Origin of the sequence: Vibrio sp. 11986-1-5, assembly GCF_963878025.1 — a bacterium.
Taxonomy (GTDB): Bacteria; Pseudomonadota; Gammaproteobacteria; order Enterobacterales; family Vibrionaceae; genus Vibrio; species Vibrio injensis.
The window spans coordinates 229548-287218 of the sequence record NZ_CAWNVW010000044.1; the positions used below are offsets into that span (position 1 = coordinate 229548).

The following is a 57671-nucleotide window of genomic DNA, read 5'->3' on the forward strand; positions in this document are numbered from 1 at the left end:
AAACACATTATACACAGACAGCACTCCAAAGCATTTTTAGTCAAAAACTCTACCATTAGCGCTAAATTAAGCAATTTATCAATCAAAAGTTTCATTATGAAACCACCAAAGCCCTTAAAGTGTTTCATAGTGAACCAGTTGAGTTAAATTTGTGAACTGTGTCTTTTCTTGTTTAACGAGAGGCAGCGAAAAGCAATGAAATGTGAAACAGGGATTTGATTGGCGATCCGATTGGCAAAACTGATTGCCAAGCCAAGCCTAACCACTTACTACTAGAGCCAACCGAGCTTGGCATCTCTTCTCACCGTCAGGCTCACTATAAAAATGATTCATACATAGAATAAGGATCAATAACGTGGAAAAAATCTTAATCTCGCCCAGTAAATACATTCAAGGTAAAGGCGCTATCCATCAAGTGGCTCGCCATGTCACGGGCTTTGGTCAACGGGCTTTCGCCATCACTGACCCTATGGTACTCCCGCTGGTTGAAGACAGCCTAGCCACTCAGTTTGCTGGCCTCGACATGCATCTCACCTTATCGCCTTTTCACGGTCAATGTAGCCGTAATGAAATTGAGCGCTTAGTTCAGGTCGCCAAAGAGGATCAAGCGCAAGTGATTATGGGCATCGGTGGCGGCAAGGCGCTTGATACCGCGAAAAGTGTCGCTTACTACTTGGGTTTGCCTGTGGTGATCATTCCTACCATCGCCTCAACTGATGCGCCAACCAGCTCACTGGCGGTGATCTACACCGAACAAGGTGAGTTCAGCGAATATCTATTCTTCCCTGCCAATCCGAATATGGTGTTGGTCGATAGCGAAATCGTTGCCAAAGCTCCGGTACGTTTATTGGTGGCAGGAATGGGTGATGCACTCGCCACTTACTTTGAAGCGCGGGCAACCATTACCTCTGGTAAGGCGACCATGGCAGGAGGCCTCGCCACCAAAGCCGCTTTTGCGATTGCTCAAACCTGTTATCAAACGCTATTAGAAGATGGCTACAGCGCGATGATGGCTGGTAAACAAGGTCTGGTGACTCAAGCGATGGAAAACATTATCGAAGCTAATACGTATTTAAGCGGAATCGGCTTTGAAAGCTGCGGACTGGCGGCAGCCCATGCGATTCATAACGGTTTAACGGTATTAGAAGAGTGTCACCACCTTTATCATGGTGAAAAAGTCGCGTTCAGTACCCTAGTACAACTGGTATTAGAGAATGCCCCTAAAGAAGAGTTCGCCCAAGTGTTGGCTTTCTGCCGTCAAGTAGGCTTACCGACTAATTTACACGAAATGGGCGTCACCACTATCGATTTGCCACAAATCATGGCGGTGTCAGAAATGGCCTGCGCCGAAGGCGAGACCATTCATAACATGCCATTTCCCGTGAGTGCCGACCAAGTGTATGCCGCGATCCTTACCACCCATGCCTTAACCACCGCCTAACGGTACTATTTATCCCCCATCTTGCTTGGGGGATTCGTTTTTTGACGAGCTTCTTGTTACCATATCCTCAGCCTCCCTAGCCGCAGATGTATTTATGGTTGCCGATACCTATAAACAATGGAAAATTTTTGTCGATACAGGCTGGTTACCGGTTAAAGGCCAGCATGCTGAGCTCTATCAACAGTGGCAGCAAGCAAGCCAATGTTGCCAAGCTAAATCTTGGCAACCGCCAAGAACGCTACGAGGCTCAACGCTTAACGAGACTTTGCAATCACAGCAAAATTTACTCTGTTTTACCCAAAGAGTCTTAGATGCCATCACCGAAAAACTTCGCGACCCCAATTGGTTATTTTGCATAACCAATGCACAAGGGATTACCTTACACCTACAAGGGGCGGCAAGGCTTAGCCAAGCGCTGTCAAATCTCGGCTTAAGCGTCGGATCCGATTGGACAGATAAACGGATCGGCAATCATGCTATCGAGCGCTGTTTAATCACGCATCAAGCGCAACTGTCAAACGGAGCCGAACATCTCAGTAAAGCGCTGCATCCTTGGTTTTTCTCGGCAGTACCCATTTTTGATCCCATGGGCGAGTTGCTAGCCAGCTTGACTCTGATCAGCGAAACCCAACAACATAGTATGATGATTGATGCATTAATCGAGAGTGCCGCCCGGGAGATTGAAACCCTACTCAGTTCAGAGCTGCGCCTGACCCAAGCCAATACCTTATTAACCCAGCGTGATGTACTATTGGAAGGAATAGAGCAAGGCGTGGTCACTTGGCAAGCGTCTGGCTATGTGCAGTACATTAATCACTGTGCTCGGCAATGGCTAGGTTTAGATGAAAGTCATATTGGCCTCCATATTGAGGCGTTATTTCATTTTCCGCCCGTGGTAGAGCAAGCGTTAGCCGACAGAACTAAACTAGAAAAAGTCGAAGTCATGGTGGATTGTCAGCAACAATTGCTGAAAGTGATCCTCTCACTTAAGCCACTCAGCAGTGGTGAAGTGATGGCGCTGTTTCATCCCAGTGAACCACTCCCTCAACAGCATGAACGTCATCTTATTGGCGGCGACTATTGGCAGCCGAGCGAAAACTTGTGGTTATTGGAAGGCCACCCATGTCAGCAACGCATTGAAAAAGCGGCCAAAGTCTCAGTGCCGGTACTACTGCAAGGTGAAGATGGCGTCGGTAAACTCTCGCTCGCGTTGGCTATTCATCATAAAAGCCAGCAGCGCCTCGCACCACTGATGATTATTGATTGTGCAGCTTTACAAGCGGAACAATTAGCACAAGCACTACTCGGGGATGACCAGCAAAGCCAACCATCGAAATTTGAACTGGCTTACAATGGCACGCTGATTTTAGAACACATCGAATACCTGCCACCTCATTTACAAGCTAGCTTGTTGGCGATTTTAAAAACCGGATTTCTCACTCGCTTACACAGCCAGCAGGTGATTCCGGTTAATGTGCGGGTGATTAGCACCAGTAGTGCTGATTTAGATAAGTTAGTCGAATCAGGGGTATTTAGCCGTCAATTGTATTACGCGATGCAGGGCATTGAGATATGTATTCCACCGCAGCGCGAAGCTATTGATTATACCCGCACCTTAATTGCACATATTGTTCAGCGAGCGAATTGCACGCTTACCGCAGAGGCTTTGCAAACACTACTGGATTATAGCTGGCCCGGCAATCGCAGTGAATTACTGAGTGTGATGGATAAAGTGCTACTGAGCTCGACGCATCGTATTATCCGCCTTGGCGATCTGCCCGATAGAATACGCCGACGCACGGACCAAGCGCAGCCCATTCAACGCCTTGAGTTAATAGAAAAAAACGCCATTATTCATGCGTTAAAACATCATCAAGGTCACTTACAACAAACCGCCAAAGCTCTGGGGGTTGGCCGCACTACCTTGTGGCGTAAGATCCGCAAATACGAGATTGATGAAACCGCGATTGTTGAATCTTCTTAGCTAACGATCAGATAGGTCTGATATCAATCGTCTTCAATCGATATAAACTGGCACCAAATATGCTTAATAAAAATAACTCAGCGCTCACTCGTCATCATGCTGAATACTACCTTTAGAGGAAAGCATTATGGGCCATATCTATAAAATTGAATCTTACAGCGAAGAAGCGGTGCGAACACTGGCTCAATTCATTCAAGCCAAGGGCGGTAAATGCTGCATTGCTGGATTTGCTGTGATCACTAATCACCCTTTCAAAGAAAGAGACGCCGGACGTTTACTGCCATTGATTGGCAAAGTCACCGATAATCTCACTGAATGGGATAAAACTCAGTTTGAAGTGCTGGATAATCAGATCGCTTGCTAACGGATTCATTGCCACCGAAAGCTACCGTATCGAGCCGATGTGCTTTAACCAAACCGGAGTGGTTAACGCACATTAGTTATATAACTTAACGCAAGCCACGACTTCTTAATCAACCAGGCGATATGCAACAGTTTCATCTTGCAACGCAGATTGCACTATCACCTCTCAAACCTACCTCTCGCACCTATGACTTCACTGTTTCATTTTTCATCTGAGCGATGGTTTGGATAACCTATAACGCACTATGCGTTGTTCAGAATTCACTATAATAACAAGACTATTATTAATGAGCATGGATTATGTCGAATAGAATATGGGTTCTACTGGTTTTATCCTTAACAAGCGCATCCACGTTTGCCAAACCCTCGATGACGATTGTTTATTATGACTCTTTTCCGCCTTACTCTTTTCGAGATGAAAACGGTAACATGGCGGGGATTTTTATCGATATTGCCGATCAGGTTTTACAAGATAAAATGGGTATTTCCGTACTTCACAGAGGCTATCCATGGGCCAGAGCGCAGAAAATGGTCCAAATGGGAGAAGCTGACGCTTTTATCACCGTCGCCACACAAGCGCGGCAGGAATACACTAATGTATCGAGTACACCTGTTATTGTTGGCCCCATGAACTTGTTTGTTAACCCAACTAACCGCAATCTTGATCAGATTGAGCATATCCAAACAACGGAAGATCTAAGCCCTTTTTTAATTCTGGATTATCAAGGTAATAATTGGGGTAATCAGCATTTTCCTGAAGATAAATTTCGCCGGTTATTAACCTCAAACTTATCCAATGCCTTAACCATGTTGGCTCATGGTAGAGGAGATGTTATCGCCACGGACAAAATCGTAGCGGACTATTTAATGGCTCAGTTAAATCTGCAAGGATTGATTATCGAGCTGCCAATCATACTGACTGAAGTAGAATTTTCCTTATGTATTGGCAAGAGTTCACCTTTTAACAGCCTACTCCCTGAATTTAACCAGCAAATGGCACAATTCCGAGAGCAGGGTCATGTCGACACTGTACTTGCTAACTACAGGTAGAAGAATATATTTCAATCAACGCATTAAAAAAGGAGCTCCATCAGCTCCTTTTTAGTTAATACGGACAACGTTAGGCAAGAAAATTTACGCTTGCCAATCAAGGATGACTTTGCCAGAAGCCCCGCTACGCATGGCATCGAAACCCTGTTGGAAATCATCGACCTTGAAGTGGTGGGTGATAATTGGCGTTAAATCTAAGCCAGATTGAATCAGGCTCGCCATCTTGTACCACGTTTCGAACATTTCGCGACCGTAAATGCCTTTGATGACTAAGCCTTTAAAAATCACTTGATTCCAATCAATCGCCATCGATGAAGGTGGAATGCCTAGCAGAGCGACGCGTCCGCCATGATTCATGGTTTGCAGCATCGAACTAAACGCACTTGGCACTCCAGACATTTCAAGGCCGACATCAAAGCCTTCTGTCATGCCGAGTTCATTCATCACATCTTCAAGCTTTTGCTCCGCCACATTAACCGCTCGCGTTACGCCCATTTTGCGCGCTAAATCTAGGCGGTATTCATTCACATCAGTGATTACCACGTGGCGCGCGCCAACATGTTTCGCCACCGCCGCCGCCATAATACCGATTGGACCTGCTCCAGTTATCAGCACATCTTCGCCCACTAAATCAAACGATAAAGCCGTGTGCACCGCATTACCAAACGGGTCAAAGATAGACGCAAGATCATCAGAAATACCATCGGGGATCTTAAACGCGTTAAACGCTGGGATCACTAAATACTCTGAGAATGAACCGGTGCGGTTCACCCCTACGCCAATGGTATTGCGGCAAAGGTGAGTACGACCGCCGCGGCAATTACGGCAGTGACCACAAGTAATATGCCCTTCACCTGAAACGCGATCCCCTATCTCAAAACCGCGAACTTCTTGACCAATACCAACCACTTCACCAACGTATTCATGGCCCACCACCATCGGCACAGGGATGGTTTTTTGTGACCATTCATCCCAGTTGTAAATATGCACATCGGTACCACAAATGGCGGTCTTTTTGATTTTAATCAGTAAGTCATTATGACCCAGCTCTGGCATATCGACTTCGGTCATCCAGATGCCTTGCTCTGGTTTTAACTTGGCTAATGCTTTGATTTTCATTTGATAAGCCCCATCTCATGGCCGACTTGAATAAAGACATCAATCGCTCTATCGAGCTGCTCACGACTGTGAGCCGCTGACATTTGCGTGCGGATACGCGCCTGACCTTTTGGCACCACCGGGAAAGAAAAACCAATCACGTAAATGCCTTTGACTAATGCACGCTCAGCAAACTCAGCAGCCACTTTCGCATCACCAAGCATAATCGGGATGATCGCATGATCAGCGCCGCCCATGGTAAACCCCGCCGCTTCCATACGAGAGCGGAAATACGCCGCGTTACTCCACAGTTTATCGCGTAATTCACCACTTTCAGCTAACAGATCCAAGACACGCAGAGAAGCGGCGACAATCGCTGGTGCCACGGAGTTTGAGAAGAGATAAGGACGTGAACGCTGACGTAACCAATCAATCACTTCTTTCTTACCGGAAGTATAACCACCAGAAGCGCCGCCCATGGCTTTGCCTAGCGTTCCGGTAATAATATCAATTCTGTCGATAACGTTATGATATTCATGCGTACCACGGCCATTTGCGCCCATAAAGCCCACCGCATGGGAATCATCCACCATCACCAAAGCATGGTATTTATCCGCTAAATCACAAATCGCTGGCAAGTTCGCCACTACGCCGTCCATAGAGAAAACACCATCGGTGACAATCAGCTTATGCCGTGCGCCCGCTTGGTCAGCAGCAATCAGCTGCTGCTCCAACTCTTGCATGTTGTTATTGCTATAACGAAAACGCATCGCTTTACATAAACGAACGCCATCAATGATCGAAGCGTGATTAAGCGCATCAGAGATGATGGCATCTTCTTTATCAAGTAGCGTTTCAAATAGCCCGGTATTCGCATCAAAGCACGAGGTATAAAGAATGGTGTCTTCTTTGCCAAGGAAAGCAGACAGCTTCTCTTCAAGCTGCTTATGGATATCTTGCGTACCACAGATAAAACGTACTGAAGCCATCCCGAAACCATGCGTCGCCATACCTTGTTGACCCGCTTCAATCAAAGCCGGATGGTTCGCCAAACCAAGATAATTATTGGCACAAAAGTTAAGTACTTCTTGACCGGTTGAGATAGAAACCGCCGCTTGTTGCTGTGAGGTGATCACGCGTTCAGATTTATAGAGACCTTCGGTTTTAACATCATCCAACTGTTGGCGTATTTGTTGATAAAAATCACAAGACATTGCATTTTCCTTATTGATTGCCGTTATCTCCAGCAGATTAGACAGTCAGTGTAATAGAAGCCTATGGATGGGATTATCTCGCTTTGCGGAAAACCATTCATGAACTCAATTCACAAATAAGCATTATTAACTAATGAAGACAGTTAAAAAGTAGTCAACCACAACATATACCCAAACAACTTGGAGTTGCAGGTAGGCGGCAAGAGAGTGAGTCCCCATGAGCATAGATAGACTATGTGATTGGGGCGAACGAACGTAGCCAACACCCCTGCAGCTTCAAGTCGGAAGGGTATAAGCGATCCAATAAAAAAGCCTGAAGATACAAACGATCTTCAGGCTACATCGAGCTTAGCGGTAATGATAGATACTGAAAATATTAAAAATTAAAATATTGTAATCCATTACCCGGCGCTAACAGCGTTTGCGAAATATAGCGATGAGTCGCTGTGGTTGGATGGGTGACATCCCAAAATACAAATTTGTCTGCACCATCACGAGCACAGGTATTGGTGATCGGATGACGATATAAATAATCCGCCGCAGAAGAACGGGTGAGATTCAAGCAAGGTTCACTGGCATTGGTAAAGCCATGCTTTTCCGGTTCAGCGACCATTGAATCAAATAGTGCGTGAGTATCAAACAGATGAATAGCGTAACCTTGTAAAATATATTGTGCTGCTAACTGTTTTAACTTGGTGTTCAGCGCATTGATTTTACCTTGAATCAAATCGATTTCAGCTGGTGTCGAATAGGTAAACTGCGGAGCTTTAGTCACATCCGGTAACGTCATCATTAAGATATTTTGCGCGCCAGATTGTGTTAAACGTTGTAATGCCGTAGTAAAATCAGCCGCAACCTCCGCAACGTCTCGGTTATAATTCATAAAATCATTGAGACCGAAGACCAACGTATATAAGGTATTTTCCGGACGGTAATTTTGTGCTTTACCCATGTACTGTAAATAAGAATCTACTTGTCCAGTCACTCCAGTTAAAGCCACATATTGATTCGCTCCGGCAGCACCACCAACCGCCCAGTTATAGACTGGCATATTTTTAGACTGAGCAAGGTATTCTGTCCAAACCAACCCATTAGAAAAATGTCCTAAAAACCAGCTATTTGGATTCGGGAAACGCCACTGCGCGGCATTAAAAATATTACCGGTATCGGACAAGCTGTCACCAAACGCGACAATCTTGTTTATTTGATTAGCCTGCATGACAGGATCATTCGACCAAATCGTATAGTTTAATGAGAAACGATTATCCGCCGCATAAAAGGTAATATCCGCATTATCATGGTTAATGCTTAAAGTGTGTTCGCAGCGCTGACGAATGGTATTTTGTGAGGTCTGAGTATAAAACATATTTTTTAACCCGACCGAGCTCCACCAGTAACCTTCCAAGGTAAAATAACTACCATCATTATTTGTCGCCCACTGCCAATCCGTTGCCGGATCGTCAGTACTATGGCTAGTACGATACCAGCAACGCACATAGGTATAAGTTTGTCTACCTGTAGGAGCCACTGAGTAGTTTGCCTGCACAGTTTCAGGAATAGTAAAAGTGGGAGTAGGAGTAACCGATGTACCAATAGGTAAAGTTACACTTAAAAGAAACGTTAATATATTCATATTTATACCCCATGTGTATACGGTAGATAATTGGTACATCATTATCTGATTAGTGAATTAAAACATATTAACCTGAGTTATATGACAATAAGTAGTGACTGATAAAAATTGTGGCACTAAGGTCAAATTCACGATTCTCCTATCGTCATTTATTTTCATACCGATACCATTCTGACAAAAAAACCAAATAACCACATAAATATCAGTGGGTTAATAAGATTCCATTAACTTATTTCGTTTATTTTGTGATCTTATTTCAATAAAAATGCTAATTATAATTATTTTCTTTTCTGTTTAATTATTTTGCGCTATACGTGATCAAGTCATTAGTCTTGATTATGAAATCTCGCGCAGTGACACGATTGAAATATGAAATGTTAGCGGTTGATTATACGATCTGGCCAACCGACTTGACGTTGCTGACAACTGGCAAATCCATGATTCTCCATGAGTATCAGTAACAACACGATTGGAGTGAGCGAACCAAATAGTGTAGTAGCTGCAAGTCAACTGGGCAATATAGGATGATCAACCTGCAAAAATATCGCTCAAAAAGGACAGGGCAAATGATAAAAAAAAACCAATTAAAACGTTACGTTAAACTAGGTACAATAGCGATTGTCGCCGGTAGTGCGACTTCCGCGATAGCTCACCCAACGCTGGCATTTGATGAAGCGAGTATTCCTACTCGTTATATTGTCAAATTTAAACAAGATGAACAGCCATTCTCGATGGCTAATAACCCATTCTGGGGCCCACGGATTGGTCAGCAAGCTCTATTATCACAGGTGCAAGCCAGTGATATTGAACCTATTGGTCATGATGCTTTATACAGCGCGAAACTTGCAGAAGAGCGCGTTGAAGCCCTCCGTTCACGCCCAGATGTCGAGTATGTAGAAATCGACCCACCGCGTTTTTTAATGAGCGAAACCACACCTTGGGGTTACTTTGCCGTTAAAGCCGATCAGTTAGAAGATAGCCAAGCTGGCAATCAAACCATTTGTATTATTGATTCTGGTTACGACCTCGCCCATAACGATTTGAGCGGTAACCGAGTCACTGGAACGAACGATCGAGGAACAGGACAATGGTACATTCCAGGTAGCAACAATGCCCATGGTACCCATGTCGCAGGCACGATTGCCGCCATCGCCAACAATGAAGGCGTAAAAGGCTTACTACCAAATCAAAATGTTAACCTACATATTGTCAAAGTATTCAATGAGTCAGGTTGGGGATATTCATCGACGCTAGTGCGAGCGATTCAAACTTGTGCGGATAATGGGGCAAAAATTGTCAATATGAGCTTAGGGGGCAGTCAATCAAGCCGCACCGAACAAAATGCAATGGACGCATTGTATGAGCGAGGAGTATTAATGATTGCTGCTGCGGGTAACTCCGGTAATACCGCGCACAGTTATCCTGCCTCTTATGATTCAGTGATGTCTGTCGCTGCCGTTGACAGCAATTACGATCATGCTTCGTTCTCTCAAGCGACTAACCAAGTAGAAATCGCGGCGCCAGGAGTTGCCGTCCTCTCAACAGTCAGCGTAGGTGAAGGCGTTTTATCGACAATAATCACTGAGGACCGTGATTATTTTCGCCGTGGTGTCGTGCCACATAATCGCTTAAATAATAATGGTTTTGGTTTTGAATCAGCACCGATTGCAGGTCAATATACTGCGCCATTAGCCGTTTGTGATACTAGCGCAGGGCGCTATCAATGTGGCGATATGCGTGGCAAAATTTGTCTCACTGAACGAATCGCTAATGAAACACCATCCGTTCGTCCGGAAATTAATGCCGTTGCAGCCTGTAACAATGCTGGCGCTTTAGCGGCGATTGTTTACAGTAATCAGCAACGTCCAGGCCTCCAAAATCCCTTTGTTCTCGATCAATTTAACACTCACCCACTATTGTCTGTCAGTGTCAATCGTAACGTAGGGCAAGAATTGGCGGCTTTAGTCGGTCAAGACATTACCGTATCGACTCGTACCGGTGAAGATTATCAGTACTATAATGGGACCTCGATGGCAACACCGCATGTGTCAGGCGTTGCAGGCTTAGTGTGGAGTTATCATCCACAGTGCTCGGCAAAACAGATCCGCCAAGCATTAACCCAAACGGCGCTGGATTTGGATGTCCCTGGCCGAGATAATCGTACTGGTTATGGGTTAGTGAATGCTCTGGCCGCAAAAAATTATTTAGATGCAGGGTGTAATGGCCCACGAGGTTAACGTCTTTAACCAGACCTAAAACGTCAGGTCAATAGAATGGCACGATCCCCTAGATTTGCTATCAACGTTTTCTTGGGGATCGTTATTTTCACAGCGTGTAAGCAATGCTGAAGCAGCGCCAGAACCAGAGCACTACACACGATAGGCTGGCGAATTGGGACGAAAAAATGATAAGCCAGAACCCCTGCTGCTTTGAATCGGCAGAAGATACTAATTAAGGAAGAGAGGTCATTATGCTAACATCCTTACTACTGATGATAACCAGTTTATCTTCACTGCCTACTGCTACTGATCCCTCTTATATTGCTGAGGATAAGACCATCGAACAAAACCAGTCAACGGCACGTTTTTATGTCAAATACCATGCTGACAAAAAAATCGTGGTGCTCGAACTACTGAAAAGCTTGGAACTCACCTTAATTGATAGCTTCGATGACCAACAGGTACTCGTCGTCGAAGGGGAATCATCGATTGTTGAGTTACTCAACGATAGTCCATCGATTGAATACACGGAGCCAGTTCCTATCCGCTCTCTTTTCTAAGCATTAAGAGTCGATTGACTAAGAACCACTACATCGCCTTTTATATAAATAATGACCATTCAATCAATGAGCATTATCTGAAACTGCATTTCCTCCACAAAATCTCTGGCACAAATCACAAAAGTAGATATTAATAATGATACATAGAGACGATTTGGTCATTAATCTGCCAAAATGATGCGCTTTTTCAAAATAACCGCACAGCTCCCTGTAAAGTAAGCTAAACCAATCTTCCTGATCCGACGGGGAGTTGGGGTTAATATTATTAACACTTAATTAGATAAGCACAGGCATCATGCTTAACACTAAACTTATCAGTCTACTTCCTGATCTTGCGACGTTTATCCTTGTCGTCAATGAAGGCAGTTTTACTGCCGCCGCCCACAAGCTTGGGGTAACTCCGTCAGCGCTCAGTAAACTGATCACTCGCTTAGAGCTGGCTCTCAATGTCAAACTGTTTGAACGTACCACGAGAAAGTTAGTGATCACTCAAGCAGGACAACGGGTTTACGACCAATGCTTAGTGATGATCAACGCTGCACAACAAGCGGTTGACTTATCTGACGCCGATCACAGTGAACCATCAGGTTCACTGACCGTCGCCGCCCCTGAAGCTTTTTTACATTCAGTGTTACAACCTTTTGTCTTACCTTTTCTTAAGCAATACCCTCATATCCAATTGAAATTACGCGCTGCAGACGGGGAAATTGATCTATTTCGTCATAATATTGATGTCGCGTTTAAGCTGACCGATAAACCCGATGAAAATTTAGTGATGCGTGAACTGTGCAAAACAAATTTGGTGTTATGCGCTAGCCCAGATTATCTACAGCAGCGCGGAGTACCAACTCATCCTACTGAACTCATCCATCACGACTGTCTCTATTTAGCCGAAACCGAACGCGATCATATTTGGGACTTTCTTAAAGAGGATGAGTTTCATACCGTTGCCGTCACTGGTCGCTACGCGGTGAATCAATCCCAGATCCGCTTAAATGCGGTAAAAAGTGGTTTGGGTATAGGTATCTTCCACGATTTTGTGGTTCAAGATGCCATCGCTGAGGGAAAGGTTATCCAACTGCTGAAAAACTGGACAATAAAAAGTAACTACCACGGGGCGATTGCCATGCAATATGCTCAAACCAAATACATGCCTGCACGATTAAGAGTCTTCATCGATTTTGTCCTAACCCATTTAAAACCCAAATTAACCTCGCCGACGCTCGAATAAATTAAGCCCAAGCAACAAGCTTGGGCTTAATGATAACAAAAGGTAAATGGTTAGCGTCTTCGATGGTATTCCATACGCAGTTGATCAACCTCTCTCAAGGTGAGCTTAGCCTGCTCTAATTGACCACTATCAAGCTCATCACTCAACTGATCCAAAACCGTTAGTAGCTTAGCAAAGCCCTCTTGATAAACATCATGCCGACGAGGAGGATATTGACCTTGCTGAGCTTTACTAACTAACTCAGTTAACTTAGTCACTGGTACTTGCATCTCTTGTACCGTTTGCGCGCTCGCCGCCTGAGAAAATTCAGCTCTCATTTGACGCATCACCTGTCGTAAATCAACATCGGTAGCCCATACTGAGCTACTCAACAGTAATCCTACGATTAACAACACATGAGATTTGATGATACTTTTTTTCATTGACTTGCTTCCTTGTTATTGTCGTATTTATTATTGGCTATCCAATACTTTGACTAACCTGTTATCGTTAATGAATAAAAAGTAAGGGGTACAGCATCACTCACTGATATTTAAAACCATTAACAATAATAATCCTGATACTCACCAATTCTGTTACGCCCTCTTAATGCTAAAAAATCCAAAAATTGCACTGGTGTGTGAGTAATCACTTTAGCGCTATCTATAGCTAAACTGTCTAGTAACTCACTGGCTAACGCTAGATTACCGACATCATGGCAAAAATGGGCGTCACTGCCTGTGGTCAACCAAGCGCCGTGTTTTTTGGCTTGTTCAGCGATTTGATAACAACGTTCCACACTGCCCACTCGACTGTGACCTTTTAGGGTACTGTTATTGATCTCTATCGCCACATGATATTCAGCGGCGCAAGCCGCCACCTCAGCGAAATCAAAATCAAAATTTGGATTACCCAAATGCCCCAAGGCATCGACGCGCCCACTTTTTATGGTATTGATTAACGTTTTAGTATGGGTTGCCTTATCATTAGGTCTAAATACGGGCTCATGAAAGCTGGCGATCACCCAATCGAGATGTTGATCGACGGAAGGATGCAGATCAACCTCTCCTTGAAGATTAAGAATATTGGCTTCAACACCACGCAATATCGCCACATCATGTAAAAAACGCGGCAAAATACGTTGGTTAGCAAAAAACCAGTAGTGAGGAGCGCCCGGCATTGACTGAGCATGATCTGTGGTACAGAACATCTGTAGTCCCTTTTCCTGCGCCGCTTGAGCATTTTCAATCAAAGTACTATAAGCATGACCACTGGCGTAGGTATGTGTATGAGTATCAACCGCAAGTTTCATAACCGACTCCCTTTATTTAGCGAGCTTACAGTTTACCAGCCCTCCCCTCGGCTTACCAATCACGCGCTCTACAAGTTCGCTACGAATCTATTGATCGATCAAATTCCTATTCAATAAAGTCAGGTTAGACTCACACAATCGATTTACTACCTTGGCAACTTAATAGACGTGGACAATACTTAATCCATTGCATAACTTAGGATACCGTCATGGTGAAGCGCTACTTCTCTCTTCGAATACAAATCAGCACACTGTTTATGGTATTGGTTAGTCTGATTGGTATCACTTTGATTTCTATAAGTTATTATCATTCACGTCAACTCATGGATACGATCTCGGATAATCTCATCCATGAAAATAGTCAAAAAGTTGAAGTCGCCTTTCAGCAAAGTGTGACGCCGATTTTAACCACTCTGGACTTTATGGCATTAAGTCATTTTATTGAAATGGATCAGCCACCAACAGACAGCTCTCACTTTTTAGCTTCGCTACGTTTAGTCTTTGAGCGTAATGAAAACCTCGTTGCGCTCTATTTTGGTAATCACAAAGGCGACTTCACTATGATTCGCCCACTCTTCAACTCACAAGCTCGATTACGTTTCCAAGCACCTGATCAGGCTACGCTATTCGTAAACCATACAAAAACGGATGGTCGAGATATTGTTATTTTCTTCGATGAGAATTTTCTCACCGTTGGTCGTCAAGAACATGATAACAATACCTTTGACCCTCGTGAGCGCCCTTGGTATCAAAATGCTCGCGAAGATGGGCAAATTCGTTTAACTGAACCGTATTTTTTCCACTTTCTACAAACTTTTGGGGTAACACTTTCGCGTCGCTCAATGGATAACAATAGCGTGGTCGGCGCAGACTTCACCCTAGATACCTTATCCCAACAATTAGCAACCATTGCTTACTCGGCTAACACTCAATTAGCCCTATTCGACCAACAGTTTCGTCTTCTAGCCGAACATAATAGTCCGCTATCATTAACTGATGATGCGTCAGTCACTCATCAAAAGTTATCAACCAGTGTCTTTGCTAGTGTGGCGCAGCGTGGTGCGCAACAAACAATATTTAATGACGTTGCTTTTCATCGACAAACCTGGTCAGTGACCTTAACTCCTATTGCTTTAAGTCCACACGTCCAATTATTATTGGCCCAAGCAACCCCACAAGAGGAACTACTGGCAGCGTTACTAAACATGCGCAATAAACAAATTTGGGCTGCTTTTATGATGCTCGGGGTAGGTTTTATTATCGTCTGGTTTGTTGCCCAGCGTCTTGCCCATCCCCTCAGCAACCTAGTTGTTCAAACCGATAATATCTCTCGCTTTGATTTCCAAAAAACTCGCTATCCAAAAAGCATCATTAAAGAAGTGGCGGATTTGACCAAATCTATCCAATTAATGGAGCACACGTTACACGATTTACTGCGCCTACTGCGAGATACCGCCTCTAACCAAGACTTTGAGGTATTTGCGAAAACCATTACTCATCAAAGTTATTTGATCACCAAAGCTGAAACGATTTTGCTCTATACCTACAGTCACGAGGAGCAACATTTCACCACAGCGGCCAACCATGCGATCATTCCGTTTAAAATTGACATTAATTCACTGGTGCAAAACACACCTTGGTTATTGGCCGAACTTCGCCAAGGACAAACAGTGCATTTGAATCGTAACGATAATGTACTGTTCCCACTCAGAGAACAGCTCTATAACAGCGATATTTATCTTTTCCCATTGCTCAATAAATCACGCCAATTGATTGGTGTGTTGAATTTAGGTTACGAACGAGCCATCACTAAGGCTCAAGCGGATAAACATGCGTTCCTGCGTGAAGTACTTAGTTTTGCTGAAATTGCCAAAGATAATATTGATAAAATGCAGCAACAAAAACAGATGCTGAATGCCTTTATTACCTTGATCGCCTCAGCCATTGATACTAAATCTCCCTATACAGGTGGCCATTGTCAACGAGTGCCTGAATTAACCAAAATGCTGGCTAAAGCTGCCACTAAAGATAAACGCTATTTCCCTGATTTCACCTTATCGGCCGAGCAGTGGGAAGAATTAATGCTCGCCGCTTGGATGCACGATTGCGGCAAAGTCACCACACCAGAATTCGTGGTCGATAAAGCCACCAAACTGGAAACCATTTATGATCGAATTCATGAAGTTCGCATGCGCTTTGAACTGCTTAAAGTTCAGGCTGAAGCCGATTACTGGCAAGAGCTCGCTACCGGAGGCGACCCTGATTTACTTAAAAAAACGCTCTCTGAGCAACAGCAAGCCCTTGATGATGATTTTGCCTTTGTCGCGCAATGTAATATCGGCAGTGAATCAATGACGGATCAAGATATCGCCCGTCTTGAACAGATTGCTCAACGGCAATGGAAGCGTACCTTAGACGATCAGATTGGTATTTCTTGGTTAGAAGCACAGCGCCACACCAACAAGCCCGCTTTACCCGTGATGGAAAACGTTCTCGCCGATAAAATCGTTCACCAGATCCAATGGGATAGCGATCCAATGGCCCATATCGAACAAGAAAGTTTTGTGCTTAAGCCTAAAGCACTGCGTTATAACCGTGGTGAACTGTATAACCTCAGTGTGCGCCGTGGCACCTTAACCGAGGAAGAGCGCTTTATGATTAATGATCACATTGTACAAACCATTGTGATGCTAAAAAGTCTGCCTTACCCAGAACACCTCAAGCAAGTGCCTGACATTGCAGGTGGTCACCATGAACGTATGGACGGTAAAGGCTATCCACGAGGATTAAACGAACAGCAACTGTCGATTCCTGCGCGGATCATGGCGATTGCTGATGTGTTTGAAGCGCTGACCTCTAGTGATCGCCCTTATAAAAAAGGCAAAAGTTTGGAAGAAGCCATGCAAATCATGACAACCATGGCCACCAGTGGGCATATTGATCCGAAACTTTATCTACTCTTTTTAGAACAACACGTGTATCTCGATTATGCACGACAGTTTCTAACCAACATAGAATTAGCTAGCTTTGACCCCTCATCCTACATCACGACCGTAAAAACCTATTTACGTGATAGCGTTAATATTTAATCGATTGCGCTATCAATAGTTGATGTGTGTCAAATTGTCGTAGACAATACCCTCCTTGCTTAATCACGCTAACCAGCGTGATTAAGCCATACCAGACAACTTGGACGTATCGCCTCAAGAGGTTAGGTATATCGGTTTTGACGATATCAACAATAGTCAAAACCTACTTTTTATTTTGGTATTGCGCTGCTAGGGTTGGCGCATGCTAAGTACCTCGTTTTTAAGGGAAAGATGATGGTAATACCTGAAAACAGTTGCATCGTAATTTTTGGTGCATCGGGCGACCTAACCTATCGAAAGTTAGTGCCTGCTCTGTATCATTTATATGCAAGTAAGCAACTACCTGAATCCTTTACTATTTTAGGTGTCAGTCGCACAGAGTACAGTGACGATTCTTATCGTGAAAAATTAAAACGCTCACTGCGTGAATTAGAGCAAACCGAGCCAGCTATTCTTGATGCCTTTTGTGAACATCTTCACTATCAAGCACTTGATACGTCCGACGTGGATGATTATGCCAAACTCTCAACGCGTTTGACTCAGCTCGCTGAGCAGTATCAACAAGATCAACGTAATACCTTATTCTATCTCGCCACCCCACCGAGTTTATATGGCGTCATTCCTGCCTGCCTCGCGGCTCACGGCTTAAATGATGAACAAGACGGCTGGAAGCGCTTGATCATCGAAAAACCCTTTGGTTACGATTTGCAATCAGCCCAAGCGCTCGATATTGAAATTCATCGTCACTTTGCCGAACACCAGATTTATCGTATTGATCATTATTTGGGTAAAGAGACCGTACAAAACCTCCTAGTATTCCGTTTTGCCAATGGCATGTTTGAACCCTTGTGGAACCGTAATTTTATTGATTATGTCGAAATCACTGGCGCGGAATTTTTAGGGGTTGAAGAGCGTGGCGGCTATTATGATGGCTCTGGCGCTGTGCGGGATATGTTCCAAAACCATTTACTGCAAGTGTTGGCGATGGTCAGTATGGAGCCACCTGCAGAAATCAATGCCAACTCTATCCGTAATGAAGTAAACAAGGTTTTACAAAGCTTACAACCTCTTTCAGAGGCTGACTTACGCAATAACCTTGTGTTAGGTCAATATACAGAATCAGAGATTCGTGGCCAATTCTTACCGAGTTACCGAGATGAGCCGGGCGTGGCTGATGATTCACGCACTGAAACTTATGTCGCGCTGAAAATGTTCATCAACAACTGGCGTTGGAATGGGGTTCCGTTTTATGTGCGCTCTGGCAAACGTCTGCCAACCCGCGTCACCGAAGTGGTCATTCACTTCAAACGTACACCTCATCCTGTATTTGGCCAAAATGCCCCTGATAATAAGCTGATCATCCGTATTCAACCGGACGAAGGCATTCAAATGAGCTTCGGGTTAAAAGAACCGGGCGCTGGATTTAAAGCCAAAGAAGTGTCGATGAACTTTCATTACACCTCACTGGCCGAAACCAAAATGCTCACCGCTTATGAGCGCCTTTTACTGGATGCGCTCAATGGTGATGCCACCTTATTCGCTCGTACCGATGCAGTGGAAGCGTGCTGGAAGTTTGTGCAACCGATCCTTGATTTCAAACAAGATCCACAAGCATTGTTTGGTTATGCCTGCGGCACATGGGGGCCGATAGAAGCCGATCAACTACTAGAGCGAGATGGTCGCGCATGGCGTTTCCCTTGTAAGAATCTCACTGACACGGATTATTGTGAACTATGATCAATCATAAAATTTTTCAAACACCACAACAGGTAGTGGATACGCTGGCGGATGAGATGCTGCGCTACAGCCAGCAAAACCACCCCGTACATATCTCCCTTTCTGGCGGTAGCACGCCAAAAATGCTCTTTCAGCGACTCGCAAGTGCGCCCTACGCGGATGCGATTGTTTGGCAAAACCTGCATTTTTGGTGGGGTGACGAGCGCTGCGTTGCGGCGGATGACCCAGAAAGCAACTACGGCGAAGCCAATGCACTACTCTTTAGCCAAGTGGCGATCCCTGCACAAAATATTCATCGTATCCGTGGTGAAGCGGATCCACAAACCGAAGCTGAGCGCTTTGCCGCTGAAATGCTGCAATACATGACTGCCGAGAACGGTACTCCCGTCTTCGATTGGATATTACTTGGCGTCGGTGCAGACGGCCATACGGCGTCACTGTTCCCTGATGTAACCGATTATCATGATCCACATTTATCGGTAGTGGCAACTCACCCTCAATCAGGTCAGTTACGAGTATCAAAAACCGCCAAAGTTTTACAAGCGGCAAAACGGATCAGCTATCTTGTGCTTGGCGCAGGCAAAGCAGACATCGTCCATGAAATTCACACCACTCCTGCCGAGGATTTACCTTATCCAGCAGCAAAAATTCAGTCGACAACGGGTGAAACCGAGTGGTTTTTAGATTTAGACGCAGCGAAAAAGATTGCGTAAAGGAGAGAAATAAATGAAAGGTGATATTGGTGTAATCGGCCTAGCAGTGATGGGCCAAAACCTAATTCTCAACATGAACGATCACGGCTTTAACGTGGTGGCTTATAACCGTACTACCGCGAAAGTGGATGAGTTTTTACAAGGCCCAGCCAAAGGCACCAACATTATCGGTGCTTACTCACTACAAGACTTAGTCGATAAACTCGCCACACCGCGCAAAGTCATGCTGATGGTCCGCGCCGGAGATGTGGTGGATGCATTTATCGATCAATTAGTGCCTTTACTTGATAAAGGTGACATCATTATCGATGGTGGTAATACCAACTTCCCAGACACCAACCGCCGTGTGGCCGCGCTACGGGAAAAAGGCATTCACTTCATTGGTACTGGCGTATCAGGTGGTGAAGAAGGCGCGCGCTTTGGTCCATCCATTATGCCCGGTGGCGCACCAGAAGCTTGGGAAGCGGTGAAACCTATTTTCCAAGGTATTTCAGCCAAAACCGAAGCTGGTGAACCTTGTTGTGATTGGGTAGGTAACGATGGTGCTGGCCACTTTGTGAAAATGGTTCATAACGGTATCGAATACGGTGATATGCAGCTCATCACCGAAGCTTATCAGTTTATGAAAGATGGCTTGGGAATGAACCACGACGAGATGCAACAAGTCTTCGCCGAGTGGAACAAAACTGAACTTGATAGCTACTTGGTGGAAATTACCGCCGATATCCTTGGCTACAAAGATCAAGATGGTCAACCATTAGTAGAAAAAATCCTTGATACTGCGGGTCAAAAAGGCACGGGTAAATGGACAGGGATTAATGCCTTAGACATGGGGATTCCACTCACGCTCATCACTGAGTCCGTATTCTCTCGCTGCTTATCCGCACTTAAAGATCAACGGGTTGCAGCAGAAAAACTGTTTGCAAAGACCATCACACCGGTTGAAGGTGATAAGCAAGAATGGGTTAATGCGCTTCGTCAAGCCTTGTTGGCATCGAAGATCATCTCTTATGCGCAAGGCTTTATGTTGATGCGTGAAGCTTCTAACGAAAATGGATGGGATCTTAACTACGGCAACGTCGCGTTAATGTGGCGCGGTGGCTGTATTATTCGTTCGGCTTTCCTAGGTAATATTCGTGATGCGTTTGAAGCTAACCCAGACATTGCTTTCTTAGGCTCTGATGCTTACTTCAAAGGTATTTTGGATAACTGCCTGGGCGCATGGCGTAAAGTGGCAGCTAAATCAATGGAAGTGGGCATCCCGATGCCGTGCATGACCTCAGCACTCACTTTCCTCGATGGCTACACGACCGCTCGTTTACCGGCGAACTTGCTGCAAGCCCAGCGTGATTACTTTGGCGCACATACCTATGAGCGTATCGATCGCCCGCGTGGTGAGTTTTTCCACACTAACTGGACTGGGACTGGTGGTGACACCGCTTCTACGACTTACGATGTCTAAATCATAGGATAGCGAAAAGGTTGACTATTGATATATTCATCCTTAGTATCTACGCCTAAAAAACAAGCATCAAGGAGGATGTTAACTCAGTTAACATCCTCTATTTTTTAGACTCCAACACCAACATTGAGATCCAAAAATGACCATTAACAAGTTCTATGTATTTGTCCCACAGGCAGTAGAAGAAGACACATATACGGAAAGTGAAGTGCAATCAGCAATGGAAGCTCAACGTCAAGCATTGGTACAACAAGCGCAACAACAAGGCGCACTGGCTTAATTAATAAGCAGAGCTGGCTCATTGCTCGCTCTGCTTACCTCTTTTCTTACCCTACTCTTCAGTTATAAAACAATATCCTGCCAGTCATGGCTAGCGAAGTAATCCGCTAAATGATCGATCAACGCCCTGACCGCCGGTGATAAATGTCGCCTTGACGGATACAAAGCATAAATCGACATGGTTTTTGGCTGCCAGTCGGCTAAAACCGATACCACCTCACCTTTTGCTAACGCACCACTGGTTAAATACGTTGGCTGCAACGCGATACCCATGCCATGTACTGCAGCATGAAGCAAAGTGGTCGCCTCATTGGCGGTCAAACGGCAGCTCACTTCCACCGATTGCAATGTCTCACCTTGCGTGAGATGCCAAATATGTCGCTCGAAATTTTTATATCCTAAACAAGCGTGTTGAGCGAGATCGCTCGGCTGCGTGATCGCAGGATGCGCGGCTAAATAACTGGGCGCAGCCACTAATATCGACTCACATTTTGCTATCGGGCGACCAATTAGCGAGGGATCCGGATCGGCGGCAATCCGAATCGCCAAGTCAATCCGCTCAGCAATCAGATCCGCCGTCTTATCTTGCACATCAATATCGATTTCAACTTGTGGATGCTTGGCGAGAAACGGCTTTACCGCTGGGATAAGCTGAGAAAGACCAAACGACATGCTGGTCGCAATACGGATTTTTCCCGCTAACGACTGGCTATCCATCAATTGATGTTCTAACTGCTGAGCTTGCTCGACCCAGAGTTTAATCGCCTCTAAACACTGCTCTCCAGCAGTGGTTAACGACACCTTACGTGTGGTTCGATTTAGTAATCGCGTTTGTAACCAGCTTTCCATGGTTTCAATATGCCGTGTCACCATCGGGCGCGAAATATCCAGTCGATCGGCTGTGGCCGTGAAGCTTTGTGTAATCGCAACGTCGAGAAATACCTGAGCAGCGGTCAGTTTATCCATCTTATTAGTTCGAATTAAGAAACAATGATGTCAATTATTAGCTATATATCCGAACAAGTCTAATTCGTATGATAGCTCCCGAACCGATAACCGACTTTCGATACTCTATTTTAGGATAAATCATCATGAAAAAACTGACTCTACTGACCGTAACCACACTGATCACCAGCACTGCATTTGCGGCGCAGCAACCTTTAACACTGGACGTATACAACGCCGATGGCAATAGCTTTCATGTCAACTCAACCTTAGTTTACGGCGCAACAGAAGCCATGGTGATTGATACTGGCTTTACCAAAGCCGATGCCTTACGCATTGCCGCTAAAGTCATCGATTCAGGTAAAAACCTAACCACAATTTTTATTAGCCAAGCGGATCCTGATTACTATTTTGGCGCGGAAGTATTGCATGAGCTATTCCCTGATGCGAAAGTCCTCACTACTCCGGGAGTTCGTGCGACAATTGAAGAAAAGCTCGATGGCAAATTAGCGTTCTGGGCTCCGAAAATGGGGACTAACGCGCCAGTGAAACCAGTATTGCCGACCGCTTATCATGGTAAAACACTGACCATTGATGGACAAACGATTGAGATCCACGATGCTGAAGGTGAGCTAGCCCATCGCCCTTACTTATGGATCCCAGCCAACAAAGCCATTTTGGGCAATGTGGCGGTCTACGGTAACGTTCATCTATGGATGGCCGATGCGCAAAGCGATGCGAGCCGTCAAGCGTGGGCACAGCAGCTTGAGCGCATGCAAGCCTTAAAACCAGAAGTGGTGATCCCTGGTCACATGATTGCCGGTACTCAATTAGATGCCTCAGCGATTAGCTTTGCTCAGCGCTATTTAGCGGATTTTGCCCAAGCAAAACAAACCAGTAAAGATAGTCAACAATTAATCAAACGTATGCTTAAGCTTTACCCTGAAGCCGGTTTACCAATGGCATTAGAGATTGGCGCAAAAGTACATATGGGTGAAATGCAATGGTAAAGGTACACTACTTTTTTGACCCAATGTGTGGCTGGTGTTTCGGTGCTAGCCCACTACTAGAAACACTGGCTGAAATGCCGATTATCACACTCAAGTTACATCCGGGTGGGATGCTGCCACGCTCCGAATTGGCCGCCGAGTTTCGAGCGCATATATTAGAGGCAGACCAACAGATTAGCCTGGTGACAGGACAAGTTTTTGGTGAAGCGTACCGCTCACGAATTGCCAGTCAGCAACCGCTTATCGTTGACTCTTACCTTACCGCTCAGGCCATCATTGCCGCGGAAGCATTGCAAGGCCTAGGATTGGCGATGTTGAAAAAAACTCAGCAAGCCCATTATCAGCTAGGATTAACCGTTGCCGAGCCAGAAGTATTGGCTCAGTTAGCAAGCCAATTAGGTATTGAGCACGATAAATGGCACAACGCTATGCAGCAAGCCAAATCTGATTTACCGGCCACGATTGCCAATAGCAAACAACTGATGGCTCAGTATCAATTACGGGGATTCCCATCGATGATGATTGAATTGGCAAATAGACAGTGGCGCTCCGTACAGCCGAGTGCCTACTATGGTAAACCTGAAGCGTGGCAAGCTTTTTGGCAGTCAATGGTAGCCGCTTCATCCTAGCCAGATTCTCTTAACATCTAGCCATAAGGCGACTAAAAAATAGCCCCCAGATTTGGGGGGCTATTGACGTTTACAGATTAAATCAATCAATGCTCATAACAGATCAAAACGATCGGCATTCATTACTTTGCTCCAGGCAGCAACGAAGTCATGCACAAATTTTTGCTGGTTATCTTGTTGCGCATAAATCTCAGCGTAAGCACGTAAAATCGAGTTTGAACCGAAGACTAAATCGACTCGTGTTGCCGTCCATTTCGCCTGACCCGTTTTGCGGTCACAAATCTCATACGAGTTACGCCCCGTCGGTTTCCATGTATAACGCATGTCGGTTAAATTAACGAAAAAGTCGTTACTTAATACGCCGACGTTATCGGTCAATACACCATGCTTTGTGTCGCCATAGTTAGTCCCTAGTACACGCATACCGCCGATCAGCACCGTCATTTCTGGAGCGGTTAAACGCATCAACTGTGCGCGATCCAATAGCAGCTCTTCAGGCTTGACCACATAATCTTTTTTCAACCAGTTGCGGAAACCATCAGCAAGCGGCTCGAGGACATCAAACGAAGCAACGTCCGTTTGCTCAAGCGTCGCATCACCACGACCAGGAGCAAACGGTACGGTGATAGCCACGCCGGCCGCTTTAGCCGCCATTTCTACCCCAAGGTTACCAGCCAGCACTATGGTATCAGCGACACTGATCCCTGCTTCAGCAGCAATCTTTTCTAATACCGCTAACACTTTCGCCAAACGCTGTGGTTCGTTCCCTTGCCAATCTTTCTGTGGCGCGAGACGGATCCGCGCACCATTCGCACCACCCCGCTTATCGGATCCTCGGAAAGTACGAGCACTATCCCAAGCGGTGGAGACCATTTCGCTGATACTTAAGCCGCTGGCGGCAATTTTCGCTTTCACCGCATCAACGTCATAATCGCTACGTCCCGCTGGAATTGGATCTTGCCAAATTAACTCTTCTTTAGGAACATCAGGACCAATATAGCGAGCTTTAGGTCCCATATCACGGTGCGTCAGTTTGAACCAAGCGCGAGCAAACACTTCAGAGAAATAAGCCGGGTCTTGATAGAAACGCTCAGAAATCTTGCGATAAGCAGGGTCCATTTTCAGCGCCATATCGGCATCAGTCATGATTGGGTTATAGCGAATACTTGGATCTTCAACATCAACCGGCTTATCTTCTTCTTTGATATTAATGGGTTCCCATTGCCAAGCGCCAGCTGGGCTCTTTTTCAGTTCCCAATCATAAGTAAACAGCAAATAGAAATAGCCGTTATCCCATTGAGTTGGATGGGTTGTCCAAGCCCCTTCAATACCACTGGTCACCGTATTACGACCGATGCCACGCTTGGTATGATTCATCCAGCCTAAGCCTTGCTCATCCAGTTCAGCGCCTTCAGGGGCAGGTCCTAAATTCGCCGCATCGCCATTACCATGACATTTACCAACAGTATGACCACCAGCGGTCAACGCAACCGTCTCTTCATCATTCATTGCCATGCGTTCAAAAGTAACGCGCATATCATGCGCAGTTTTCAGTGGGTCAGGATTACCATCAACCCCTTCTGGGTTGACATAAATCAGGCCCATCATTACTGCCGCTAATGGGTTTTCCAGATCACGCTCTCCCGAATAACGGCTGTTTTTAGCGCCACTCGGTGCCAACCACTCTTTCTCTGAACCCCAATAAATGTCTTTTTCTGGATGCCAAATATCTTCACGACCAAAAGCAAAACCAAAGGTCTTAAGACCCATCGATTCATAGGCCATGTTACCGGCAAGGATCATCAAATCAGCCCAGCTGATTTTATTGCCGTATTTTTGCTTGATGGGCCACAGTAAACGGCGAGCTTTATCTAAGTTGGCGTTATCTGGCCAAGAGTTGAGAGGAGCGAAACGCTGGTTACCCGTACCCGCACCGCCGCGGCCGTCAGCAATACGATAAGTTCCGGCCGAGTGCCACGCCATGCGGATCATTAAACCGCCATAATGCCCCCAGTCAGCTGGCCACCAATCTTGGCTATTGGTCATTAACGCTTTCAGGTCGTTTTTTAAGGCATTAACGTCGAGTTTTTTTAATTCTTCACGGTAATTAAAATCAGCCCCCATTGGGTTTGTTTTCGCATCGTGTTGATGCAAAATGTCAAGATTGAGCGCTTTAGGCCACCAATCCATATTGGTCATGTCATTGGACGTCACGCCACCATGCATAACTGGACATTTGCCACCTGACGAGGTGTTATTGTTTTCCATGATCTTCTCCTTGCGACACATTGCTTCGATGAATCATCATCTTAACGGGTAGATTTCTATCAAAAAATCTTATGCTTTCATTACGTTACTTTTTGCTCTAGTACACTTTAGAACAAACTGAATCTTCTGCCATCAATAAACTTGCGTACCTTCACGAGTTAGAGAAAATCTTCTCAACGTTCAGTGCGTTATGCATAGAATAGACAATATCGCTTATGGCGGCTAATCGCCTCGAACGATTAATCTGATAGGTAACTGTCCAAATAACTTGAAGATTCAGCAAGGTAGGTAGATAGTAGTTGGATGGCATTCGATAACATTAACCATAATCAAACTGGATTACATCTATCACGAGTTCTCTCTCATTATGTGAAGTATGCATCGATGCTTACACCTAAACCCGTTGACGTCGCAGGCAGTGGTAAGAGCATTTACTCCATGAACATCGATAACTATGGACATGAAATAAGCGAAGTAAACCAACGCTGCGGCCTCAACTAAGAAAGCTCTATACTTAAACAACTTGGCGTTACGGGTCAATGGTAACGAATTCCCCATATTAATAGACAACAATATGGGGCGAGCTAACCTAGCTACCAGCACGTAAGTTCAAGTTGCAAAGGTATAGTCAATAAAGGAGATAAAGATGAATATTGGTATCAATGAATCTGATCGCATTAACATTGCCCAAGGACTAAAACGGTTACTCGCCGATTCGTACACCCTGTACCTACAAACCCACAATTTCCATTGGAACATTACTGGACCACAGTTTCGTGAACTGCATTTAATGTTTGAAGAGCACTACACAGAGCTTGCGGTGGCAGTGGATGATATCGCCGAGCGTATTCGCTCTCTAGACGTGGCTGCGCCAGGAACCTATAAAGAATTTGCCGAGCTTAGCTCAATTAAAGAAGTGGTAGGATTAACTGATGGCGTGGAGATGGTTAATATCCTTACTGAGTCTCATGAGCAAGTGATCCGTACCTGCCGTGACGTACTAAAACTCGCTCAAGCGGCAGACGATGAATCTACCGCTTCACTGGTCTCTGACCGAATGCGTGTCCATGAAAAAACGGCGTGGATGTTGCGCGCGACTTACCGATAAGCGCCCGTATAGCATCAACCGTTTAACCGGTTATCAATGCTAAACTGCTGATATCAACAAAGGGATGCGACGGTTCATCCCTTTTTATTTTCCTCCTCGCAAAAAATTCCTCTTCCCTTTGTTTTTCCATAGATTTTTAACCACTTTCCGTGCATTATTTCTCATCATTGACAGTTATAAAAATAACCAAAGCTCAGCCTGTTACTGTCAATAACGAGGAGGCGGTATCGCTATCATCATTTGATGACCAACGAATACCGTCCAGTATCAAAGGATAACATCACAAGGACCACATCGTGACTTATATTCATAACACCATTGTCAAATTACAAAAAACAAGTCCTGCACAAGCTGAATTTTATCAAGCTGTAGAAGAGATCTTAGATTCTTTACAGCCCATTCTAGAAACCAACGATAAATACAAACAGCATGCGATTATTGAACGAATTGTTGAGCCTGAACGCCAAATCATGTTTCGAGTGCCTTGGGTAGACGATCAAGGACAGGTTCAGGTCAATAAAGGCTATCGTATTGAGTTTAACTCTGCTTTAGGGCCATACAAAGGAGGGCTACGGTTCCATCCTAGCGTCAATGCCAGCATCATTAAATTCTTAGGCTTTGAGCAAATTTTTAAAAATGCATTAACGGGCTTACCGATTGGCGGTGGTAAAGGTGGAGCCAATTTCGATCCTAAAGGCAAATCCGACGGCGAAATCATGCGCTTTTGCCAATCGTTTATTAATGAGTTGTATCGTCATATCGGACCGACATGCGATGTTCCGGCTGGCGATATTGGTGTTGGCGCCCGTGAAATTGGTTATATGTTTGGTCAATACAAACGGTTAACTGGCCGTTATGATGGGGTCTTTACTGGCAAAAGCTTACTGTGGGGCGGCTCTTTGGTACGTAAGGAAGCCACCGGTTATGGCTGCGTTTATTTCGCACAAAATATGTTGGAAGATAACGGCCTCTCGCTAAGCGGGAAAACTTGCTTAGTTTCCGGCGCTGGCAACGTCGCGATTTACACCATAGAAAAACTCTACGAACTGGGCGCAAAACCGATTACCTGCTCAGACTCTAACGGGACGATTTATCATGAAACCGGGATTGATTTAGCCACGTTAAAAACATTAAAAGAAGTGCGTAAAGTGCGCTTAGAAGAGTATCTCACTGAGCATCCTGACGCTTGCTATATCCCAGCCAGTGATTATCCACAAGATGGGCACGCCGTCTGGCGCTTTCCAGCTCAGTTAGCCTTCCCATGCGCGACACAAAATGAACTAACGGAACAAGATGCACAGGCTCTTATCGCCAATGGTATTATCGGTGTCTCTGAAGGGGCCAACATGCCATCCACTCAAGACGCTGTAGAAGTCTTTCTTGCCGCTAAAATTTATTACGGTCCGGGGAAAGCCGCAAACGCTGGCGGCGTAGCCACCAGTCAATTAGAGATGGCGCAAAACGCGAGCATGCAAACGTGGAGTTTTTATGAAGTCGATGAAAAACTCAAAGTCATCATGAAAAACATTTACCGCAACGCTCGTGATACGGCAGCAGAATTTGGTGAACCACATAACTTAGTGCTAGGCGCTAATATCGCGGGGTTTCGTAAAGTTGCCGATGCAATGATAGAGCAAGGCGTGGTTTAAAACGTGATTTAAAATAATGCCCTTAATGCTGGGGCTCTGGCATTAAGGGATCAACCAATAAGCTCGGAACACTGACGATTTAAACCAGAAATCGCTAACTGCAGTGCTTCTTTAGGCTTTACCGGCATACTATACAAGAAACCTTGCACGAAAGTGACACCCAACTTTTTTAAAATAGTTGCCTGATATGGCGTCTCTACTCCCTCGACAACAAGATCTATATCCAAACTGTTAGTAAAACGGACCATAAACTCAATAAACATTTGGTTCTTATCATCATCTAAATTGATAAGAAATTGACGATCAAGCTTAATCTCACTGAAAGCATGAGAAATTAGTTTATCAAAATTGGATTCTTGGCTACCGAAGTCATCCATACTAACACCAAATCCATTAACTCTAAGCAATTGTAAATTATTTTTCAAAAAGTCTGGAGAATAGTCGCTACAAGGCTCTTCTGTTAGCTCAATAACTAAATAATTAGATGGTAAATTAGCATGTGAAAAAGTGTTAATTAGAAGATCAATAACCTCGGGATCGGCTAAAAGAAACTTGGAAGCATTGATAGATACTGGTTTTATTTTTTCAACTAAGTATGACTGCCTGACCAAAAAATCTATTGCATTTGATAATACAAAATTAAAAAAATCTTTTTCTAAATCATTCTTTTTTATGAATAATAGGACTTCATCAAGTGATAGTTCTAGAGATAAAGGCGAAACAACTCTTGTTAAAGCTTCAAACCCAACGATTTTATTTGTTAAAATATCTACTTTAGGTTGAAAATATGTCTCAATAATATTAGAAAAGATGACCAGTTTATCATCATAATTAAAAAACTGATTAATAATATTTTCTTTTTTAAATTTTACTTGTATAACAGGCATGAAAATTAAACTTATTATCATATAACATTAATGATATTTTACTTACTTAAAAATTTAAATGAATAAGAAAAAACCACAAACATCGTAGGAAATGACAACCAGAAACAAGGGGAATTCTTACAAAACTTAGCTTAATATTAGAAAGAGGAAGACCATTAATAAGTTTGCATTTCATTTTTTATTTGACCATTAATTATTGATGTTAGTGATATTAAATCTTTTACATGAGACTCAGCCTTTTCTAAAGATAATGAATCTTCAATATTGCTGCATTTCTCTAAAATTTGTTTACAGCCGATTATATTTGCACCGCTTTTCATCTTGTGTGCAATCGATTTGCATCTAATAAAGTTTTGTTCATTAAATGCACTTTCTAAATCTTTAATATCTTCTATATTGACAATTAAAATTTGCTCTAATATTTTTTTATTAAGCTCTAGGTTACCTGATGTTAATGCATTAACCATATCTATATCAAAAAATCTTTCTTCATTTTTTTTAAGATCATATTCAACTATTTCTTTATTAGTAAGAGCTTCATGGATAGCATTATTTAAATCATCAATCGTAATCGGCTTAAATAAACAACCATTCATACCAGCCGCCAAACAATCATCAATAATTTCTCTTTGAGCATTCGCGGTATAACCTATAATATATATTGATTCGATATCATGTTCCTTTTCATAACATCTAATTTTCCTTGCTAATTCATAACCATCCATTTCAGGCATATTACAGTCTGTAATAACAAGGTCAAACTTATCTAGCATATAAATATCTAAAGCTTCTTTCCCATTAATTGACTGTACTACACTATGGTTTAAATACTTTAACTGTTCTGATATCAACAACCTATTAGGTGCATAATCATCAACTATTAAAATTTTATATCTCTTATTTTCAACTTCAATACTATTTTTTTCTAAACTAACAGCATTATCTTGCTTATAGATATTAAAATTTAATACAATACTTATTTTTGTTCCTATATTCTCTCTACTTTCAATATCAAAACTAGCAGACATCAAATCACATATAGCTTTAGATATCATAAGACCAAGACCAGTTCCTCCTTTTCCATCATGATTATTCGCTTGATTAAATGCTTGAAAAATACCAGCCATATCATGATCAGGTATACCTATACCCTGATCTGTAAGCATGATTTTTATCTTGTAAGTATCATTACTCTTTTCTATTAAATATACACTTAAATTAACACTTCCTTTTTCAGTAAACTTTATAGCATTAGCTACAATATTTACTAATACCTGCTTCATTCTTGCATCATCATATATTAAATCCTCTCTTATATTTTCGTCAAAATCGAGGTTAAACTTTATACCTTTCTGAATCGCCAGATAGGAGTATATTTTATAAACAGAGTATATTGTATTTTTAAAATTGTTTTTTTCAGGCATTAATGTTAATTTTCCTGATTCTATCTTTGATATATCAAGAATATCACCAATCAAATCTAATAAATCATTTGCTGCCTGATAAGCTATATCTATTGATTGAATATCAAACTCATTTGTTTTATATTTTTTAATTACCAACTCTAATAGTCCAAGAATAGCATTTATTGGTGTTCGAATTTCATGGCTCATTGTCGCAATAAATCTACTTTTAGCAACATTTGCTGAATCGGCTTGTTCTTTAGCGCAGGATAATTGTTCAAGAAGACTAATACGTTCACTTACATCAATCCATCCACAAATAATACCACTTACGGAATTATCATCTTTTAAACTAAAAGGCTGAATCCAATGATATACATGATATTTTTGCCATACTTAATAATCTCTCTATCTTTAAATATAGTAATGTTATCATTTAAAGCTTTCTGATGATCTAAATGAATTTCTTGACGGAAACTATCAGAAACAAAGCTATTAGATGTATATTTCCCTAATAGAGATTTGTTACTACCATTAATAAAATCTAAATAACTTTTATTATGTAAAATATAATCTAAATCTTTATTTCTAGCATAAATAGGATGTGGGATACTATCAATAACTATTTGAATAAAATTAAGTTGCTCGATTAACTTCTGTTTAACAGATAATCTTTTCCTATAATTAGAAATGATAATAAGACTACTAAGAGCTATAACTATAATTATAATTATAATTATAGCTGAGAAAAATAGAGTATACACTGTATATTGATAATCTTTCCAATTTTGCTTAGCCGGTAATGCATTTTTTTGCCACCGATTGGCAATAATTTTAACATCATTAGCTGGTATATAGTCTATAAACTCTGAAAAAAGATTTATCATTTCATAATTATTATTAAGCATTGCAATACTTAAAGTCGCAGCAGGTATATCAGTAATTATTCTTTGTATATATAAACTATCCTGGAAAAAATGATTTATATAATAATTTGCTAACATTAATGGGGCAACTGTCACGGCATCACCATCTGAATTAACAACATCATTCAAAGCATCTATATAAGATTTTGCTGGTACCACATTTACATGATGATTAATTAACTTTATTTCATCTGTAAGTAAGTGTCCTCTTGGCATATAAACTGTAGATACATAATTTGATTTAGTATTTGACTTTGCAACAATCACATATGACGAACTTAAAAAACTTTTTGTAAAATAAAAATCTCTCGCTTCAGATGGTGTTAAAGCACTAATATCAGCCTAACCACTTTTTAATGCACGAATTTGTTCTTCAATCGAATCCTTGAAAATATATCTAAAATTAACGCCAGTATATATTTTCATGAGTTCTAATAATTCAATTAAAATTCCTTGTGGTTGGCCATTGTTTCCGATATAACTAACAGGCGCTGAATACTTAGAAAGTGCAACTTTAATTTCTTGATTATCATCAACATATTTACTGGCCATATATCGAGCATCTTCTAAAATCGCCTTGCTCGGAACAGAAACCCCACCGCCATTCCAATTCATCTTTAATAAGGTTTTTAAATTGGTATCAGTAGAAAGTAAAATTCTATTTAATATATCTAATAGAATTTTATTATTTTCATTCAGTGCAAATGCAAATCCTTTAGAATCAAATCCAAGAAGATCTTTAAATGATATATTATCGATAAACTCACTATTTATTTGATAATTGACAGAAAACAAATCAATAACCATTGCATCAATATCACCATCGATTAATGATGAAACGAGTTTTTGAGGAGTTCGATAATGTATTAGCTGCACTCCAGGATAACGATTAAATATAACTTCATCCGGTAAATACTCATAAAATATACCTATTTTATTTATTTTACTTCCTCTATCATTTGTGTTTATAAAAATAGAAGGTATATCACTCTGATATGGCACTGTTAATACTAAACCTAAAAGACTATCATAGTCATTAGATGATGTTAATAAATCAATTTCCTCATTTTTAATTGCCTCTATTGCATCTTTTCTAGAATTAAATCCAATAAGTTGTGTTTTAATACCTAGTAATAGTTCAACTAATTTTAAATAATCAGCAGTTATCCCTTCATAGTAAAAAGATGTTCCATCATTGGAAATATCATATGGTGGAAAATCTTTTTTTACAAAGCCAACTCTAACGACTCGCCCCCTTAACCAAATACTTTCTTCCTCAGAAAGGTAAATTTTAGGTAAGTTATAGTTATTATATTGCAATGTACTATACAGTTGTACACCGTAAGTTCTAGAAAATATTTGGCTTGAAATGAAAATCAAAAAAAATAGAATAATCTTATTCATAAAACACCATTTTTCCTAGCGACATCGATTAATTCTACAATATTGCTTATGTTAAGTTTTTCAAATATCCTAGTTTTATAAGTGCTAATGGTTTTGCTACTCAGTAACATTTGCTCTGCTATTTCTTTATTAGTTAATCCCGATGCTAAAAATTTAAACACCATCATTTCTCTTGCCGAGAGAATAGATAAAGAATGAGATCTTTCTTCTTTTCTTTCATAACTATTATATGAAAATGAAGTGTCTGGAAAGAACTTATAACCCGATTGAATAGATCTAATCGCAGTTAATACTTCTTCGATCCCTTCCGTCTTTGATAAATAACCAGATGCACCAACTTGCATACAAAGATGGATAAAATGTTCAGATGACTGCGAAGTTAATACCAAAAATCGTGTTTTTAAATTTAAAGCCTTACAGCGTTCGATTACTTCCATACCATCTAAAGAGGGAATATTTAAATCAATTACAACAATATCAGGAGTAAGTTTTTTGATTAACTGTAATGCATCTATACCATTTGTAGCCTCTCCAACAACCTTAAATTGATGTTGTTCTAACAAAATTTTTGTTGCTAAAAGCACAACAGGATGATCATCAACTAATAAAATATTGCTCATAAAATGTTACTCTAATGTTTAATTTATAATTGGTTAATCAAATAATCTTATAAAATATATATTAATTTGATTAAATATTTTCAAAGCCGCTAATCATAAAACAAATTAACCTATATGTCTTAGTATATACCTAGATCACACTCTTTGCAGAAAAAACCTACAACAAAGAAAGAAACCAGAAGACCAAATGAAGAGCATTCTTATTCTAAATAAAAACAATAACAATATTCATTTACAAAAGTAGGATTAAGATAGAATTTACGTAGGACTTATCTTGCTTTAAAACCTTGTCGGATATTTATTATACAATACGATATTATTACCTACTTATCGTGTATGGAGCTATTTATATGAGAAATTTATCATCTAAAAAACTGGCTATTTATTTACTAATAGGGAGTATTAATGCTCATGCTAATATATTAGAAATTAGTGGTAAGATTAAACATCCAACTTGTCAAGTAAAAGTCAATAATATTAACCAGTCTCCTATTATAACATTACCAACGATTAATATAGGTCAGTTGAAAAATGAGGGGGATTCTGCCGGTGAAACTACATTTGAGATCACTCTGTATGATTGCCTAAGAAGTATGACCTTAGAACAACATTGGGATGTTAGATTTTCTCCATGGGGAATTGATAAAAATAGGGATTTACTGATTCCTGGCTTCATTCCTACAATGTCAGGTACAGTAGAAGGTATCGGACTGCAAATTTTAGACTCACCTTCAGGGTCCCCCCTTGATAATGAATTTATTGGTGGCATGTTAATTGGTTACCAAGCAAAAAATGCAATAAAAATTCCACCGGGAGAATCTGAAGGTTCACACAACTTTGTTGTACGTTACTTGTCAATTAGTAATAATCCTTTACCAGGAAAACTGACTAGCTACTTACAATATGCGGTAACGTATTTTTAAAAAAAATCCCACGTCATAAATGACGTGGGATTTTTATAGCTATGATGAGTTATTTTTGAATAGATAACGTAACTCGTCTATTTATCGCCCGCCCCTCAGGAGTCGAGTTATCTCCTTTCGGGAATTCTACACCATAAGCGAAAATTGACAAATACTCATCCTCAATAGAATAATCCATTTTCAGCTTATTCATTATAAATTCTGCTCTACGTTTAGATAAATTCTTATTATAATTTTCATTACCTATATTATCGGTATATCCTGAAATTATAATATATTTATTATTATCACTAGCGTATTCTAAGAAATTTTTCAGTTTATTATAATCAACTAAAATAGGCTTAGACGAGTCAAATGGGAAATAAAATGAAACTGATGAAACTTTTATTGCCTTTTCTTCTTCTGGTTCATTTTTTGTTAAAATTTCAATATCTGGAGTAGTACCATGGGTAACAGTTTCACTATCAATTCTATTAATAATAGCATTTCTTGTTTTAAATCTATAACCTAATGTCAATAAACTCATCGCATCTTGATTGTATGAATTTTCAGAAAAAACCTTTCTCATTTCTGCGGTCAAGTAAATATTGCTATTTATAACATAATTAATACCTATGCCAAAATGAATTTGATTTTCTTTATCCTCAGGATAATTAACTCTAGCTATATCACCAGATAGAAATAACGAAGTCCCCGCATTACCATTAAAATAATATCGGCCACCCAACAAATAACTCTTATAGTCCAAGTCAGAAACTGCCTTAGTGTTTAGATAATTAAATTGAGTACTCCATTTTTCTGTTATGAAGTACTCACCACCAATACCAAGAAATTTCTCATCTTCTATTCCTCTATTATCATCATTCCATAATTCACCAAAAGATGTATGGAGTTTATAGTTTGTCAAATTTTTTGCATGTGTAGCGAAAGAAAAAACTATACAAGAAAAAATTATAATCATTAAATTTTTCATATCATATCTTATAAAGTTAAATTTTTAGAAACATTAAAAATAAATCCAGAATCATCAATGATATTCATATTTATTTCATTTTTTTTAGGTCTATTTAATAAATCCACTGTATAAATACTATTTGGTCTTACAATACTTGGAAAATTATCTAAAACCTGTTCGTCGATAACAGCACTAGCAAAGTTAATATGAATGGGTGTTTTGTTTTCTATTTTAAGTAAATGCTTGATTTCACCAGCGTTATCTTCTGATATGAGAGTGAAATAAATTGATCTTATCATCTCTGAATTTGATTTACTAATTAATGGTGCTCGATAAAATAATTTATACTGTTTTTGCATAGTTAATATTATTTTATCATTCGATGCTGTATCGATTGGGGGTATTTCATATAAGTTTAGCCAGTATAATTTTTCCTCTTCATATTCAACCTGAGATACATTAATCAATTGTATTATCTGAGAAGCACCTGGTTTTAAATTAAAAAGAGCCGGCTTTGTAATAACTGGAGCTACAGCACTATCCGGTTTATTATTTAAGTTACCATCATCAACCCAAGACTGAACGATCACATCGTAGTCATTTGTGTTCATCACTATCACTGATTGTGACAACTTAGAAGAATCAAAAATAACTCTTGTTCCCTCCATTGTTACTCCTGATAAAACTGGGTTTACAAAGAGTAAACTTATAAAACAAAGAATAGTGCTACGCATAAATTAATTAACCCTCATTACTACACGCGCAGTAGCGTGGTATTTACCAGGTGTTACGTTTACATTACCTTTAGGTATTTTCCCCAGCTTAGCCTCAAAAGTCATAGAATAGGTATTATTACCAACAGGTGAGCCTATAGGCGTTATTCTACCTGGATTATGTACAACCGAGAAATAGTTATCGGGATTTGAAAAGCTTAGCTGTCTTCCTGATTGATCATAAAAGGTAACAGCAACACCTTTCGCAGTGTTTTCAGATTCATAGTTTTCACTTAATAAATATGGTGTTGATATGCTATTATAAGTTAATGATAGCTCTTCTGATTTTTTAAAGTTAGCAGCCGTAGGTAAAAAGAACATACTAACTTGATCTTGACCTGATCCTAAAACAGATCCTGCTTGACAGTTATAAGACACAGAAAAACTAGCATTACTATAAGACCCTATATTTAGCTCCGCAACACTGATTCTTGGAAATGTTACGGTTGGTGTAACAAAGTTTACTCTACATGTTGGTAGTCTACGTGTAGTAAAACTTTTGTATAATCCAATAGTCGCAGGCCAATATTGATACCAACCTGGATAGTGATTTTTATGATTCAATCCCGGCGTTGGACCATCTAAATTATTAAAGTTTGTCGATAAAGGCAGTCGAACCGCAAAGTAACCAAGTGGTTGAGTGTCATCAAATTGTTTTGATACATCATATCCGCTCCAAGTAACACTGCTATTACCATTAGGATGAATGTCTGGTATTCTTATGAGCTCAACTTTAATATTACTAAAATTCTTTGCCTTTACTAAAATATTACCGTATTGATCTCTATCCAATCCAGTCAATGGTCTAGACTTCCAATTATGAGAGAAATACTCGCCCGTAGAAAGATTCGTAATACGAAACCCTAATCCTTTCACTCTTGTAGAGTAAACTCCTGGCATACCGAAATATTGTCCAACTTCCATATCATCATAACCACCAAAACGGTAATCACCATTTGTCGAATACATTTCAGAGATGACATTTTCTGCACCTGCCGGACATTTGTAAAGCACTTGTTCTGGTGAATATTTTCCAGATTCAGCAAACTCCAAAAAACTTTTAATAGAAGAACTTAGCACTGTTCCTACTGGCTGAAAGCTAGTATCAGTGATATTAGGATCAGCCATTGTCATATTAGTATAGTTAGTATCTGTTGCTCCCGTCCACACTCCTGTCGTACCATATTCAGCCTGTACACCCCATAAATTACCAGAGTTAGGCTTATTCGCCGCATGACCAGGAGCATGACTAACTCTCACACACTTTGGAATGGGGCCATAAAAAGTAGCTTGTGCACTATTTATAATAAAATAGCTCATCAATCCTAACAGCCATTTTATAGAACCATGTTTATTAAATAAATACATTATTTGCATGTAGTAGATAACCTCAATAGATCTATATCACTATTTATTTTATCAGAAATATCGTAATCAAATGTGCATTTCTGATCTTCTGACTCTCCCCAACGAATATATAGCGAGCCAGTAGGTTTAGAAACTCGAATAAAAGCAAGTCCACTTTGTGAAACCATACCGATATTAATGTTGTCATCATCCTTAATTTCAGAACCTAGTGGTGGCAATGTTGCTCCAGATATCTGGATTAGCAAGGCTTTACCTAAACGGGTACTAACATCATAGCTTAAAATTGCTCCCGCTGTTGGAATTAATCTAAACTGTGTTTCTGAAAGCTCAACATCTTTATTATTAATTGTTGAAGGATCCAGAGATATTTGGTTGATACTGTAAGGTGATAAATTACTAATAATACCATAACCGTTACCTGAAATTGCTGCACCTCGTGTGTTACGAATCGCGACACCTTTAGCATCTTTCGCCTTTACTATTGCAAATGAATCTCCCAAACTTTGGCTTAAGTTAACACCTCCAGAATGTATAACCGCTCCACCACGAATATTTGCTCCCCACTGTTTATAATTTTCACTTTGGCTATAGGTAGCTCCAAAAGAAGCTTTTTCTGCCAACTGATTTAGGCTTACTGAATAAGTAGAATTATCATCATCTAAAGAGTAATTCAATCCATACGTTGTATTTTCTAAATCGCCAAGTTGACCAGATAAACCAGCCTGATAACTTGTCATATTGTCATTGCGTGTTACACCTAATGACATTAATGCTGGATAATTACTTTCTCCTAAAGGAATTGAAATTCCAAGACTTACAACATCATCAGAACCAGATCTATCCTGTTGATAAATCTTAGAGTAATTAAGATTCAGTGTCGCTTTCCCTATACGAGATGAGTACCCTAATTGAGCTTGAGTAACTGCATCTTTTTCACCACGATAACTAGTGTGAGAGCCAGAAAAATAAAGTTGTCCCATATTTGCTAAAGACTGGTTGACATTTAAACTCAGTAGAGATCGTTCTGACTGACTAAAAACGATTGATGTATTAGTATCATTCTGTGAATTTGCAGCCACTACATCACTTAATGTTCGATAACCTGATGTAGAATATCGGTATCCAGCTAAAGTTAAGGTCGTACCTGTGTCAAAACCGATAGAATAGTCAGCTCCTGCGCGCCAACCTCTATAGGTATTTCCATATATATCAGCATGGGAGTATATTGAGCGCAAACCTAATGCACCAATTGAGGTACCTAAAACAGCTCCTAATGCAGATGAAAAATAATTTTCTGATACTCGCATCCCTAAATTTGTAGTTAAACTATTGCTAATACCTCTCTCATAGACACCTTGTATAAAGTAGGGCTCATCTGATATTTCTGTCAAACGTAGCTGGCCGGCTGAAATACTATAGTTAAACTGTCCGGGGCGGATAGATCCAGATACTGCGTTAAAAGGAACAGTAAAATTCGCGACTCTACCACTGGCTTCTTCTATAGAAACATCTAAATCGCCTTGGTAATAAGTGGAATAAAGGTCTCGAATCTCAAATGGCCCCGGTGATACCGTGGTCTGGTATATTTGTCTTCCTTGCTGAGATACTGTGACTGTTGCCACAGAGTTCGCGACACCAGTGATCACTGGTGCAAAACCTCGTTGAGAAAGAGGCCTCATTCTAATATCTGATTTTAATTCAGCACCAGTAAAACCTACGCTATCAAAAACAGTATCTGAAGTAAAAGTTTGCCCTAAAGTGAGTTCACTTTTCCATGAAGGTAATGCTGTTTGTGCATAACTACGTATATGATTAAAGTCACTTTGTGTTCTTAATCCTGAGTCTGTGTGGCTGTAGCTCAGTTGACTGCGAAAGCGCCAATTACCAACGTTTCCACCAATCCGCATACCAGTAAACAAACTACTATTCTCGCTATTACTTAAACCAGACGTTTGTTTGGAATGGAAATAGTTTCCATCATAGTTGATAAATAATGCAGATTTTCCAAAGTCCCATTGCTCAGGGTTAATATAGCCTCGAGGTAAAGAGACCATATAAGCCTGCGGAACAAACAAAGAAAGTCTTAAATTTGAACGATTGAGATCAAAAGTTAAATCCTGAACAGTTGCACAATCTTCATCATCTATTGTTAATATGTATGCATCGTTTACACCTAACCCTTTCCAGTAACTAGCTGAAAAGCAAGGGATAACCTCATTCATTTTATTGACCATGCTGACCAATTCACGTCGATGAAATTGATTATTTATATAAACATCTACACTATACTGTCCTTCTTGTGCTAATGATTCATCTAATAAATTATCAATGATATTGCTTAGATTATTATCATCATTAGAACCTAACAATAATGAGCTATCAAATGAAAAACTTCTCTCTGTAGCATAAACTTCCATAGAGAAAAACACAAAAAACAAAAGTGTTAATTTAATTTTATTTTATTTATATCAGGAAACATCGGTACTAATTCCCAGTCAAAATATTTATTTTCGCCGTAGTTGGAACATGTACTCCATAGTCATTAACATATGCAAAATTTAATATTGCGTCATCTTCTTTAGGTGACTCTTTTTTTGCGATAGTTTCTTTACGTAAAATATTATCTAATGTTAAATCACTATATGGATCAATCATTGTTGGTCCAAAATTATATCTAAAAGAACCTTTATCAATATTTAAGTTTGATAGGTTAATGTAATAACCAGAGTCATTTTTTAGTATTAATTTACTTGGTTCACCATATTTATTATAAGCTAAACTTGCTGACATTTTTGCAATGGATTGCCCTGAAGAACCTTGAATTGAAGATGGTCGGTAAAATATCTTTACACGATTACGCAATACAATCAGTAATTGATTTTGATCCTGTGTTTCTTCCATTTTTGGAGGAATGACTAGAAAATTCAAATAAAAAACACTTTCTCTATCCTGAGGCAAGCTCTCACCGGTATAAATCATTCTGACAGACTGCCCACTATCTGGATTCACCTTAAAAATCGGTGGCAACAGAACAAATGGACCATCAGCAGACTCGGGCGTCGATTGAGCATCGCCTGTATCTGTCCATAGCTGAACAATGTTCGGAAAAGTATCCGTATTCATGAACTGTATCGTATGCTCTGTACTGCTCGCCGGATAGATAACACGTGTATTGGTTAGTACTACAGAAGCTAGAGAAGATGACATAAACAAAAAATAACCAATTGATACTAATAGAGTATTTCGAACATTAAATATTAAAAATCTCATTTTTCTTCCTCTATCTACTGCAAATCTGTGATTAACATCTAAAAATAGATAATGATCTGTACTATTGTTTTTTTGATCTATAATAAGTATAGGAAAACATAGTTACGACATAATAATTCTAGTTTTAAACTTGAAACTTGCATGGTGAATCGTATGAATAAATTTAAAAAATTGTCTTTATTGATAATATCAATAGGTTGTATCACCACTACAAACGTCTATTCTTCTGTTCCAGTTGGTAGTGGATCGATAACTTTCGTTGGTAGCATCGTTGAAAGTACCTGCAAGAGCAGTGCTAGCGGTTTGATCTGTGGTAAAGAGAAGGCATTAACCTATACAGACTTAACCGCTAATAGCCATATAAATAACCTTGGACAGACACATACAAAAATACAACTTATTGATAAAAAAAGAGTAAATAAGAATACCTTACTTGCTACTATTCAGTATCATTAATGCTTTTTTCTAATTATAAGTAACTAAATACTGTAGATTAGATATGACACTTCCAGCGGTTGCGTTACCTTCTTCCGAAAGATAACGCACCCCAAGTCTTAACTTACCCTTATCAGCACCAGCCGGCATATCTATTTCTAAAACAGCTGGCTGATGAAGTTCAATTGGCTCTTTATTGCTGTTTAATAATTGTAAGGCAACATTTTCAGCATCACCGGCAGCATTAATTAAGTTCCCTTCTGATGTAGCATTTCCAACTAATTTAGTTAGATAAACATCATCAGCCTGCAATGGGATACAATCTCTTAATGATAACTCAAACCACTTCTCACCCGCATAAGATGCAGGTAAAACCAAGTCATTTACGGTAACCGTTTCTAATAAAACTACTGGATTACTATTCGAACCATTAACCTCAATTACGCAGGTTTGATTACTTGTTGCTCCAAGAAATTGTATTGTATTTGGCTTAGCCATAGAGTTACACGATAATAGACTAATAAAAATAAATAATATTCTTTTCAATTTAAAACCTTATATAAAAATATTTTCTATTAAAATTACTATTGATACTGAAGAGAATATTGAACGGCTCCAATAACTGTCCCTGGTGTTGCACCACCTTGGTGAGAAACATACTCTACGCTATAGTTAGTTTTTCCAGCGGTTTCTCCTGGTCTAACAAAGATGACACCAGCATTCGCTGATAGATTTGGACCATCATAATAAATAGGTCTTCCAAAATCTGGGTGTAAAATATGCAAATCGACATTTTTAGCTGAGCCAACATTTCCTATCGTAGACTGATATCCTAAATCATTCTTAGGACCAGTTAGATGATAAGGTTGAAGGTTAACTATAAACCCCATAGCATCATCAGAAGGAATACAGCCACTAACGCTAAGAGTGAATTCCGTTCTACCTGCAGTTGAACCTGCATCTTTTAAGTTAGATGCATGAACAGGCTCTAAATTAACAATCGGGTTGCCATTAGCACTACCATCAACCGAAAGAATGCAAGTTTGGTTAGTTAACTCTCCTGAAATATAGATCTTATTGTCAGCATAAACAGGTGCCACAACAAACATCAACGCTGAAGATAAACTAAAAAGAGAGGTAGCACGAACTACCATTAAATTTTTCATAATAAAACCTATTAAGTAAACTATAATTTAATTAAACCGTGCGCAACTAATGCACATACCGCTTATTATCTAGTCTTTACTACTCAAGCAACATAGCTCAACACCCACAAGGGTGTAGGAAATTTCCCTTATGAACCTTTTTATATGTCAGATGATTATGGTGGTTTAAACCATGGAGCTAATCGAAAAATTTTACATTTACTAACAATACGAACTGCTATTACTGATAGTCATTATCAAAACATGATTTATTACATATATTCCAATTTAATGTAAATTAATCATCAAAAATGCAAACGGCGCTACCGAAAAGGCATCGCCGCTGGGTATCGTGTAAAAACCTTAACACCACTATCAACTCATAGCCAAGTGGAGTGATGTTAAGATGAAATATTACAACGATCTTAAAGATTGAAACTATAATTAGTTATAAACTACGGCGTATTGTAACGCACCAGTTACTGAACCAGGTGTCGCACCACCATTTTCAGAAATGTAAGCCACACCGAACTCTGTTGAGGCAGAAGTTGAACCCGCTTCTAACACCAACCCAGACAGTTCTGCTGGAGAGCTTAAGTTCACTGCTTTGCCTTCTGTATCCATGATTTGTAGGGCTACGTTTTTAGCATCACCTGTATTGAGTAGGTTACCTTTATCAGTCACACCGTTAGCAACAAATACGGTTGTTACATCAACTTTAGCTTGAGGTGCAGTACAGCCAGTAATACCGACGCTAAAAGTCTTAGCACCTGCTGTTGAACCAGCTTCTTTTAGTAGCGCTGCAGAGACTGTTTCAAGCAGTACTACTGGGTTTGATGCGTTACCGTTAACAGTAACAGAACAAGTTTGGTCTGTTACTTCACCGTTGAAAGTGATTGTGTTGTTTGCGAATGCAGAAGCAGAAGCAAGCAGAACAGCAGATGACAGACCTAAAGAAGTAGCTACAGAAATCATTGATTTTTTCATTATTAAACCTTTTTTATTTCCAAACAAAGACAGACACCTGCCTCAACTCGGAATCATTATCGCCGCTCCCCGACAGAACAAACATAGGAGGAAGCCCTGAACTGTGTAGGAAAAACCTTATGCTCTAAGTGTACCTATAACCGAATAAAACTCGTTTTTGTTCTGAACAATAGATAAGCTTTATTTTCTAGAAATAGCCTTATTTAAAATCATCTAATAGTCTTTCTATAGAAATAGGAAAAAGTGGAAGAATTTAGCAACTTACGCTGATAAATCATTCCACTTTAAATTCTAATTAGTACGCATATTTAAAAAACAACTTGGATCACTTCGATACAGTTATTTCTATTTGTCATTCTATGTTTAGCAGAAAATTTACTTACTTGAATAAGATAATAGCACTTCAAAAAGCAATATCACCTAAACGAAAACCACCATGACATAAAAATGCCTGTTTAAATTTAAACAGGCGGATTTCCAAGCAATAACTAATTAGTTATAAACCACTGCGTATTGTAGCGCACCAGTTACTGAACCAGGTGTCGCACCACCATTTTCAGAAATGTAAGCCACACCGAACTCTGTTGAAGCAGAAGTTGAACCCGCTTCTAACACCAACCCAGACAATTCTGCTGGAGAGCTTAAGTTCACTGCTTTGCCTTCTGTATCCATGATTTGTAGGGCTACGTTCTTAGCATCACCTGTATTGAGTAGGTTACCTTTATCAGTCACACCGTTAGCAACAAATACGGTTGTTACATCAACTTTAGCTTGAGGTGCAGTACAGCCAGTAATGCCGACGCTAAAAGTCTTAGCACCTGCTGTTGAACCAGCTTCTTTTAGTAGCGCTGCAGAGACTGTTTCAAGCAGTACTACTGGGTTTGATGCGTTACCGTTAACAGTAACAGAACAAGTTTGGTCTGTTACTTCACCGTTGAAAGTGATTGTGTTGTTTGCGAATGCAGAAGCAGAAGCAAGCAGAACAGCAGATGACAGACCTAGAGAAGTAGCGACAGAAATCATTGATTTTTTCATTTTAAACATGCCCATTAAGATTAAGAGTTTAACTTGCAAGAACCATCTTGCCCGAATTCATAATCATTATGCGACAATCATAAACACTCAAATATAGGACTCAGCCTTAAGGGCTGTAGTCCATTTCCTATCACCTTTTCTTTTTTGTGTATCGAATAGACTGATAAAAATAGCGAATGAAAGCATTACTCAGGATTCACTCATCACACAACACATTAATATATAAAATTTTCTATAAGCTAGAGATAAATCTTATATTTATTATAAAGATATCGATAATCGTCTAAATCTTTTTGCCAACGTAATTCTAGCTTTTTAACCAGTGATTCAAGTTCAGTGACTTCTTTAGAATAAGATTGAAGATCAGCGAGAAAGCTTTTCGTACCAATCAATTTAGCGAGCCATGCGGGTCGAATAACGAAATGAGATTCTTGATAATCAAGGTAATTCGCTTCTTGATCGTATGCTATAGCTAAACTTTTAGCGTTATGTTGAAACGCAAGCCACCAGCGAACAAACTCTTTAATACTGGCACGATAATGCTGCGGGTTAACATAATTAAAACGCTCACCATAAACGGTTTTCCCTCCTTGAGGCCAGCCATAAGCGGTGATAGATGGGTCAATGTGATATTGAGTATTAATATAAAAACTAGGATCCGGAAAACCTAATTGTTCATGAGGGAAAGATGAACCTCTCCCCATATTCACACTGGTTGCTTCGAACAGTCCCAATGCTGGGTATAGACGTATTGCTAAGTCCGTTGCTAAGTTAGGTGATGGATTAATTGGCAAAGAATACGGCTGCTGGTGGGTGTAATTTTTCATGGTTATAACATGGAGCTTTTCAACGGGTAAGCGGTATTGCTCCGCCCCAAACAAACTCCATCGATATTCATCAACCCCAGTCAACCACCCCTGGCCAACAATCATCGTCGCGAGCTCACCAGAAGTCAGCCCATGTACCATAGGAATGGGATGAATACCGATACCAGATACGTTCTCCTCCTCTAGCAGTGGGCCATAAACATAATCACCATTAGGATTTGGACGATCAAAGACCATGAACGCTTTGCCATACGCTTGAATGCTCTCCATCATTCGATGCATTGAGATTGTGTAAGTAAAAAAACGTACGCCAACATCTTGCAAATCGTATATAACAAGATCGACATTAGAGAGTTGATCTTCTGTTGGTCGAGCTCTCGGTCTACCATTATCGCTCCCATATAAACTGATTATAGGTAAGCCAGTTTTATCATCAATATGGTCGTTATCGCCCTCACCTGCCTCTTTATCACCTCGAATGCCATGCTCAACCGCAAAGAGGGTGGTTACTTTAAAATTGTATTTGCTCTCTAAAGCAACTAATTTATCTATGGTGTGCGTACCTTTAGAATCTAAAGAACTTTGATTAACCATTAATCCAACATTTTTACCCGCTAATAGTGGACCATAAACGTCTTGTCTATCAACACCAAGTTGCAACTGATTACTTCCATCAGAATTACATGCCAACAACCCAATTGATATAATAAATGTCAAAATAGTTTTAGACCATATTTTCATTATTTTCCCTTACTCTATTAATGGTAAATTTTATTTATGGTATGTTAATCCATGACCAATCTTATATCTTAAGTCGCCTAAAGAACCATCTTCATTCTGATGATAAATATTAACTGGAAGTTTTCCTTTAGGCTCTAGCTGACCTGAAATGATTTTTGCTACTGCATTCATTACATTTGAACCAAGATCTTTTCCATTATTATCTTGACCATAATAGTTATAGGTAGCGATAGCACTGTGTGACACTTTTTCAAAGTTAACAATGTCATAGGGAGCCCGAAGAGTAACATGAATAACATTTTTACCACGTTTAAATGCATACTCCATTAACTCATAAGCGAATTTATATTCATCTAAAACTGTATTATCATTAAAATTATTAGCATTAAAAACCAAACTACGTTGTAGATTATAATGATCGAACCTGACATCACCATTATTTTCTACTGGTGAGGGTTTTGTTGATGCCGTTCCTATAATGATAATATCTGACTCATCAATAATTTGTTGTTCATCCTCTTTGGTTGTCTGTGACATTAAACTGGCTGAAACATATTCAAACCCATGTTCGACCAACTCATTTTTTAGTGTCTTTGCTTTATCTCCCTCGCCATAATTTGGCATAATCACATGAACCTTACTGGTCATATCTTCTGCAATAGGCAGTGACTTTGAGCTACCAAACTCCGTATTTCGAATCAGTGTTATCGCCTGCTCTGTGATGCTCTTCTGGATAATTTTATGTTCTGATTTTCCAATCGTATGATGAGCTTGTTGTTTTATCTTCTCAATCGAAGGTGGATTATCTTGTTTAATTAATCCATATTTCAATTTCGTTTTTACGATTCTTTCAACTGAACGGGTGATCTCTTGTTCTGACAAATCGCCATACTGAACCGCTTGTACAATCTGATCAATTAACTCACTTAATTGATGGCTTTCTTGATCAGTGTGAATTAACACAGGCATTAACGCGATATCTACCCCAGCTTGAAAGGTTTTGATTACTGCTTCAGCTGGCCAAAAATGATCGGCAATACCTTTCATGTCCAGTGCATCAGTAATGGTTACTCCCTGATACTGAAGTTCTTTACGTAACAGCTGGGTTTGAATTTCTCTAGAAAGTGTTGCAGGCAGAATCATCTCTTCCCCAGTCACATTACTTATAACCGTCGTACTGTCTAAAGCGGGATATTGAATATGCGCAGTCATAATCATGTCCGGTGCAAGACCATTTTGGATAGCAAATCGATAGGGATATAAGTCCGTTGCATCCGCTTCTTCCCTTGATTTATTGACTATTGGCAAGCTGTAATGTGAGTCAGATTGAGTATCACCATGCCCAGGAAAATGCTTAAAAACAGGTACTACATTATTTTTAGTAAAGCTTTTTGCCGTTTCGCCTGCCATTAATCCAATTAACTTAGGATCTTCACCATAAGCTCTAACATTGATTACTGGGTTGAGAGGGTTTGACTGAACATCAACAACCGGGGCAAAGTTAACATTAAAACCAACTGCACCAGCTTCTGCCGCTAAAATATGTCCTGCATCATAAGCCAATGAAAGATCACCACTGCTTAAGTAAGCAGAACCTAATGCCATATTACCCGGCAAGTTAGTGGCTTTTGTCCTTGGTAAACGAACCACATTTCCCCCTTCTTGATCGATAGCGACAAATAGGGATAGTGGATACTGCCCATGAGTTGAATTTTGTAAATCCCAGATTAACTGAGCGGTTTGGTCAATATCCGTCAAATTAGCACTAAATAAAATGATACCGCCAATATGATTATCCGATATGAGTTGGCTAACAGTGTCGTTGATTTCTATAAATCCATCTCTACATTGCACATCTTGATCATTACACCAATAACGAAAAGACATCATGAGTTTTTCACCAATCTTTTCTCTTAACGTCATTTTTTGAGTTATTTGCTGTGCTTTTTCTTGTAGAGGATCTTGTTTATCACGATCAAAACATCCGGTTAGCGTGATCATGATTCCAATTATAAGCCAATAGCTCTTTATTTTTGTTTTCATCTTATCTCCATGAACTCTAGTTATTAATATTTTTATTCTTAAATTAATTACCGCTATATCGTATGTATTTTTATTGATAGTTCTACGACATAAATCACATCTAACTCTATTCAGGATAACCATTAAAAATAGAATAGTCTTTAACTAAAATAAACAATCAAAATTAATTTGCAATAAAAACAAACAGTTACAAAAAATGTGTACATTAAAAGTTATTCCACTAAAGAATAATTTATTTTTATACAAATAAATAAATTATGGAAATTGATATTAAATAAATAACCAAAACTAAAAGTAGGAATAAGCCCACTAAAGAAAGGATAAAACCCACTTTCAATTTAATTTCAGATCATGTAAGGGAAACTATTGGGACCAGAAAATGAGAAAATCTCAATCAATGTGGATAAAAATACAGTTGGAGAGTCATTGTTTAAATAGGAGAGATATAAGAATTATAAAGTTGACCTAAACCAGATCAACTTTATATATATTACTGATATAACTCACTGACCTTACCAATATCAGCCAACGCTAAATTTATTGGTACGGTTCAATGCGCACCGTTTCCCCTGTCTCGCTACTTTGCAGCGCCATCTCTATCAACTGGATATTTTGCAGCGCTTGTTCAGCGGGAACTGGATTATCGGTGCCAAGTCGAATCGCATCGGCCACGGCTTTAAAGTAGTGTTGATAACCACCGACTTCTGTCTCGATTAATTCTGAGCCTTGCTCGCTGTATAGTTGCCCATAGAGATATAAGTCTTCTTTTGCCCATTCAGGGCTGTCAGGTAATCGACCTTGCTTTAAATACTCTTCTTGTGGGTCAAGCCCCTGCTTAACAAACTTGGCCTTCGTGCCCAACACATTAAAGCGTAAATTGGGCTCTGGGCTGTAGAGGTTAGCGTGCAGATGCACTAGGTGAGCGGGATAGTGTAAGATGAGGTTGAAGTAATCAATGGTTTGCGCGCCGGGGCGCATTATACGGCATTGGGCATTAATCGCTTGTGGTAAACCAAACAGCACCAGCGCTTGATCGAGTAGGTGAGGAGCAAGATCAAACAAGATTCCGCCACCTTGTTGTGACTGCTCGCGCCAGCGTTGACGCACTTGTGGACGATAGCGATCAAAATGTGACTCGAACAGGCGTACTTCGCCCAATCGTCCCTCTTTCATTAGTTTTTGCACGGTGAGAAAATCTCCATCCCAACGTCGATTATGAAAGACACTCAGTAACAGACCTTGCTGATGCGCAAGATCGATCAAGGCCCGTCCCTCTTCGACACTGGTGACAAAGGGTTTTTCGACGATCACATGCTTACCGTTTTCTAACGCTCGCTTTGCTAGAGGAAAATGGACATCATTGGGCGCGGTGATGATCACTAGCTCAGCATCGCTGTTATCTAACAAACTCTCTGCGTCCTGATACCACTGAGCTTGTGGCCAATCGGCTTCGACAGCGGCTTGCTGACTGGAACTGATCGCGCACAGTGTCAGTTCAGGTAAACTTTGAATAAAAGGTAAATGGAAGGTTTTTGCCGAGTAGCCATAGCCAATGACAGCGGTTTTTATTGGGTGATAGGTCATGATTGAATCTTCTCTTTTGGTATGTCGAGACTATCTTCATCATGCCCAATGCTACTCTTGGGGTAAAGGGTTGTTTATTATCGAGGGATCATCTATCTGCATCAACAGCATGGTCAGAAACCAATAAGTATAAAAAACCACCATCAAAAAGAAGGTGGTTAATAAAGATGACTAAATTAAGCGGCAGCGATGTAATGTCGTTTGGTATGCTTTTTTTGTTGCAGCTCGGCTATCAAAGCATCAATATCGACCTCGATATTGAAACGTTGCTTGAGATTGGCGAGGAAGATAGGATCTTCACACATCGCTTTTTGTGGCTCATCGCTGATCTTGGCAACGGGTCGACCGCAGCATTCCGTTAACTTAATCACGATAGACAGTGGCTTATAGACTTTGCCTTGCGCATTTTTCCAATCCGCCAGATCGTTAGTCAAGAAAGTACCAATCCCGAATGAAACGCGCACTCTGCCAGCGAAGTATTCACACAAATCGAGTGCTCGTGCAAAATTGAGTCCATCAGAGAAAATAAATAGCTTGTTACAAGGATCAATACCAAGCTTCTCATAATGAGCAATCATCTTATCACCCCAAGTAAATGGGCAACCTGAGTCATGCCGAACGCCATCATACGCCTTCGCCAAATGAACGTTAAAATCGTTGAGAAAAGCATCAATATTTAAGGTATCGGTTGGCGCAATCGACAGTTGTCCATCAAAAGCGCGTAACCATTGTTCAAGAGCGACACGCTGTGAATCACCAACATTGACCAACGCTTGATGGCCCATAAACCATTCATGAGCAATTGTACCTATCGGCTTAAGATTAAATTCACGAGCAAAATGATAATTACTGGTACCTAATAACAGCTCAGGGATCTCTTGTTGTAAATGAGCAATTACGTCTCGTTGAACCTGACTAGAAAAACGTCGCCGCGTACCCATTTCAGTTAATGAAAAATTGCTGATCCCGCGCTGAATGATTTCTGCTTTTAAGGCGTTTAATTTATCCGCTAATACTTGCATCGGTAACTCGGCGGGCACTTGTGCCCAGTGGCGGCGGCTACGTACTTCCGAGATCAAAGCCATCACTAATGTTTCATACAAAATGGTGTCTCGCCACGTACCTTGAATGGCGATACGCAGCTGGCGCTTGCCCTCTTGCTTGAGGATCCCGATTTCAATTTGCCGATCGGGTTGAAAATGGAAATAGCGTAATGACTGTAAAAAAGCACGATTCAAATGAGGTGCATGCTGCTCTAGATAAACAATGTCGGCATCCGAAAAGCGTAATGAAGCCAACTGATTGATTTCTTGGCGTACTTCCTCTAATAAATCGCTAATGTCTTCATCACTGCGCACAATCAATTCATAGCGCACCTCAACATCCGGATACAACGAATGAACGGCCTGCATCATATTGATTTTATAGGCATCAAGATCCAATAAACTGCGGATAAAAAGAGGAGAAAATAGGCGAGCGCTCATGATGATGCCATCCTTTCGTTCGGTTTCATTCAGTCATTACGTTAGTAACAACGTGTTGCTAACTTTGGGCGAACAATAAAGTACCCTTGTAAGTTTGTCAACTTTTGTGACAAACCTAGTCAGTCGTTATTTAGCCTTATTATAATTATGGATATTGAGGGGTAAGGACGTAGCCATAACAACAATTACAGTACGCTTGTTATCTGAGTTATGTTTGTCACAAAGTGTTATTTACATTTGACCATCACCATGCACTTACCTAAAATAAGCCCGTTGTTTATTAGGGAAGCCATTATGATTGTCACTATCGATATGATTTGTCTGCGTCTTGCGCCGAAATCTATCCAGGTTTTACTGGTGAAACGCTCTAATCCAAATCGGCCGGATTGTGGTAAATGGGCATTGCCTGGCGGGATAGTGTATGACGAAGATATGACCGCTCATGGTGGAGAACCTGTCGATGAGGATTTTGATGCGGCGAGACGACGTATTTGTCGGCAAAAAGTCCATACTTATCCCAATTTTATCAGCGATCCGCTGGTTGATGGCAACCCCAAACGCGATCCGAATGGTTGGAGTGTCAGTATTTCCCATTACGCTTTATTAAACCCGTCCAATGTCAAACAAATAGAAGATTTTGGTATCGACCCCGAGCGCGCTAATTGGTTTGATCTTCATACTTTACTCAAAGAAGAAATGCCGCTGGCTTTTGATCATGTCGCGCAAATTCAGCATGCGTGGCAAAAATTACGCGCTGCGGTTGAATACACATCCGTGGTACTATTTTCATTAGAAAAAGAGTTTTTAGTGGCGGATATTATTGATGCCTACGCCAAATTTGGCGTCGAAGTTAATCGCATGACCATTAAACGCCGCTTGATCAATACCGGGGTGATCGTCAGTACCAATAAAATGGCCGCATCTTGTAAAGGCAAAGGAGGCAAACCAGCCACCGTTTATCGTCTTGCCAGTCATGAAGTCACCTATTTTCAAACCTGTTTACGAGGTTAACTGTTCGAAAATCGTGTACAGTAGGTGATGATGTCAATTGATGATAGGTAGGAAGCAATGCAGATTATTCTTGTTCATGGACTCTATATGCATGGCTTGGTAATGCATCCGCTTAGTCATCGTCTGCATAAATTGGGTTATCGTACTCAAACCATTAGCTACAACTCACTCGCTATCGATGATGAGGCCATTTTTCGCCGCCTTGACCGAGCGATCGCTCATGCCTCGCCTAATGCTTTAGTCGGACACAGTTTGGGCGGATTGGTGATCAAACGTTATCTAGAATCGCGCGCACCGTCCTGTGAAACCCTCTCCCATGTCGTCGCCATCGGCTCACCTTTGCAAGGAGCTTCCATTGTCAATAAAATTGAGCAATTAGGTTTAGGGGTGGCATTAGGTAATTCAGCAGAATTTGGGTTAAAAGAACACGACGACGAATGGCGCTATCCGCAAAAACTAGGCAGTATTGCTGGCACGATACCTTTAGGGCTGCGCAGCCTTTTACTGCGCGATCAACTGGACTCCGATGGTACCGTCACAGTAGAAGAAACCAAAATAGCTGGCATGACAGATCATATCGCGATATCCACCACTCATACGAGCATGCTGTTTAATCATTCCGTTGCCGAGCAAATCGACCACTTTCTTCGTTATGACCGCTTCCGACACTAAAGCCGTTTAAACTTCAGGTGATAGTGTACTTCGTATCAAACCGATGGTGATTGAAAACATACCCACCATTCATTCAGAAAAAGATGTTGCCATCATCAGAGCTTTACCATGCAATAAACAATCCGCGACTTTACGTCTGGCCGCTTTGACTAAATTGGCGAGTGTCTGCCGCGATACGCCCATGATTACCGCCGCCTCTTGCTGTTGTAAACCTTGATAGTCAACTAATCGGATTGCTTCAAACTCATCGGCTGCCAATGTGACGCGTTCTAATTGCGCCATCGGAATACCATTTGGTTTGAAACATGTTTGCGCAGGGGCACCACAAATGTGTCTGGGAATCTTAGGACGAGCCATCACTGTTGTTCTCTTTTCTGGGCTTTCATAGCGCTGTTAATTAATATTGTGCCATTTTAACAAAAAAGGCAACGTAACGCTTTAGAATCAAGTTGATGCTACTACTGAGTGATAAATTTAACAAAGTGATACAAAAGCAAAACAAATTAAACATTTACAACCTATCTCACATTCAACCTCGTTAATAATCAGTACACTCTGCCGGTTTTTGACTATTGGAGTACCTATAATGAATCGACTGTGGATGGGTTTTGGCTTGTTATTGATCCCGCAACTCGCGTCTGCAAGTAATGTCCCCCATGACACGCCACTTGTACTTACTCATTCGACGATTGGCTATGCCTCTTTAATTTTATTTTGCTTTGCCTATGCGCTGGTGATGCTAGAAGAGTATTTGCAACTGCGTAAATCGAAACCGGTTTTGCTTGCAGCCGGACTGATCTGGGCGATGATTGGTTATGTGTATCAGCAGCATGGTAATGTTGATATTGCACGAGCAGCACTCGAACATAACTTGCTGGAATACGCAGAGTTATTGCTGTTTTTGCTGGTTGCCATGACATACATTAGCGCGATGGAAGAGAGGCGCTTATTTGACGCTCTGCAAGCTTGGATGGTCGGTAAAGGCTTTAATTTTAAAACCTTATTCTGGCTAACCGGTATTTTGGCTTTCTTCATCTCCCCGATTGCCGATAACTTAACCACCGCATTATTGATGTGCGCGGTGGTGATGAAAGTCGGAGGCAGCAACACTAAGTTTGTCAATCTGGCGTGTATCAATATCGTTTTAGCATCTAACGCAGGGGGGGCATTCAGTCCATTTGGGGATATTACCACCCTTATGGTATGGCAAGCCGGTCATGTTACGTTTATGCAATTTATGGATCTGTTTGTACCTTCGGTGGTCAATTATCTGATCCCAGCTTTCATCATGTCGTGGTTTTTGCCCAAAGAGCAGCCAGATGCGGTTTATGAACAGGTAGAAATGAAACGCGGCGCACGACGAATTGTCGCACTGTTTATTTTTACCGTCGCGACAGCCGTCTCTTTTCATGCCCTGTTCCATTTCCCACCCGTGATTGGCATGATGATGGGGCTTGGGTACTTACAATTCTTTGGTTATTTCCTCAGAAAGACATTAGCCAGCTCATTAGCTAAAAAAGCCGCAATGGCGATGGCGAAAAATGATGAAGCCGCATTAAAACGTCTGGGTTCTGTGGTTCCTTTCGATGTTTTTCGACGTATTTCTCATGCTGAATGGGACACGCTACTGTTTTTCTACGGCGTGGTGATGTGTGTCGGTGGACTAAGTTTGCTCGGTTATTTAGGTCTGATGTCGGAGCTGATGTATACCCAGTGGGACCCAGTATGGGCAAATATTGCGCTGGGTATCTTGTCGGCGATTGTCGATAACATTCCTGTTATGTTTGCCGTATTGAGCATGGAACCGGAGATGTCGCTCGGTAACTGGTTATTAATTACCTTGTCTGCGGGCGTTGGTGGTAGCTTACTTTCTATTGGTTCAGCGGCTGGGGTGGCTTTAATGGGGGCTGCTCACGGTAAATATACCTTTGTCGGCCACTTAAAATGGGCTCCGGTGATCATGCTGGGTTACGCCGCGAGTATTGCGGTGCACTTACTGCTCAACCAAGGACTATTTAGCTAATTTTGTCTCAACGTTGTTATGCATCGATACCGCTAGGATACTGCTAGCAACGTTCAATAAACGAAGGCAGAGGAATGCTCATCACCGCATCCTCTGCCTTCATTTTTACTGATCAGCGACCAGCATTTACGGTCGTACCGCTAAACCATACACTACCGTTAGTTGTTTTGTGGTTCAGCATCTAAACGTACCCAGACATGACTCATCTGATACAACGCACACGCACTGCAGGTTAAGACTTCTCCGCCACCGTGAATACGCATCACTAAATCATCCCGCTTCTCTTTCGAACTTTGCCGAAACTGTATCGCTAGCTCGCTATCTTTAACGATAAAACTGCGTTGCCACAAACGAGTACCGTTCGACTCAAACGCCACTTCACCGTCTTTGAAGAGCAACATATCTTGATTGTGTTGATTATCGTACTTACCTTCAAAAGAGAACGTCGGTCTATCGGCCAACCGCTCTAATTCTTCTTGACTACAAGCAACGAGTAGAGCAGGTAGCAGCAGGATAATCGCTGTTTTAAACCACTGACGATGCATGATTCACTCCTCCTGCTGTGTGCTTGCTGCAATTCTATGAATGACGACGCTGTTGAGCCAAGCATCACAATATCTAGCGATCAATTGAATACACATGTTTCATGTAATGAACAATATGCATAAGTATAGAACAAGATTCGATTGGCTGACTTAACCTTGGCGTAATCGTCGATTAATTAACCAATCCATCGTGTAATCAACCAAACTCATTTGCGGATACCCACCTTTCGCCAGCACTAACGGTGACAGTATCAAATGCTATCTGGCTATCGTACCTAGAGATACACAAAATGAATAGTCAGTAAAATCTGATTTATCATCCTATAAAAGCATTAATCATTATCGAGAGGAATCATCACGGAATCTATCTAGCTCCTGGCTACTTCACTCTACCGTTTCCAATTGATAGGAGGATAACCAATCTTAACGCAGCAAAGTGATATACCCTTGCAAAACGATCAGGTTAACAATATCAATGAAAAAGGCACCGACAATGGGCACCACCATAAAGGCTTGTGGTGAAGGGCCATAACGATTAACGATCGAGCCCATATTCATCACTGCCGTTGGCGTCGCCCCTAGACCGAAACCACAATGACCACTCGCCATCACTGCGGCATCATAAGTTTTGCCCATTATTCGAAAAGTCACCGTATACGCGAACAGCGCTAATATCATCGATTGAACACTAAGAATAATTAAAAAGGGCAGCGCAAGATCAAACACGTTCCATAACTTAAGGCTCATCAGCGCCATTGCGAGAAACAATGACAGCGATACAGTGCCTAGAATATCGACCGTTTCGGTATCGATCTTACCCATTTTGCTCACCTCCAACAGATTGGTGATGGCAACACCAATAAAGAGCGCATAAACAAAATCCGGAACCATTAACCAAGCGATCTGAAAATGTGCTACCCATTGGCTAACATAATGTGCCCCTGTGACACACAGTAAAATGGTGGCTAAGCTTTCAACTACTTTTTTGGCGGTAACGCGATCTTCTTCATGTTCGTTATACGTGACAAGCTCAGGAAAACGCTGATGAGTTTGATTGCCAATGCCGTAGTCAGATTGCAGATGATGTTTATCAATCAATTTTTTCGCCATTGGGCTGCCAATGATCCCACCAATGATCAAACCAAACGTCGCAGAAGCCATGGCTATTTCGAGTACATTATCTAAACCGTAGACGTTTTGAAAAGTCTGTGCCCAAGCCGCTCCCGTCCCATGACCACCTGACAGGGTAATCGACCCCGCAATCAGTCCCATCAAGGGATCTAACCCAAGCAAGGTCGCTAACGAGATACCTATGGCGTTTTGGACAACGATAAAAAGAGAAGCGACAGCCAAAAATAGAAAGACTTTAAGGCCGCCTTTAATCAATTGAGTGTAATTCGCGGCAAGGCCAACAGTAGCAAAAAACATCAACATAAAGGTGTTTTGTAACGGCAAATCAAAACGTATATCCACGGCATTAAAATGTAAAATGGTCAATACGCTGGCGACCAGCAAGCCACCAACAATCGGCTCTGGTATGGTAAATTTCTTCAATATTGGGATTTTAAAATTAATATAGCGTCCTAAAAACAACACACTGATTGCCACAAGAAAAGACTCTAGTGGTCCAATAGTAA

Annotated in this window: 49 protein-coding genes and 1 pseudogene (2 of these 50 cut by a window edge); 21 read left to right on the forward strand and 29 right to left on the reverse strand. The window is 40.9% G+C overall.

The window, feature by feature from the left end:
* On the reverse strand, nucleotides 1–15 hold the 5' portion of the coding sequence (locus AACS00_RS11110; protein WP_072670750.1) for a dihydroxyacetone kinase subunit DhaK. 978 nt of this gene lie to the left of the window's left edge; only the first 15 of its 993 coding nucleotides appear in the window; the start codon lies at nucleotides 13–15; its stop codon lies off the left edge, out of view.
* 340 nt (nucleotides 16–355) lie between these two features.
* On the opposite strand from AACS00_RS11110, the gene AACS00_RS11115 reads away from it, so the two are divergent.
* From AACS00_RS11115 to AACS00_RS11130, 4 genes are all read left to right on the forward strand, one after another.
* Nucleotides 356–1441, forward strand: a complete 1086-nt coding sequence (locus AACS00_RS11115; RefSeq protein WP_110167440.1) for a glycerol dehydrogenase — start codon at nucleotides 356–358, stop codon at nucleotides 1439–1441.
* A gap of 94 nt (nucleotides 1442–1535) precedes the next feature.
* Nucleotides 1536–3425 carry a sigma 54-interacting transcriptional regulator gene (locus AACS00_RS11120; protein ID WP_072670752.1) on the forward strand — a complete coding sequence of 630 codons (1890 nt, stop codon included), beginning with the start codon at nucleotides 1536–1538 and terminating at the stop codon, nucleotides 3423–3425.
* Between the two features lie 127 nt (nucleotides 3426–3552).
* The gene (locus AACS00_RS11125; protein ID WP_072670753.1) at nucleotides 3553–3789 is read left to right on the forward strand and encodes a hypothetical protein; all 237 of its coding nucleotides are present in this window, start codon (nucleotides 3553–3555) and stop codon (nucleotides 3787–3789) included.
* A gap of 299 nt (nucleotides 3790–4088) precedes the next feature.
* The gene (locus AACS00_RS11130; RefSeq protein WP_110167441.1) at nucleotides 4089–4838 is read left to right on the forward strand and encodes a substrate-binding periplasmic protein; all 750 of its coding nucleotides are present in this window, start codon (nucleotides 4089–4091) and stop codon (nucleotides 4836–4838) included.
* An 84-nt stretch (nucleotides 4839–4922) separates the two neighbouring features.
* Here the strand turns inward: AACS00_RS11130 and tdh are convergent, their stop codons facing one another.
* The 3 genes from tdh to AACS00_RS11145 all read right to left on the reverse strand — a co-directional run bounded on the left by tdh (nucleotide 4923) and on the right by AACS00_RS11145 (nucleotide 8783).
* The gene (tdh, locus tag AACS00_RS11135; RefSeq protein ID WP_004396757.1) at nucleotides 4923–5957 is read right to left on the reverse strand and encodes an L-threonine 3-dehydrogenase; all 1035 of its coding nucleotides are present in this window, start codon (nucleotides 5955–5957) and stop codon (nucleotides 4923–4925) included.
* Nucleotides 5954–7150, reverse strand: a complete 1197-nt coding sequence (locus AACS00_RS11140) for a glycine C-acetyltransferase (protein WP_110167442.1) — start codon at nucleotides 7148–7150, stop codon at nucleotides 5954–5956. The genes tdh and AACS00_RS11140 overlap by 4 nt, the downstream gene beginning before the upstream one ends.
* A gap of 376 nt (nucleotides 7151–7526) precedes the next feature.
* Nucleotides 7527–8783, reverse strand: coding sequence for an SGNH/GDSL hydrolase family protein (locus tag AACS00_RS11145; protein ID WP_110167443.1), 1257 nt, complete (start codon nucleotides 8781–8783; stop codon nucleotides 7527–7529).
* A 566-nt stretch (nucleotides 8784–9349) separates the two neighbouring features.
* Here AACS00_RS11145 and AACS00_RS11150 point away from each other — a divergent pair.
* The 3 genes and pseudogenes from AACS00_RS11150 to AACS00_RS11160 form a co-directional block, all read left to right on the forward strand.
* A pseudogene (locus AACS00_RS11150) lies at nucleotides 9350–11017 on the forward strand (S8 family serine peptidase); the annotation flags it as partial.
* A 236-nt stretch (nucleotides 11018–11253) separates the two neighbouring features.
* Nucleotides 11254–11562 (forward strand): hypothetical protein, encoded by a 309-nt coding sequence (locus AACS00_RS11155; protein WP_072670758.1) that lies wholly within the window; start codon nucleotides 11254–11256, stop codon nucleotides 11560–11562.
* Between the two features lie 295 nt (nucleotides 11563–11857).
* The gene (locus tag AACS00_RS11160) at nucleotides 11858–12793 is read left to right on the forward strand and encodes a LysR family transcriptional regulator (protein WP_110167445.1); all 936 of its coding nucleotides are present in this window, start codon (nucleotides 11858–11860) and stop codon (nucleotides 12791–12793) included.
* Nucleotides 12794–12843: 50 nt separating this feature from the next.
* Here the strand turns inward: AACS00_RS11160 and AACS00_RS11165 are convergent, their stop codons facing one another.
* Together AACS00_RS11165 and AACS00_RS11170 are read right to left on the reverse strand one after the other, a co-directional pair.
* On the reverse strand, nucleotides 12844–13215 hold the full coding sequence (locus AACS00_RS11165; protein WP_072670760.1) for a cytochrome b562: 372 nt from the start codon (nucleotides 13213–13215) through the stop codon (nucleotides 12844–12846).
* Between the two features lie 119 nt (nucleotides 13216–13334).
* Nucleotides 13335–14084, reverse strand: a complete 750-nt coding sequence (locus AACS00_RS11170) for a phosphatase (RefSeq protein ID WP_110167446.1) — start codon at nucleotides 14082–14084, stop codon at nucleotides 13335–13337.
* Nucleotides 14085–14293: 209 nt separating this feature from the next.
* Here AACS00_RS11170 and AACS00_RS11175 point away from each other — a divergent pair, with 209 nt between their 5' ends.
* The 5 genes from AACS00_RS11175 to AACS00_RS11195 all read left to right on the forward strand — a co-directional run bounded on the left by AACS00_RS11175 (nucleotide 14294) and on the right by AACS00_RS11195 (nucleotide 21365).
* Entirely contained in the window at nucleotides 14294–17173 is a 2880-nt protein-coding gene (locus tag AACS00_RS11175; RefSeq protein ID WP_110167447.1) for an HD domain-containing phosphohydrolase, read from the forward strand.
* A 234-nt stretch (nucleotides 17174–17407) separates the two neighbouring features.
* Nucleotides 17408–18910 (forward strand): glucose-6-phosphate dehydrogenase, encoded by a 1503-nt coding sequence (gene zwf / locus AACS00_RS11180; RefSeq protein WP_181397563.1) that lies wholly within the window; start codon nucleotides 17408–17410, stop codon nucleotides 18908–18910.
* Entirely contained in the window at nucleotides 18907–19623 is a 717-nt protein-coding gene (gene pgl, locus AACS00_RS11185; RefSeq protein WP_110167449.1) for a 6-phosphogluconolactonase, read from the forward strand. The genes zwf and pgl overlap by 4 nt, the downstream gene beginning before the upstream one ends.
* Nucleotides 19624–19636: 13 nt before the next feature.
* A complete protein-coding gene (gene gnd / locus AACS00_RS11190; protein WP_110167450.1) occupies nucleotides 19637–21085 on the forward strand; it encodes a decarboxylating NADP(+)-dependent phosphogluconate dehydrogenase in 1449 nt (482 codons plus the stop codon).
* A gap of 139 nt (nucleotides 21086–21224) precedes the next feature.
* Nucleotides 21225–21365, forward strand: a complete 141-nt coding sequence (locus AACS00_RS11195; protein ID WP_167363661.1) for a hypothetical protein — start codon at nucleotides 21225–21227, stop codon at nucleotides 21363–21365.
* Nucleotides 21366–21427: 62 nt separating this feature from the next.
* On the opposite strand, the gene AACS00_RS11200 is transcribed toward AACS00_RS11195, so the two are convergent.
* Nucleotides 21428–22330 (reverse strand): LysR family transcriptional regulator, encoded by a 903-nt coding sequence (locus AACS00_RS11200; RefSeq protein WP_110167451.1) that lies wholly within the window; start codon nucleotides 22328–22330, stop codon nucleotides 21428–21430.
* A gap of 125 nt (nucleotides 22331–22455) precedes the next feature.
* Between AACS00_RS11200 and AACS00_RS11205 the strand changes: the two genes are divergently transcribed.
* Nucleotides 22456–23319 (forward strand): MBL fold metallo-hydrolase, encoded by an 864-nt coding sequence (locus AACS00_RS11205; protein WP_110167452.1) that lies wholly within the window; start codon nucleotides 22456–22458, stop codon nucleotides 23317–23319.
* A complete protein-coding gene (locus tag AACS00_RS11210; protein WP_110167453.1) occupies nucleotides 23313–23948 on the forward strand; it encodes a DsbA family protein in 636 nt (211 codons plus the stop codon). The genes AACS00_RS11205 and AACS00_RS11210 overlap by 7 nt, the downstream gene beginning before the upstream one ends.
* A gap of 93 nt (nucleotides 23949–24041) precedes the next feature.
* On the opposite strand, the gene katG is transcribed toward AACS00_RS11210, so the two are convergent.
* Nucleotides 24042–26216, reverse strand: coding sequence for a catalase/peroxidase HPI (gene katG / locus AACS00_RS11215; RefSeq protein ID WP_110167454.1), 2175 nt, complete (start codon nucleotides 26214–26216; stop codon nucleotides 24042–24044).
* Between the two features lie 646 nt (nucleotides 26217–26862).
* Between katG and AACS00_RS11220 the strand changes: the two genes are divergently transcribed.
* Together AACS00_RS11220 and gdhA are read left to right on the forward strand one after the other, a co-directional pair.
* Entirely contained in the window at nucleotides 26863–27324 is a 462-nt protein-coding gene (locus tag AACS00_RS11220) for a Dps family protein (RefSeq protein ID WP_072670770.1), read from the forward strand.
* A 296-nt stretch (nucleotides 27325–27620) separates the two neighbouring features.
* The gene (gdhA, locus tag AACS00_RS11225) at nucleotides 27621–28973 is read left to right on the forward strand and encodes an NADP-specific glutamate dehydrogenase (protein ID WP_110167455.1); all 1353 of its coding nucleotides are present in this window, start codon (nucleotides 27621–27623) and stop codon (nucleotides 28971–28973) included.
* A 50-nt stretch (nucleotides 28974–29023) separates the two neighbouring features.
* Here the strand turns inward: gdhA and AACS00_RS11230 are convergent, their stop codons facing one another.
* The 5 genes from AACS00_RS11230 to AACS00_RS11250 all read right to left on the reverse strand — a co-directional run bounded on the left by AACS00_RS11230 (nucleotide 29024) and on the right by AACS00_RS11250 (nucleotide 34213).
* Nucleotides 29024–29860: an EAL domain-containing protein gene (locus AACS00_RS11230; RefSeq protein ID WP_072670772.1), complete on the reverse strand. Its 837-nt coding sequence runs from the start codon at nucleotides 29858–29860 to the stop codon at nucleotides 29024–29026.
* 155 nt (nucleotides 29861–30015) lie between these two features.
* Entirely contained in the window at nucleotides 30016–31629 is a 1614-nt protein-coding gene (locus AACS00_RS11235) for a response regulator (RefSeq protein ID WP_309048872.1), read from the reverse strand.
* A complete protein-coding gene (locus tag AACS00_RS11240) occupies nucleotides 31611–32456 on the reverse strand; it encodes a hypothetical protein (protein WP_146205776.1) in 846 nt (281 codons plus the stop codon). The genes AACS00_RS11235 and AACS00_RS11240 overlap by 19 nt, the downstream gene beginning before the upstream one ends.
* A 75-nt stretch (nucleotides 32457–32531) precedes the next feature.
* The gene (locus AACS00_RS11245) at nucleotides 32532–33593 is read right to left on the reverse strand and encodes a transporter substrate-binding domain-containing protein (protein ID WP_110167458.1); all 1062 of its coding nucleotides are present in this window, start codon (nucleotides 33591–33593) and stop codon (nucleotides 32532–32534) included.
* The gene (locus AACS00_RS11250; protein WP_072670775.1) at nucleotides 33590–34213 is read right to left on the reverse strand and encodes a response regulator transcription factor; all 624 of its coding nucleotides are present in this window, start codon (nucleotides 34211–34213) and stop codon (nucleotides 33590–33592) included. Before AACS00_RS11250 ends, AACS00_RS11245 begins: the two co-directional genes overlap by 4 nt.
* Before the next feature lie 350 nt (nucleotides 34214–34563).
* Between AACS00_RS11250 and AACS00_RS11255 the strand changes: the two genes are divergently transcribed.
* On the forward strand, nucleotides 34564–35136 hold the full coding sequence (locus AACS00_RS11255) for a fimbrial protein (RefSeq protein ID WP_072670776.1): 573 nt from the start codon (nucleotides 34564–34566) through the stop codon (nucleotides 35134–35136).
* A 49-nt stretch (nucleotides 35137–35185) separates the two neighbouring features.
* Here the strand turns inward: AACS00_RS11255 and AACS00_RS11260 are convergent, their stop codons facing one another.
* The 5 genes from AACS00_RS11260 to AACS00_RS11280 all read right to left on the reverse strand — a co-directional run bounded on the left by AACS00_RS11260 (nucleotide 35186) and on the right by AACS00_RS11280 (nucleotide 41502).
* Nucleotides 35186–36109 carry an OmpA family protein gene (locus AACS00_RS11260; RefSeq protein WP_072670777.1) on the reverse strand — a complete coding sequence of 308 codons (924 nt, stop codon included), beginning with the start codon at nucleotides 36107–36109 and terminating at the stop codon, nucleotides 35186–35188.
* 8 nt (nucleotides 36110–36117) lie between these two features.
* Nucleotides 36118–36825 (reverse strand): fimbrial biogenesis chaperone, encoded by a 708-nt coding sequence (locus tag AACS00_RS11265; RefSeq protein WP_083544986.1) that lies wholly within the window; start codon nucleotides 36823–36825, stop codon nucleotides 36118–36120.
* A gap of 3 nt (nucleotides 36826–36828) precedes the next feature.
* A complete protein-coding gene (locus AACS00_RS11270) occupies nucleotides 36829–38241 on the reverse strand; it encodes a fimbrial protein (RefSeq protein WP_072670779.1) in 1413 nt (470 codons plus the stop codon).
* The gene (locus AACS00_RS11275) at nucleotides 38232–40649 is read right to left on the reverse strand and encodes a fimbria/pilus outer membrane usher protein (protein WP_110167459.1); all 2418 of its coding nucleotides are present in this window, start codon (nucleotides 40647–40649) and stop codon (nucleotides 38232–38234) included. The genes AACS00_RS11270 and AACS00_RS11275 overlap by 10 nt, the downstream gene beginning before the upstream one ends.
* Nucleotides 40650–40716: 67 nt before the next feature.
* Nucleotides 40717–41502 (reverse strand): fimbrial biogenesis chaperone, encoded by a 786-nt coding sequence (locus tag AACS00_RS11280; protein WP_110167460.1) that lies wholly within the window; start codon nucleotides 41500–41502, stop codon nucleotides 40717–40719.
* 153 nt (nucleotides 41503–41655) lie between these two features.
* Between AACS00_RS11280 and AACS00_RS11285 the strand changes: the two genes are divergently transcribed.
* The gene (locus AACS00_RS11285) at nucleotides 41656–41958 is read left to right on the forward strand and encodes a hypothetical protein (RefSeq protein WP_072670781.1); all 303 of its coding nucleotides are present in this window, start codon (nucleotides 41656–41658) and stop codon (nucleotides 41956–41958) included.
* A gap of 9 nt (nucleotides 41959–41967) precedes the next feature.
* On the opposite strand, the gene AACS00_RS11290 is transcribed toward AACS00_RS11285, so the two are convergent.
* From AACS00_RS11290 to pncB, 8 genes are all read right to left on the reverse strand, one after another.
* Nucleotides 41968–42435, reverse strand: a complete 468-nt coding sequence (locus AACS00_RS11290) for a fimbrial protein (RefSeq protein WP_072670782.1) — start codon at nucleotides 42433–42435, stop codon at nucleotides 41968–41970.
* Between the two features lie 86 nt (nucleotides 42436–42521).
* Complete coding sequence (locus AACS00_RS11295) at nucleotides 42522–43103, reverse strand: fimbrial protein (protein ID WP_072670783.1); 582 nt, start codon at nucleotides 43101–43103, stop codon at nucleotides 42522–42524.
* A 423-nt stretch (nucleotides 43104–43526) separates the two neighbouring features.
* Nucleotides 43527–44069, reverse strand: coding sequence for a fimbrial protein (locus AACS00_RS11300; protein ID WP_072670784.1), 543 nt, complete (start codon nucleotides 44067–44069; stop codon nucleotides 43527–43529).
* 492 nt (nucleotides 44070–44561) lie between these two features.
* A complete protein-coding gene (locus AACS00_RS11305) occupies nucleotides 44562–45104 on the reverse strand; it encodes a fimbrial protein (protein WP_072670784.1) in 543 nt (180 codons plus the stop codon).
* Nucleotides 45105–45343: 239 nt separating this feature from the next.
* The gene (locus tag AACS00_RS11310; RefSeq protein WP_219968416.1) at nucleotides 45344–46591 is read right to left on the reverse strand and encodes an exo-beta-N-acetylmuramidase NamZ family protein; all 1248 of its coding nucleotides are present in this window, start codon (nucleotides 46589–46591) and stop codon (nucleotides 45344–45346) included.
* A gap of 111 nt (nucleotides 46592–46702) precedes the next feature.
* Nucleotides 46703–48715, reverse strand: a complete 2013-nt coding sequence (locus AACS00_RS11315; RefSeq protein WP_258306859.1) for a glycoside hydrolase family 3 protein — start codon at nucleotides 48713–48715, stop codon at nucleotides 46703–46705.
* Nucleotides 48716–49252: 537 nt separating this feature from the next.
* A complete protein-coding gene (locus AACS00_RS11320; protein WP_072670786.1) occupies nucleotides 49253–50299 on the reverse strand; it encodes an oxidoreductase in 1047 nt (348 codons plus the stop codon).
* A gap of 176 nt (nucleotides 50300–50475) precedes the next feature.
* A complete protein-coding gene (gene pncB, locus AACS00_RS11325) occupies nucleotides 50476–51783 on the reverse strand; it encodes a nicotinate phosphoribosyltransferase (RefSeq protein ID WP_072670787.1) in 1308 nt (435 codons plus the stop codon).
* Between the two features lie 294 nt (nucleotides 51784–52077).
* Between pncB and AACS00_RS11330 the strand changes: the two genes are divergently transcribed.
* Together AACS00_RS11330 and AACS00_RS11335 are read left to right on the forward strand one after the other, a co-directional pair.
* Nucleotides 52078–52794 (forward strand): NUDIX domain-containing protein, encoded by a 717-nt coding sequence (locus AACS00_RS11330; protein ID WP_072670788.1) that lies wholly within the window; start codon nucleotides 52078–52080, stop codon nucleotides 52792–52794.
* A 57-nt stretch (nucleotides 52795–52851) separates the two neighbouring features.
* On the forward strand, nucleotides 52852–53466 hold the full coding sequence (locus AACS00_RS11335; RefSeq protein ID WP_072670789.1) for a PGAP1-like alpha/beta domain-containing protein: 615 nt from the start codon (nucleotides 52852–52854) through the stop codon (nucleotides 53464–53466).
* Nucleotides 53467–53535: 69 nt separating this feature from the next.
* Here the strand turns inward: AACS00_RS11335 and AACS00_RS11340 are convergent, their stop codons facing one another.
* Nucleotides 53536–53823 (reverse strand): DUF134 domain-containing protein, encoded by a 288-nt coding sequence (locus AACS00_RS11340; protein WP_072670790.1) that lies wholly within the window; start codon nucleotides 53821–53823, stop codon nucleotides 53536–53538.
* 229 nt (nucleotides 53824–54052) lie between these two features.
* Here AACS00_RS11340 and nhaD point away from each other — a divergent pair, with 229 nt between their 5' ends.
* A complete protein-coding gene (gene nhaD, locus AACS00_RS11345) occupies nucleotides 54053–55489 on the forward strand; it encodes a sodium:proton antiporter NhaD (RefSeq protein ID WP_072670791.1) in 1437 nt (478 codons plus the stop codon).
* Nucleotides 55490–55647: 158 nt separating this feature from the next.
* Here the strand turns inward: nhaD and AACS00_RS11350 are convergent, their stop codons facing one another.
* The gene (locus tag AACS00_RS11350) at nucleotides 55648–56034 is read right to left on the reverse strand and encodes a hypothetical protein (RefSeq protein WP_072670792.1); all 387 of its coding nucleotides are present in this window, start codon (nucleotides 56032–56034) and stop codon (nucleotides 55648–55650) included.
* Nucleotides 56035–56457: 423 nt separating this feature from the next.
* Nucleotides 56458–57671, reverse strand: the 3' portion of a protein-coding gene (gene gltS, locus AACS00_RS11355; protein ID WP_110167462.1) for a sodium/glutamate symporter. Its footprint extends 13 nt past the window's final position; the window shows 1214 of its 1227 coding nt (coding positions 14–1227); the start codon falls outside the window, past its right edge; the stop codon is at nucleotides 56458–56460.

Coding starts and splice junctions, on each gene's coding strand:
- AACS00_RS11175 (WP_110167447.1), top strand. CDS start 14,294: ATGGTGAAGCGCTACTTCTCTCTTCGAATACAAATCAGCACACTGTTT.
- AACS00_RS11255 (WP_072670776.1), top strand. CDS start 34,564: ATGAGAAATTTATCATCTAAAAAACTGGCTATTTATTTACTAATAGGG.
- AACS00_RS11205 (WP_110167452.1), top strand. CDS start 22,456: ATGAAAAAACTGACTCTACTGACCGTAACCACACTGATCACCAGCACT.
- AACS00_RS11155 (WP_072670758.1), top strand. CDS start 11,254: ATGCTAACATCCTTACTACTGATGATAACCAGTTTATCTTCACTGCCT.
- AACS00_RS11265 (WP_083544986.1), bottom strand. CDS start 36,825: ATGCGTAGCACTATTCTTTGTTTTATAAGTTTACTCTTTGTAAACCCA.
- AACS00_RS11275 (WP_110167459.1), bottom strand. CDS start 40,649: ATGGAAGTTTATGCTACAGAGAGAAGTTTTTCATTTGATAGCTCATTA.
- AACS00_RS11300 (WP_072670784.1), bottom strand. CDS start 44,069: ATGAAAAAATCAATGATTTCTGTAGCTACTTCTTTAGGTCTGTCATCT.
- katG (WP_110167454.1), bottom strand. CDS start 26,216: ATGGAAAACAATAACACCTCGTCAGGTGGCAAATGTCCAGTTATGCAT.
- AACS00_RS11245 (WP_110167458.1), bottom strand. CDS start 33,593: ATGAATAAGATTATTCTATTTTTTTTGATTTTCATTTCAAGCCAAATA.
- AACS00_RS11125 (WP_072670753.1), top strand. CDS start 3,553: ATGGGCCATATCTATAAAATTGAATCTTACAGCGAAGAAGCGGTGCGA.
- AACS00_RS11335 (WP_072670789.1), top strand. CDS start 52,852: ATGCAGATTATTCTTGTTCATGGACTCTATATGCATGGCTTGGTAATG.
- AACS00_RS11295 (WP_072670783.1), bottom strand. CDS start 43,103: ATGAAAAATTTAATGGTAGTTCGTGCTACCTCTCTTTTTAGTTTATCT.
- AACS00_RS11305 (WP_072670784.1), bottom strand. CDS start 45,104: ATGAAAAAATCAATGATTTCTGTCGCTACTTCTCTAGGTCTGTCATCT.
- AACS00_RS11230 (WP_072670772.1), bottom strand. CDS start 29,860: ATGCCTGTTATACAAGTAAAATTTAAAAAAGAAAATATTATTAATCAG.
- nhaD (WP_072670791.1), top strand. CDS start 54,053: ATGAATCGACTGTGGATGGGTTTTGGCTTGTTATTGATCCCGCAACTC.
- AACS00_RS11140 (WP_110167442.1), bottom strand. CDS start 7,150: ATGTCTTGTGATTTTTATCAACAAATACGCCAACAGTTGGATGATGTT.
- AACS00_RS11210 (WP_110167453.1), top strand. CDS start 23,313: ATGGTAAAGGTACACTACTTTTTTGACCCAATGTGTGGCTGGTGTTTC.
- pncB (WP_072670787.1), bottom strand. CDS start 51,783: ATGAGCGCTCGCCTATTTTCTCCTCTTTTTATCCGCAGTTTATTGGAT.
- pgl (WP_110167449.1), top strand. CDS start 18,907: ATGATCAATCATAAAATTTTTCAAACACCACAACAGGTAGTGGATACG.
- AACS00_RS11195 (WP_167363661.1), top strand. CDS start 21,225: ATGACCATTAACAAGTTCTATGTATTTGTCCCACAGGCAGTAGAAGAA.
- AACS00_RS11145 (WP_110167443.1), bottom strand. CDS start 8,783: ATGAATATATTAACGTTTCTTTTAAGTGTAACTTTACCTATTGGTACA.
- gnd (WP_110167450.1), top strand. CDS start 19,637: ATGAAAGGTGATATTGGTGTAATCGGCCTAGCAGTGATGGGCCAAAAC.
- AACS00_RS11340 (WP_072670790.1), bottom strand. CDS start 53,823: ATGGCTCGTCCTAAGATTCCCAGACACATTTGTGGTGCCCCTGCGCAA.
- AACS00_RS11120 (WP_072670752.1), top strand. CDS start 1,536: ATGGTTGCCGATACCTATAAACAATGGAAAATTTTTGTCGATACAGGC.
- AACS00_RS11330 (WP_072670788.1), top strand. CDS start 52,078: ATGATTGTCACTATCGATATGATTTGTCTGCGTCTTGCGCCGAAATCT.
- AACS00_RS11270 (WP_072670779.1), bottom strand. CDS start 38,241: ATGCAAATAATGTATTTATTTAATAAACATGGTTCTATAAAATGGCTG.
- AACS00_RS11170 (WP_110167446.1), bottom strand. CDS start 14,084: ATGAAACTTGCGGTTGATACTCATACACATACCTACGCCAGTGGTCAT.
- tdh (WP_004396757.1), bottom strand. CDS start 5,957: ATGAAAATCAAAGCATTAGCCAAGTTAAAACCAGAGCAAGGCATCTGG.
- AACS00_RS11280 (WP_110167460.1), bottom strand. CDS start 41,502: ATGAGATTTTTAATATTTAATGTTCGAAATACTCTATTAGTATCAATT.
- AACS00_RS11200 (WP_110167451.1), bottom strand. CDS start 22,330: ATGGATAAACTGACCGCTGCTCAGGTATTTCTCGACGTTGCGATTACA.
- zwf (WP_181397563.1), top strand. CDS start 17,408: ATGGTAATACCTGAAAACAGTTGCATCGTAATTTTTGGTGCATCGGGC.
- AACS00_RS11315 (WP_258306859.1), bottom strand. CDS start 48,715: ATGAAAACAAAAATAAAGAGCTATTGGCTTATAATTGGAATCATGATC.
- AACS00_RS11165 (WP_072670760.1), bottom strand. CDS start 13,215: ATGAAAAAAAGTATCATCAAATCTCATGTGTTGTTAATCGTAGGATTA.
- AACS00_RS11285 (WP_072670781.1), top strand. CDS start 41,656: ATGAATAAATTTAAAAAATTGTCTTTATTGATAATATCAATAGGTTGT.
- AACS00_RS11350 (WP_072670792.1), bottom strand. CDS start 56,034: ATGCATCGTCAGTGGTTTAAAACAGCGATTATCCTGCTGCTACCTGCT.
- AACS00_RS11260 (WP_072670777.1), bottom strand. CDS start 36,109: ATGAAAAATTTAATGATTATAATTTTTTCTTGTATAGTTTTTTCTTTC.
- AACS00_RS11290 (WP_072670782.1), bottom strand. CDS start 42,435: ATGGCTAAGCCAAATACAATACAATTTCTTGGAGCAACAAGTAATCAA.
- AACS00_RS11320 (WP_072670786.1), bottom strand. CDS start 50,299: ATGACCTATCACCCAATAAAAACCGCTGTCATTGGCTATGGCTACTCG.
- AACS00_RS11160 (WP_110167445.1), top strand. CDS start 11,858: ATGCTTAACACTAAACTTATCAGTCTACTTCCTGATCTTGCGACGTTT.
- AACS00_RS11220 (WP_072670770.1), top strand. CDS start 26,863: ATGAATATTGGTATCAATGAATCTGATCGCATTAACATTGCCCAAGGA.
- AACS00_RS11250 (WP_072670775.1), bottom strand. CDS start 34,213: ATGAGCAATATTTTATTAGTTGATGATCATCCTGTTGTGCTTTTAGCA.
- AACS00_RS11130 (WP_110167441.1), top strand. CDS start 4,089: ATGTCGAATAGAATATGGGTTCTACTGGTTTTATCCTTAACAAGCGCA.